The organism is Pseudomonas sp. NBRC 111133 (assembly GCF_001320605.1).
Lineage (GTDB): Bacteria > Pseudomonadota > Gammaproteobacteria > Pseudomonadales > Pseudomonadaceae > Aquipseudomonas > Aquipseudomonas monteilii.
This window is the reverse complement of the sequence record NZ_BCBJ01000110.1, coordinates 1-42,199: the sequence shown is the minus strand read 5'-3', so window position 1 is coordinate 42,199 and position 42,199 is coordinate 1. Positions and strand designations below refer to the sequence as shown.

The window sequence follows — 42,199 nt, the reverse complement described above, 5'->3', positions numbered from 1 at the left end:
ACAGATGATTCGGTACCAACACCATTGGCTTTCGGAAAAGCCCCATCCGCTTGCTCTCCATCACGGTTCCGACACACACCAGCGTCTTACCGGCGCCGACTACGTGATCGAACAGTGCTGTGCCGTCCTGAATTCCGCGCCAAATTGCGTCCTTCTGGTGCGGACGGAGCGTGATGTCCAGCGAGGTGCCGGGCAGCTGCAGGTGTGAGCCGTCGTAGCGGCTGGGAATATTGGTGTTGAACCTATCGTTGTAGAGTCGCGAGAGGGATTCACGACGATCCTGATCCTCCCAGATCCAGTCGGTGAACGCAGCGCGGATCTCGTCCGCCTTTTGGTTGGCTGCAGCAGTCTGAGTTTCATCAACCTGCATGATCGGATGGCCATGATCGTCCTTTCCGACCTCCACTTTCACTTGGATCGGGCGGTTCGTTAAAACCGCCTCTACCAGCTTGTTTGCGGGGTACGCTTCGGTGCCCCAGGTGACGCGCATGGTGGTGTTATCCCCCTCGGAGATGTTCACCATCCACTTGCCCAAGGCCTCCTGGTAGTCGATGCGCCGGCGTACATCCCCTATCAGGTGTACGACGAAATCATCGATTGTTTTCGCCGGTACCCAAGTCGAACCCAGCTGCACGGAAATGTCGATCGGCTCGATGTCTGCTGGCTGTATCGGACGCAGCGCCTCGACGTTCTCCAAGAACTTTGGATCGTGTTCCGCGGCTCGAAGCGCTCCCCTGAGTTTCGCTTTCACGTTCCCGGTCAGGTACTGATCGGCTGTTTCCCAGCGATCCTTGCCCGGATTGAAGTAGACAAGTCCCTTCAGGTCACGAAGGAGTTCAGGCTCACTCAGACCGCACAAGCGGATCATGCGCTCGAGGTCTACACGGCCCACCTGGTTCATGCTGACAACCAGTGCATCCTTAGCGGATTCGACGTGCCGAATTTCTTCGCGTGGGCTCATCACGCGGCGCGAGAAGATTGCGGCTTTATCAGCTGTGGGATTGCGCGCCGGCACTCCGTGCTTGCGTGCCATGTCAGCCGATACGCCGCGATCGTAGTTGCTCTCAAGCGCATTGAGCAGAGGGTATTCAGGATCCTCCCCCATCGCCAGGCGGTTGGCTTGGCTACTCAGGTGGCCAAATCGACGGACGTACTTGTCGTACAGTCCATTCAAACGGCCGCGCAAGGTTTCCAGATCTTGAGGGTCAACGGACTGCTCAGCATTCATCAACGCGCGCAGAGCGTCACGTACCTCAATCATGCCGCGAATTCGTTGGCCTGCCCGCTCGGTTTTCGGGGTAATGAACTGGTAGTCGTGGGCTGCAAGCTGATCTGGCAAGCGACGGGCCAAATGGTCGTCAGCGGTCACAAAGTAGGAACCCACTTTGGTATTCGCTGGCAGGTCGACCTCGGGTTTACCTAATTGGCCATCAGTTTCATGATCAAGAGGCTCGCCTGTGAAGGTGCGGATAACACCTGCAGGCAACGCTTGAAGTCGGGCGCTGATCGCCGCGCTCAGGTCCTGGCCTGGCTCCGCCATCAAATCAGCGGCATCGCGGCGCATCTTCCCGGTGAGGGCCATCCGGCCGGCCATCTGCTCGGGATTGTCGATGAAATACTGGTTGATCGTGATTGGCTCACCCGATTCGCGATCTCGTATTTCACCGACATCTACCCAGCGGCGCTCCGGTTGGTCTCCGGGGAGTGCCTTCTGGAAGAACACGATATCCGTCGTTACTTCGGTCAGGGCATTCTCTTTGAACGCCGTGTTGGGTAGACGAATAGCGCCCAGGAAGTGGGCCGTATCTGCGATATGTTCACGCGCCTTGCTATTGGCGGCATCGAGGAAATACCGACTGACCACGGCTCCCATCACACCACCAGGTTTGAGCGTATTGAGCGATTTAGCCAGGAAGTAGTTGTGGATCGAGAAACCAGCCAATTCGCGGTGATGCGGGTCATACAACGATTGCGAACCGAAGGGCGGGTTCGCCACGCAGGCATCGAAGTATGCGCTTGGGATAGCCACATCCTGCAGACCGCGATTGATGAAGGTGGATGATGGATAAAGATGAGCGCCGATCTGCGCTGTCAGAGGGTCAAGCTCGATGGCGGTGATGCGACTGTTGCTCCGCATTTCTGTCGGCATCAGGCCGATGAAATTGCCAATGCCGGCAGCTGGTTCCAGAACCTTGCCACCTTTGAACCCTAGTCGCTCCAGACCCTCGTAAATGCCGTCGATTACGGTGGTTGAGGTGTAGTGCGCGTCCTGGGTGGAGCGCCTGGCCCTCTCGTACTCATCTTGGCTGAGCAGTGAGGCCAGTTCCTGGTACTCGGCACGCCAAGCATCATTTCGATGATCGAAAGCCTGCGGCAGTCCACCCCATCCTACATATCTGACCAGCGTGGATTGTTCGTCTGGGGTGGCGCCACGGCCTTCCTTGTGCAGCACCTGCAGCAGTTGAATGGCAGCGACGTTATCGCGGAATTTCGATTTTGGACCGCCAGAGCCCAGTGAATCAGCACCGGTAATCGCATAGTCAGAGGGGGCTACAGGTCCGTTTTGATCTCCAACATTTGCAAGATCTCGTGCTCGGTCAGACCCTGCTTGCTGTCCGCTGGCAGGCTGTTGATGGCCGTCAATTCCAGGGCTTGCTGCTCCAATAGCCGGCTGAGCAGTTGCAGCTCGCCCTGAAGCTCCATCGCCTTGAGGCGTTCCGGGCTGTTCAGCGCCCAGCGATCCAGAATCTTCCAGCCTTGGAGACTGAACGACGGCGACTGGCGGATCGATGCGAGTGTCTGTTGGCTCAGGACTCGTGCGGAGATTTCCAGGGGCTGTGTTTGGTTGGTGATCATAATGGCGGTCTCCTTGGTCTTCGTCGGAATCGAGGCCGGCTTGCAGGTCCTCGATGGTATTTACCGTCTCTTGAAAAGCGAAATCGAATGTCATCTGCCCCTGATTCTCTGGGGTCTGCCGCCGTTTTCTAGGCATTGCCGTCGCCTCCTATTCCAGTTTGTATAATAGTCATTATACAAACTACTGAAGACACGACAATGTGCGTTTCTAACTCACTGTTTTTAAAAGGTACTGTTAGTAGCCCGGCTTCGGCCTTTTCAGGAAATCTCCCTGGCTAAGATCGGTCGGGTACTTGTGACGGTACTCCGATCGGATGCCATCCAGCTCAGCATGCTCGCTCGGGGCAGCTCGCCGTACAAGCATCTTTCCCTCGATCACTTCCAGGTTGTAACTGAAACCGCGAATCTCCTCGGGAGTCCAGACGCGCTCGCGTTCTTGAGTGATGCGCAGTCGGCCAGCTGCTGGAGTGCAATCCACCTCAGAGAGGCGACGCGCATACAACTCGGTACCGTTGCGGCTAAACACCTGCAGCGTATCGACTAGGTTATCTGATTCTAGCCGTTCGACGGTTACAGGCAGGCCTGCGTAGGCCTGATCATGCTTATCTCGATTCGACCAACGACCAAATCCGTTGGCTTCTCGCTGCAGCTCGTAGCGCATATGAATGCTCATGCGGCTGACGAGGGGATCTACTGCCAATACACGGGCTTCGACCCGATAGCCAGCGGTGTGAAGGCGAGAGCACAGCCTGGCGAGACTATCGGGATCCCGCATGGTCCCGTCGATCAAGAGATTCCGCCGATTCTTGATCGCCAAATTGGTGAGCTTTACCGACCATGCGCCGGCGTCCGGATGAGTACGATCGGCGGCCAATCGATCGTTCTGCCGCATCAGCTGCAGGTATTGCGGATGGTGCTTGCGCAGCTCATCAGCATCAACCTTGATGGTGTTACCACCGAACTCATCCAGTGCTTTGCTGCTGAGTCCGGCCTTGCCTGCACCAGGTTGTCCCCCGAGAAGAACGGCGGTTGGATGGTTGACAGGTTTGGTAGTGGAGAGCGCCAGGAGGGCGATGTCGTCAAAAATGGCATCGTGGTCTTCGGGGGACAGTCGGAATTGCGACTGGTCGTCCTTGGGAAACGTCATTTGCTGTCGGTGTCCTTCCTTGATACCAGCAGCGATTGCCTGAGCTTCAATGCGCAGCTCGCTGATAGTAAGCCTACCGTCTGAAAGTCCGACGGCCTTCAACATGCCTTGTAGGGCATTGCGGGTGCGGTCCCATGCTTTTCCGAGGAATGAACGCTCCTCCTCCGCGACAAACGCGAAGACCTCTTCTGCACGATGGATGCCGGGGAGTTTGGCGTAGTGCTGATCCACGTACGCCCAAATATGGGCTAGTGAAGGTTCGCCGCGCGTTTCAAGAACGCGATCCAGGAATTCCCGCTTTTCTTCGGGATTGAAGGTGTTGAGCCCATAATGCCCGAGGAGCTCGTGGCGCAGCGCTCGTCGGACGGCCCCTTCATCACCCATATTGGAAGCGGCAAGGGTAAAGATGGCTCTTGCTGGGTGGTAGGCTGCGTCAATTCGGTATCCGATTTTTTCTCTTGCGGCGTCGGGTCCATAAATTTCCTCCTGCGTGGCCTTGATAATAGCAGTCACACCTATGTGACCACGATATTCGGCCATGAATCGATCCACTATCGCCTGGGCCTGAGCAACGGTAAGGCCAACGTGATCGGGAGATGCCATGAGGTATCCCCTTCAAACCGAAGCTTTGACAATCGGCCCGTAGCGCTCTATTGCGTGCGCTACCGCCACATTGTCGTCAATGCGAAGCCGGGAGCGCTCGACTACGAGCTCAGCTTGCTCGGCCCTCAGCTGATCAATCAGCGCCTGGTTCGGATCGTCCTTGCTGCGCTCGTTGTGGATGTCGCGAGCTTTGAGGGCGATCATGTTGCCAATGGTTTCCATCGCGGCTTCAAAGGCCGCAAGCTGGTGATCCGTCCACTGTTCCGGCATGGCATTGTCCTTCTTTTTTGGTGTGAAGGCCTTGGTGATCAAGGCGAGGCCAAGTATCAAAAATAACGCAGACTGAAGCCATTCGGCTGTGGGACTGGGTTCATTGAGTCGAGAGTTGATCGCCATGGCCAGGCCCACTACGACACTCAAAGCAGCTACAAATAACCGCATGATTCGATTATTCATCGTGTCCCCTTGCGGCGCTGTCTTTGACCAAGGACAGCTCGAAGCAGTCATTCAACACGGTCATCAGTTGTTCCGCAGTAGGCGCGCTTTGGCAGCGGAACAGCACGATGGCCAACTCTTTAAGGCCATGGGCTCGGTTGATGCTGTTGACCGCCAAGGCACGTAAATCATCGGTGTCATAGACGTTCGCCAATGCCGCCCCCTCCGCGCCTGTGATACCTGCCGTGCGATCGATGGAGGTCTCAACCGACGGCGGCAAAGCAGGTTTGTGATCCGCATCCACCAGCATCAGGGAGACGATAAATGGCACCGACATTCCTGCAGGATTTTTGGCGAAGTAGGCCGGGACGACCTTCATTTCAGTCTCGTTAAACATTTGATTCCCTACCGTTTAACGTCGAGTGCCAGGAATGGCCCTTTGAAGCCAACCTGCTCGTCTACTGAACTGAACGCTGCTATCCCTTTGGCTCGATCTTTGAGCCACCGATCAAACAGCTTGCGAGCTTGCTTGTCATCGACGCGAACCAATTTTCCGTCCTCAGCAAAGAACACTGGCATGCGGAACGTGTTGCTGTCGTCTACCGAAATGGCCATCTCATACCATTGATTCTGACCCTCGGTGACTTTAATAAATTGGGTGTGCATCCCTTGGATAACTTCCCTGTGTTCGCCAGGCTCTTTTGATGCCCCTGACTCCTGGTTGCAGCCAGCCAATAGGATCAGCAGCAGGATCGGCAATGTGCGGCGAATCATGAACGATCTCCTTCAGCCCACCCTGGCGGGTAGGCTGGATAAGTGATTGAAGCCTCGAGGATTGACGATGTTTCGGGAGCCAAGGCCCATGCGTAATAGCCAGTGCCCTCAAAATAGAGCACGGGTTGTCCCCCGAGCTGGCCTATGACGCTGGCTCCGGCGGCATAGGATTTGGGCAAGTCGCCCAAACCCAACGTTGGCAGGTTGATTGATGCGTGCAGCACCTCCTCGTGTTTGTAGAGGCTTCGCGCGGCGGCATCTCCCCAAGCGCTATTGTCCCGGGCGATGGTTCTGAACCTCATCCACTCCAGCGCAGGTAGCGCTCGCATGTGCTGCAGCACCAGATCCTGGAAACCCTTTTCGTGGGCCAGCAGCTGCCGGTCATGTTCGTTAAGGAAATCGGTGATCATTCAGCCCACCTTCTTGCCGAAGTCGAATTCGACTTTCCAGCTATCCCGGTTGAGTTTGAGGTATGCGGTGAATGGGCGCTTTTCACGGTTGAGAAATCCAGAGAGCTTCTCCGTCTTCCCGCTCGTGAACAGCGCATCCGCTTCCAAAGCACTCAGCGGCCGACTGGCGATCACTGCACCGACTTTGAACTGGCACGCTTTGCATTCAAAGTGACCTGGTACCGCTGAAATCTCACCTGAGCAGCGTGGGCACTCAAGCTTGCTTGAAGACATCGCCGGCGCCGGTGGAACTGGACGCTCCGGGGCGCTGGGCGCTGAGTCGAACACAAACGTCGTTTTCCCTGTGCAGGTGTCCAGCTTCAGCTTCGCGGAAAACTTGGACTGTTTTTGACGACTCACGAAGCCCTTGATGACAGGTGTTTCACCCTTCACCAACAGCAGTTCGATCTGGCCTGGAGTGAGAGTTTTTCCTGATACCTCGTGCCAAAGTACGAACTCGCAGTTGGAACATACGGTTCGTTTGCCCCGGTTTTGCAAAGCGCTTTTGCAGTTAGGACAGGGAGCGCCTTCGCCGGCTGCGGGCGGGAGGGGCATGATAGAGGCGTCCTTGGCAGTGGCTACAACGTCACGAACGAATTCCTCGGCGTAGCGCATGAAGTCGCTCAGGCTCATCGCTCCATCTGCGACTTTATCCAGCGAACGCTTGAAAGCACCGGCTTGCGCGGGGTCTTTAACTCGCATGGGCAGAGCGTCAATCAAACTCCTGGCTTCAGGGCTGGTCATGAGTTTCTTGCCCTTTCCCCCCGCCGGCACAAACAGACTACGTCGCTTCATGTCGGCGATGATGCCTGCACGGGTGGCTGTAGTGCCTATCCCCTCACCCTCTTTGAGCCGCTTTTTCAACTCCACATCGTCCACGTACCGATGCAGATTTTTCATTGCATCGAGGAGCATGTTGTCGTCGAAGCGCGGTGGCGGAGTAGTTACCTTGCCTGTGGCGTTCACCTCCAACCACTGGAGCAAATCGCCGATCTGCACATCAGGCAGTTCACCCTCGGGCCCTTCATCTTCGCCGGGCGCACCATCCAGCGGTGGAGGCTCTTTGTAAACAGCTTTCCAACCTTGCTCGGTTGGGCAGACACCAGTTGCGCCGAAAACCTCACCAACCTGAACACGAATGCGCAACACCATCGACCGATACCGGTAATCGGCAGCAAACTGGGCAAGATACGCCCGGACCACCATGTCGTACACGTTCCGCTCAGGTTCCGACCAGTCAGCCACATCGACTGGATTTTCCGGGGTTGAAGGGATGATGCCGTGATGCGGGGTGGGTTCACCCGTGGGAGTACGCATTTTCGCATCATTGAAGGCTGCTGATTTGCGCTGTGGGTCCAGCTCACGAGCAATGGCCTGCAGATCTGGCCGCAGTTGGATAATGCCTGCGATCACACCGGGCGCCTCGGCATGATGGGCTTCAGAAAGGAAGCGCACATCGGTACGAGGATATGTCATGACCTTGTAGGTGTCGTAGAGCTTCTGCGCGGCCTCCATCACCTCGTCACCGGTATAACCGAAGCGGCTGAAACCTTCCATTTGAAGCTCGTTCATGGACAAGGGAAGTGGGGGCTTCTTCTTCTTGTCGGTGACCGAGTGCTCGATGACTGAGGCTTCCCCGGGCACGCCATCCTGCAGGCGTGCAAGGAGGGATTTCGCAACCCCTTCGTCGACCAGGCGACCGGATTCATCCAGGCCAGCCTGGTCATCCTGTGGCATCCAGCGGCCGCGGATTGACATCCCCGCTTCGGCTGTGAAAACGGCACTGATGTCTTGATAAGGGACAGGTTTGAAAGACTCGATCGCTCGGTCCCGCTCGCGGACGACGTACAGCAAAGGGCTCTGCACGCTACCAACGGGCAGCAATCCTTGGTGGCCCATGTCGCGCCCTCGAAGGGTCATCGCCCGTGTACCGTTCATGCCCAAAAGCCAGTCATAACGGCTCCGAGCAAGCCCCCACAACCGCCATCCTCTGAACAGCGGATCAGAGTTGTCACGCATATTCGCGAGTGCTTCGCGGACCTTGCTGGGGTTGTAGTCGTTGATCAACACCCGTTTAACAGGCTTGCGGCAGCAGTAGTACTCCAGCGCCTCGTCGACCAGGCTTTGTCCCTCGCTGTCCGGATCGCCAAGGTGGTACACAACGTCACACCAGGCCAGAAGCTCTTTCAGCTTGCTGAGCCGGGGCCGTTTGCGAGGATCAGGCAGAATTTTCCATTGCTGTTCTGGTGGAATAATTGGCAGATCTTCCATCCGCCAAATTTTCCGACCCTTGCCGGTTGTAGGCAGATCGTCCGGCAAATAGTCATCAGGCGTCGCTTGTTGGAAGGCATGTCCATCCAGCCATACGCACCAGTCGTTACCGTGTTTCGTCCAGCCTGCCCCACGATCAGAAGTATGTCCATTGAGCACAGGGAATACACCCTGGGATAGCTGGGATTCTTTCTCAGCGATCCAAAGAATTTTTTCCATCAACCCTCCTTACCCTTGAGTCTGGAGCCGTCTGGACCTACCCAGCGACCGGTGTGGTTTGCCTTGCCTTGATTCCGTAGAATAGCTACCATACGGAAAAGCATAAACCATCACGGGTTATTACGGAAGGATTGCCTAATGGTTCCAATTCCCGCTCCACCGCCTGATGTCGCCCAAGACCTGGTACCTGCCTGCATGGTGCAAGCTGCTCGGGATTACAGCCTGCCATTGCGTGGCCTAATCGCTGTATGGCTTACCGAGAGCGGCAGCGGTGAACCGTTGAAGAGCGTGAACAAGAACGGGACGGTCGATCACGGGCCCTTCCAGATCAACACGGTTTGGGCAAACCGCCTGCAAAGCGAGTTCGGCGTCCCGCCCGAGCTCATCACGAGCGATTTCTGCTGGGCGGCAAGGGCCGGCGCTTACATCCTGCGGTACGAAATTAATCATGCCGGTGGGAGTTTTTGGGACGGTGTTGGGCACTACCACTCAAGAACACCGAAATTCAAATATCCCTATATACAGCGCGTATATAACAACTCATTGAGATTCTAGGAGGGAATATGGCGCGCCATAACCAGGGTGAGTCTGATGGTATGGGAGTTGTGTGGTTGGTGATGATAGCACTTCCTGTTGTGTTTGGCTGGATGTGCTGGTCGCGCTGGCACGGCACGATCAGCTACTGGGGGTTGAAGTGGGCTTGGCATCAACTTGGTGTATTTGATTGGTCATTTATGCCAGATCAAATTCGACTGTGGCGATACGAAGCGGCCCAGCTTGCGATGAACCCCTCGCAAGTAAAGTTTGCTGACTTGCTGCGTCTGCTCAATATTTCAGGGTACTTTTTCATTTTCATCCCCGTCATATTAGCGCTACGTGGGTTCCGTGCGGCGCATCGGCACGCGGCTAACAAAACCCGCCGAGTTATCACAGTAGAAACGCTGCCATGGGTGATGTCTAACCATTCACCCGCAATCATCCCATCCTTGTATTACGGCGATCCGCACACGCTGCTTTTGAATGAAGATCCTGAGGAGCACCGCAGCGCGATCCATCCCGAAGAATGGGCTCTGCAGCATGGCCTCATCGTCAACCGACGGCTCGACCGGGAGCGCTGCCGGGAGCTGCTGGTAAAAGACTTGGGTAGCCGGATCAAAAGCCTGAATGAGCTGAGTCCTACCGAGCGAGCCCTGTTTGCAGTGTTCGGCGCCAGGCTGTTATCGGATGGGCGCGATATGAAGAAGGCCCAGGAGCTGCTGGACGCTCTGAATCGTTCATGCCACCACAACACCTTTGAGGGAAAAAAGGGCTATCCCGATTTGAGCTTGGCTGACGATACGTTCAAGAAGTATGCCGCGCACCCGGAAGCTCAAACCTGGCTTAATAAACACCCCTACCCCAGAACAATGCTTTATGCCATGCACCAGCAAGCTAGTAACTTGGGAAAACTGCCATCGTCTCAGTTTCGTTGGTTGAAAGGGATGGACCGCCCTTTGTTCTACGCGCTGAACTTAGGTAAGCGTAAAGCTCCGCTTATGGAAGCGGGAGCAGTTTACACGCAGACCCACTGGGAAAGTTACGCCGATGACACGGGTTATAGGTTGACCGAGCCATTTATCGAAGATGCAATCGACGGGGTTGAAAAGTATTTGGCCAAGCTTGGTCTCGTCGATCTCAATACTGGAGATATTTAATGAAAAACCGAGACAAGATTCGTCATTACGACAACACCCTTCACATTCACTTCGGCTCGACTGGTGAAGAACGGAGTGTATCGTTGTTGCCCTTGGAGCGCGGGCTGTCTCTGAAGCGTGAGGGTAAGCAGATCCTCGTGACCAGCGCATTTGGTGGGAAGCTGGAGCAGGTCGTTCTCGAGTCCTTTGGCACCGAACAACTGGCTACTGACGCCTTTGAAGCACTCCAGAGCGCTATTGTTTCGCATGGGTTGCGCCGGCGCTGGACCTCCCGGGCCAAAGGGATCGTAAAGTGGGGAGTTATCCCCGCTTTCGCAATCATTTTTGCCCTCGGCTTGAACATGTTTGCGGCAAAACTGACCGGGCTGCAGGCGCCTACCGAGGCGCAGTATGGGTCGGGAAGCGGTCTCCAGGCACCACAGGCCCCTACCCCGGCATTTGCCCCACAGAACCCACAGACATTCCAACAGCCTGCCCCAGACCTCTCTAACATCCCCGGCCTTCCCAAACCAACAGACCCGAAAATTGTCCGCGAGGCGATCAAGGCCGGGGTGGCTACCGGCAAGTATTCAGTGAAGCTATCCGAAGGGGCTAAAGGGACTGTCTACGTCTTCTCTGATCCTTCTTGCCCTCACTGCCAGAAATTCGAGCCTGAGCTCGAGCAGCTCGCCGCGGATCATACCGTTGAGATCTTCCCTGTATCGGTGATCGGAGGTGAAGGCTCAGCCAAGCCTATCGCACAGATGCTTTGCGCCCCGATCGAGCAGCGCGCCTCGATGTGGAAAGCCATCGCCAAGGGGCGGCCGATCGATGGGCCTGTATGCGAGGAAGGCCTTACCCATGTTCGGGCCAATGACCAAGTCTTCAGAAAACTGCAGTTCCTGGGCACCCCAACGGTGATCAACCAGCAGGGCGCGCAGACGCCGCTCGCCCTTCCCAACCAAGCGGCAGCCATTGCCCAGTGGCTGGAACAGACGCAAGCTCAGTAGGGATCGCTCATGGGGAAGTACGTTAGATACAGTGACGAGTTTCTCGATCGAGTCCGCCAAGCAGCGGATTTGGTGGGGTTGATATCGCGTGACATTACACTGAAGAAATCGGGCAAAAGCTTTAGCGCTTGCTGCCCCTTCCACAAGGAAAAAACGCCGTCGTTTAGTGTTTCCCCAGAGCGTAATTTCTACCGCTGCTATGGATGTGGCGCGAAGGGTGACGCTATCACGTGGATGATGGACCATCACCACCTGCCCTTCCCTGATGCCGTTGCAGCGGTTGCCGAATTTTCGGGCATCCAACTCCCGGAGCCCAGCCTGGATACAGCTGCTGATCAAGCGCGGAATGCGGAGTTGGCAGCCATGTACCGCGCCCTCAAGGACGCCCAAGCCCTCTATGTAGGCGGCATCCAGAGGAATGCAAAGTCATATGGCTACCTGACTCAACAGCGAAGGTTGAGCTCCGACACGATCGGTAAGTACGGTTTAGGCACCGTAGGTACTGGTATTGCAGACCTCCTGCTGAAGCGCCACGACCGGCAGATCCTGATTGATTGTGGTCTGGTATGTGAAGCCGAGGATGGCCGTTTATTTGACAGATTCCGAAGTCGGATAATGATCCCGATTCACGACCACGGCGGGGCCCTAGTTGGCTTTGCAGGCCGATCTGTTATTGAGAGCCCTGACCGAACGCCTAAATACATTAACTCGCCAGAGACGAAACTTTTTCATAAAGGCGAGGAGCTGTATGCCTTCAACGTCGCCCGCCAATTCATCCGGGCTGACAGACATGCAGTGGTGGTCGAAGGCTTTTTCGATGTGTTAAGCCTCCACCAGGCTGGTGATTCGCGGGCAGTTGCTCCCATGGGAACGTCCCTTACCAATGTGCAAATGCGTAGGCTCTTTCAAAATGCAGATACCGTTACATTCGCCTTCGATGGCGATAAAGCGGGACGAAAAGCGGCTTTGAGATCCTCTGCAGTTGTATTGGAAGAAATGTGCGACGGGAAAAATGCGCAATTCTTGTTTCTTCCAGAAGGTACCGACCCGGACAGTATCCTGCGAGAAAACGGTCTCGAATATTGGATAGAAATGCTGAATCAAGCGCAACCGCTCAGCCGTTTCCTGACCGATTTTGTTAAGCACCGTCTGGATATCGAGATCCCCGAATCCCAGGTTAAAGCAGCGGAACGCGGTCGGGCTGTCATAGCCCGTATTCGCGATGCGGCTCTCTTCAAAAAAGCGCTTAGCTTGCAATTTGAGCGCGCTATCGGCATTTCCTTGAGCGCGTAGGAGACGATTAATGGCTATCGATTCTCAACACGAGATCCAAGCTGGACGCTTGTCCAGAGACACCCGGTCAGCTTGGACCCGATTCATGGTCTCGCTTCATCGGCCAAATAACTTCAAGCTGGCGATGCTCGCACTTATTGGGTTGATGGTCTATCAACCTGCCGCGTGGCCTGTTTGGATACTGATCATGTGCATGATGGTTATGTCCTTCAATGATCAGCGTTTTCGAATGCCATTGCGGATGCCAAAAGACATCGGTGGTAAAGATCGAACTGATTATTACGAAGAACTGGTCGAACAAAAAACCTTGTGGGGCTTATTTAAAAGCTCTCGAACGTTTCGCAAGCTCCTTGCTGCTGGTGGCATCATGTATCTGGGGTATTTGCGTACGCCAAACGCCGAGGGCATTGCAAGGAGTGAGGACGAAGGTCGAGAACTTTGGCTCAACAACTCCGACTGCCGTACGCATATGTGGATTCCTGGAACCACCGGCAGTGGAAAAAGTGAAACGCTCATGGCGCTGTTCTTCAACGCACTTTGCTGGGGATCGGGAGCTTGCTACGCAGACGGCAAAGCTGACTCCAACCTAGCATTTTGCCTGTGGTCTCTTGCCAGGCGCCTAGGCCGTGAAGATGACTTCTTGATCCTCAACTATTTGACCGGGGGTATGGACCCATTCGATAGCATGGTGGCCCGCGAGAATGGAAAAGAGTGGACCTCGGACTTTAGAGCGCAGTCGAACTCGCTGAATCCCTTTGGTGACGGTGCTGCCGACTTTTTGCTGCAGCTCTTGGCGTCGCTGCTGCCTGCGGCCAGTGGCGATGGTGCGAAGTGGCAAGAAAAAGCGATCAACATGGTCGACGCAGTGATCAGGACGCTCTGCTACAAACGCGCCAGGGGCGAGATTGAAATTTCCGTTGCTACCTTCCGGCATTATCTCGCGCTGAAGAATCTGGTCGAGCTATACAAAGAAGGCCAGCAGGGTCTGATTCCCGAGACTGCCTACCTGCCTATCAAAGCGTACTTTGAGACCGGCCTGCCGGGCTTCAACCCCGACTTGGTGGACGATCCCTCTAAATGGGACGCGGAGGTATTTAACCAGCATGGCTATTTGACTGGTCAATTCTCTCGCATTTTCTCGATGATGATGGATACCTACTCGCACGTGTTCAGCGACAAGTATCCGGAAATCGACATGATGGATGTATTGCTTAACGATAGGCTGCTTGTGGTGATGATCCCGAGCCTGGAGAAATCAGCCTCCGAAGCGGCATCGCTGGGCAAGCTCTACATCTCGTCCATTCGGTTGATGATGGCTCAAAACCTCGGCTACAAACTGGAGGGGACGAAAGAGCAGGTGCTCGACACAAAAGCGACCAATGCGCCCAACCCCTACCTCATCATCAGTGATGAGCTGGCTTACTACTTTGCTGCAGGGATCGCTGTCATGTTCGCACAGGCTCGTAGTCTGGGCTTCATGATGGTTGCTGCAGTTCAAGACATGCAAGGTCTGAAACGTGGCGAGGCAGCTGACGAAGCTGCTTCGATGCTGGCCAATACCAAGGTTAAGTGGGTGCTCGCATTGGAAGACCCTGAGGACACCTACGACTTCATCCGCAAGGCTGGCGGTGAAGGGTATTACAGTGTCTTGGGTGGCTACGATGAAAGCTCCGGTGCCATGCAGTCCTCTTTCCGCGCTCAAGCGGGAGCCAATATTGAGAAACGTAACAAGATCGAGCTGCCTGACTTGAAAAAGCTCCAAGCCGGCGAAGGCATGGTCATCTTCAAAGATAGCGTTGTTCCGAGCTCCAGCTTCTACATCCCGGATGAGCACAAAAAAACTAGCAAACTTTCGGCACGTATCAACCGGTTCCTTCAAATTGAGCGACCAGAATATTCGCGGCTCCCGCATAGCGCCGAAAAGATCAGCACAACCGATCACCATTCAGTCGATTACGTAACTGCCCAGTTGCGCAGAGTCGAATCCGCCTACTATCCAAAGCTGGATGATCCGGTTCTCGAAGAAGTTGTGGCAACGGCAGCTCACATGGACAGTATTACCCGGTTTGAAGTGACCCCAGAACAACGCGGCATTGTGTTGTTCCAAGCTGCTCGAAAAGCTGTACACGCTGCAGAGGCAAAAGGTCTCTCCGGCTATTACCACCAGATTCGTGATGAAGACGAATTCGAGGAGTTGCTGGGTGATGAAGGGGATGATCTAGAGATACCCGAAGAAGCCTTCGACGACTAAGGAGTTTTTATGTCCACAGCTATCAGATTGGGGAACGACTACTGGAAACTCAAAAAAGATAACATTGAGTTACCTGTTGTTTGGTCAGAGGATCGAGTTTCTAATCACCATGTTGGTGTGGCCGGGACTTCAGGTGCTGGTAAAACGCATTGGATTCGCGAGTTTGTAACCAACATGAATGAAGAGGTCGAAATCGACATCTTTGACTATCACGGTGATATCGAGATCCCTGGCGCAGAGACCGTCATGTTTAGTGAGTCATCACGCTACGGGTTCAACCCGCTCATTCTAAACACTGATCCGCATTATGGCGGTGTTCGCCGCGCTGTGAATGACGTCATCGAGTCGATCAATTCGACCTCAAGAAAGCTTGGGGGTAATCAGGAAGGTGTGCTTCGGCATTTGCTAACAGATGCGTACACCGCCCGCGGCATACTGCCTGGTGATCCTCGAACCTGGGTACGGCGTGAAGCGACCGAAGAAGAAATTCGCCACATAATTCAGACAAAGCAGTGGAATGAGCTCCGTGGTGTTTACCCAACGCTACCTGATGTGATCCGGCTTGCGAAGCGTAAGCTCCGTTCACTATGGATGGGTGTGGACGACAGTGGCGATGGAAAAAAAGCCTTGAGCTGTTTTGAGGAATATTGCCGCTGCATGTCGGCGGTGAATAAACGGCGTACTGAACTCGCAAAGGCAAATGCGCGAGGCGACGACTCGGAAATGGAGGCACAGCAGAAACGGCTCAACACGGCGAAAGAGAAGGCAGCCGAGGCGCATATGACCTTCCTTAATAATATTGAGACTGGCCATGAGTTCGAGGATGTCATCAAGTACCACAGTAAAGATGTTGTATTGAGTGTGATCACTCGACTTGAGAATCTTCACGCTACTGGCGTTTTCAACCCAAACCCTCCCCCGTTTGGCAATGCAAGGGTGCGGCGCTACAATTTGAAACCCTTGGCTCAGTCTGAGGACGAATTAAAAATGTTCGTGCGCTTCCGCCTCCGGTCAATCATCCGCGAGATGATGCAACGAGGTGAGTCTGGCGGAAAGCTGCGGCGACTTGTTGTGCTGGATGAATCCAAGAAGTTTAACGATGAGGATGTCAGTAATCCAATTAACATCATCGTCACTGAAATGCGGAAGTTTGGGTTGTCGATTCTTTTGGCTGGTCAGTCCCCGGCACATTTCAGCTCTGACTTCATCAAGAATGCCGGCACCTTGCTGCTTTTGAACCTGGCCACTGCAGATTGGGATGAGGCTGCCCGCAAGCTCAAGATCGATGTGAAAGATCTAAAATACCTACGCCCGCAAACCAGCGGTGCCGTCCGTATGCTTGAGAAAGGCCAAATCGCTCAGTTCAAGCAAATTCATTTTTAATCTACCTTAGCGGGCTTGCAGGTCCGCGATCGTCCACGCCAGGGTCATGCTAGTGAGTGCCGGCTTCCCATGTCAAAATGAGATTAGGACGTTCTTCACTCAACCCTTGGCATGATATGTTCGAGCTGCCCGCGATGCCTGCACCGAGCGGGCATTGGCCAATCACCTGCCAGGGCATAGAAATGGACATTCGCTTTTTCCTCGAACAACGACTCTCATTCATCAAGCAGCTCTACATCAATGGAACCGCCCCCTTCATTGAGCGCATTCGGAAGATTGATGCAGAGGAAGCTCCTTTCATACCGCCCTATTCGGAAGATGTTGAGCCTGCCTTTCTGACAGAATGGCTGGAAGCTGACTCCTCGATCGAAGTTCTTGGCGGAGCATGCTTATCTATGGTTTCAGCATCTCTGCATCTCTACCTCACTGAATGGCATCGAAGGCTGGGCACGCCGCCAGGGCCGTCGTTGAAGCAGATTTTCAAAAATCAGGGATGGCCAAATGGCTACAGGGCTTTTTACGCCGCTCATGGCGCAACTCCCTTTGAAGAAGGCCCTTTTGACTTTAGCTTGATCGAAGAGCTTGTCTTGGCACGGAACAGCACCCAGCACCCTGATTCCCTAGTGTTCGACACGCCACGATACTCGGATGACGCGCTCGCAAAAATGCGAAGCCCGTTTTTTGTCAGTGATCGAGAGAGTGCGTTGATAGAAGAGAACGATGGCGAAACGAGGCAGTGGTTATGCCGACCAAGCATTAACGTTACGTCAGAGAAATTCTTATACGCGATTGACCAAGTATCAGTGTTCGTGGAGTGGTTAGAAAAACAAGGTGAGCAGATTCAGCAGAAGCAATGGGAAGAGAGGAAGCATCAACGAAAAGAAGCAGTGGATCGATCGTAAGCTGCCGAAAAGCATAGAAATACCAACACACACAAAGGAAGAACAGCAACATGCGATTTACATGGAGTAGTTTGGCATTCAGCGTGGCATTGCTCACTGGTTGCGTTTCTCAGTCAGCATACACACCAAAATCTGACGAGCAGATCGCCCAAGAAGCTCTAGACAAAACAGTCAGCGACATGAGAGCCAGGGGAGCTTCACAACAGCAAATAGACACGACTATCGCGTACTCGAAGCTATCGTATGAAGACCAACTAAAGGACAGTATTAAGCCAAGCGCTGTCTCAAATCCTGCTGAAAACCTGGTCGACATGATCAACAGCAGCCTTTTCCACTGTGACCTACAGCGCAGCAGCTTGAAAATCAGAATCACGGACGACTACACAAGGAAGACTGAAAGAAAGCTCTCGCAATGCGCCGCCTCTACGAGCCGGATTGTAAGCAGCTACTACTACAAGGAATATGTTTCATACGAGCCATCTGAGCCAGTGAAATCAGCATCTGATGAGGCATACCTCAAGTGGACCAGCTACGTGAACAGCGTACTGCAGGGCTCACCCCCATATCTGCAAGAGCAGGCTGCGCTTTCTGTAAAAGACCAGGTCAGCAGATTTCGGCAGGTCTATCTTCGAGAGATCATCAGCAAGCGACAAAAATAACCATCAGAGCCCCCTACCCCGGGGCTTTTTTAAGCACGCACGATTTGATGGCAAGACGTTCACTCAAACCGGCTCACTGTCGCTTTCCAGGCTGATGACGTCGGCCGGCTTATCGTCGCGTAGACCGACGAACACTGCGTGCCGGACCTTGCCGGCCGGGGTTATCTCCGCGAACTTCACTTCACACACCTGCTGCGGGGCTAGCCACACAACCCCTGCGCGCTCCAAACGAGGCGGGTCGATCAGAGGGGGGCGATCCTGGGCAAGCGGCGCGAGAGCTACCAGCAAAGCCTGCAGGGTACGCTCGCTGAACCCGGAACCAACCCTTCCTGCGTAAACCAGGTGTCCTTCGTCGTTATGCAGGCCCAGCAATAGCGAGCCAATGCCGCCTGCAGCCCGGGTGTAGCCGGCTATGACGAATTCTTGCCGATTGCCACACTTGAGCTTCACCCAGGCACCGTCCCGCGCGCTGCTGTATCGGCTACCGTCTCGCTTCCCGACGATGCCCTCCAGGTTCATCCTGCAGGCATTGGCAAGCAATTGCATCGGGTCAGCATCCAAGGTTGCGGAGAACCGCACTCGCTCCATCGGACAATGTTCGAGAAGCGCCTCGAGCACCTGTCTCCTTAGCTCGACGGCTTCACCCCGAAGATCCGCACCATTGAGGTACAGCAAGTCAAAGGCCACATAGACCAGGTCATCAGTGGCCTTCGAGGCGAACGCAGACTGCAGGGCTTGGAAGGCAGGTCGACCGTCGTCCTCCTGAATCACGACCTCACCATCGAGCCAGGCCGAATGCACGGCCAGGCGTTTAAGGCCTTTGGCAAGCAGTGGCATACGATCGGTCCAGTCAAAACCGTTCTTGGTGAAAAGCTGCACCTGGTTACCATCGATCCGGACCAATAGGCGATACCCGTCGTACTTTAGCTCGTACCTCCATTCACCTTGCGGAGGCCGAGTTGTCAAAGTCACCAGTTGTGGAGCGATCCAACCCGGATTCGGTGCCTTGGGTGGTTGCACGATCCGCGACCTCGCTATCTGAGATTTCCCTTTAGAGTGGAGTGCTGGATTGTCAGAAAGATCACTGCGTCCGCCCAAAGGGTGGCATGAATTCTCTGTTGGAGGGCTGTTACCATGTTCCTTTTGCCGCGCAACTGAGTTGAGTTTTACCGGAACGCCGGCGGCGTTTAGCAAGTGTTGGAGCATTGAATGGAAGCAAGCCTACCGAGGATCGTAAATCCGGCTGCGGTCGGTAAACCACGGGACTATGACCACCTACTGGGCACTATGAAGGATCTCCATCTGTCCCTGCAGGTGGGCACTTCGAGGCATGCCATCAAACGACGTAGAGAAGCGTACGGACTGCCGCCCTACACCGTAGCGCAAGCTATCGCTCCATATACGCACTTGCTGGGGGTTATCTCGGATCGTTCTGTTGCAGCTCGATGCGGCGTCTCGTCCCACATGGTGAAAGCCTACAGGGAGTCCCAAAAAATTCTGCCGGTCTTTAGGCCCAAACCGCGGCAGCAAAGCCTACCCCTTGGACACCCTCTGAGAGCCTACAAGCCCCTTTTCGGCTTCGTGAGTGATCAAGATATAGCTCGAGTGTCCGACGTTCCGCTCGATGCCGTACAGCAAGCGAGAGAGTCGCTCGGGTTCGGGCCAGTCGCTCCTCTACTCCAGCCCATCGAAATAGCCCCTCTGCAGGACTTCCATGGTCCTTTGCTGGGTTACGAGTCCCTATTGCACAGCATGTCGATCGCCAAGATCAGCCGCATCGTAGGGGTGCCTTTCAGCATCATCGAAAAGCGCCGTGATTTTCTGGGCGTGAAGCCTTATGAGCGCGTATCCAGAGCTGCGAGATACAACCACCTGTTGGGTGTTATCCCCCATTCGTTGTTGGCCAAACTCGCAGGCATCTCGGCCTCACGAGTTCAGGACCTCAGCCGCGCGAAGAAGCTTGCGACCTGACTTCGCGCCGGCTCTGCAGCCCGGTTTGCTAGAACCTTCGCATGGTAAGCTGGTGTTCTGCTTGCCCCCCAGCTGGCCCAGCCGCTCTCCATTTCCGAGACTGGGCCGATGCTTCATACAAGGTTATCTGAGGCCAAGTATGGCTACCAAATCGAACCCGCTCTACGGACGTATTACCTCTGCGCAGGTCCTCGAAGTTCTCAAATACAGCAGCGGTAGTGACCTCAAAACCCAGCAGGCCCAGCTCACTGCTACCTGCAATCAGCTGGAGCAGCTCAGTACTCCCAGTATCGGCCTTAGCGAGCTCCTGGATATGGACGACTGCGACCTGCTAAAGCGGGCTGCAGTTCTCCTGCGCGACCTCAACCGTCACGTTGAGCGGGCAAAAGAGGTGCGGGTTGAACTCGAAAAACGAGAAGACAAGGCGCGTAAAGCCTATTTGGTAGCAATCAGCGGGCTGATCGCGAATCGCTTCCCATCAGTCACCGATGAGACTCCCGGGGCGAGATGAGCAATTGCTGGAGATCATGGAGCTTCATCTGGCCTTATTCGACTGCAACTACCTGGAAGACTATTACGAGGGGGGGCTTTCCTCGCAATTTGGGAGGGATTTTGACCGTTTCGAGAGTGGCGAGGAGACACTTACTCAGGCGGTAAACGGCGCTGCGCAGAACTTGCGGTACGACCTTGGGCAACGGTTGGGCTATTCGAGCAAGCAACCCGATCCAGCAAAAGCACTGCAGGCTGTGATCGAGGAGGCCGATCGGCTGCGCCCAGCAGCCAAGGCAAAGAATCAGGGATTGTTTCAACGTATCGAGCGCGTATTGGCCAGAGAGCAAACCATCCGCATCACTGCCGATCCACACCAGCCTTAACTGACTTGCTCACTGGTCGAGTTCAACCCGCGCTGGGCGGGCTGATGGTTCACATGCTGTCGATGAATGCCGCTACACGTTCCACTGTCGGTTTGCTCAGTCGGTGGTAGTCCACGAAGTGGAAGAACCCGTCTTCCACATCGAGCTGGGCGAGCTCATCAGCGTTGAACGACCAGCGCTGGCCACCGTGCTCAAATTCCTGCCAGTCATCGTGGGTAGCTGTTTCGGTTAATCGGGTACTCACGTTCTTTGCCCTCCTCCAAGCTTAGGACTTGCAGCTGGTGTGTGCGATCAGCCAGCCATGTGGAGCCGCTGTTTCTGCAGGGGCCGGCACCATTTGAAATGTACAGGTATGACCCCCAGGCGCCGATGCAACGACTGTCGCAGTCAGCGCTGTTTGCTGCAGTACATTTACTTCCACGACCTCCTCGGCAACGTCATAGAACTGTGCGGTAAGGTTCGCTGCGATAGGCGCCGGTCCGCTCTCCTCTGCTGCAGCGCTGACTGTTGCTAGTAGCAACAGCACCAATCCTCCCCCTACCGAGATTGCTTGTTTCATTCCCTTCTCCTTCCGTGAGCGGTGATGCCAATTGGTTCTAGAGATTTCTCTCTTTTGGCTGACAAGTCGTGCAACAAGATCTATTATAAGTACGTACGTACGTACGTACGTACGTACATGCAACATTCAAACGGGGCGGCTACCCCTCTCTAGGAGCAAGCGATGGAACTCAAAATCTCATGCGGCAATGTTTCCCAAGCACTGGCTGAGTTGAAGCCTGGTGAATCTCTGGTCGTACCATGTAATGGCAAAACTACCCAATCAACTCAGTCGAGCATCGGGTCAATGCTCGCCCGCCGTCAGCTGGCCAGCGCGATGTACAGCCAGAGCAAAGCCCTGATCGTACGGGACGAGCTGTCCCTTCCCATTCCGGTGATCATCGTTACCCGGCGTGCGGCAGAAATTGCCGGCGCAGCGTGAGGAGAAAATCATGAATACTCATCGTTGCGTTTTATTGCAGGGCGTTCAGGACATCAAGAATGCCTATGCACATCTGCTTCAGGCCCGCTCGGACCAAGCTTGCCAATCAAGCGCGTTGATCATGGTCGACGGAGTGGTCTGTAAAGTCCCGCTGGGTCAAGGTCTCATTGACATCGACCGAGCAGAACCGGTGCAAGCAAAGGGCAAAACCATCTGCCACAGCGCGGCCTGCCCTTTCATCATCCTTTAAGGGGAAGGCGCCCCTTTGGGCGCCTTGTACCTCGCCATTGGGTGTCTGTTCAGTACGACCATTCCCGTCGGGTGAACGTTGAACTCCAGGTAGCTCGACTCGTAATCAGCCTTTGTAGCTCCGTCGAACACCGAGTCAGCCAACCACGCGGCCATAGCGGCTTGAATGGCGTGACGCCCCATGGCCTGCTCATCATTTTCTTCCATTGCTTTGACCAGTTCGCTGGCCCAGAACGGAACTGCACTCTGCGCAAAAGACTTCCCTTTTTCCCGAATCATTTCGCGTTTTGACTCTGAAACAGCAACCAACCCGTTCAGATCAATTTCGGTCTGGAAGAGAGCGGTTTCTTGTTGTTCGGTGTTGAAAAACTTGAATTGTAGAATCACATGCTTGCTCCAAATGAACGAGAGGGCCGTAGCCCTCTCTGGATGGTTATGCTGGCCGTGGAGCCCGGGCTTTCGGCGCTGGTGGGGCTTCCTTCCAGTGAATGCCATGCTCGGCCTGGCGCTGTCTGATCAGCTCAGAATGCCTCATCACCCCCACTGTCTTGTCGATGCTCTTCCCAGCCTCTTCAAAGCTATGGAACACTCCTTGAGGCTTGCGCTCACCATCCACTGGTTTGCCTGGGATTCCAGTGCTGTACGGAATGTGCGTGGAGGTTCGCACCTGGAACACTTCGAACTTGTCGCCCGGGCCTTCGGTATTGTGGAAGACGTCGAGGCGTTTTCCGTGGACCAGCCGGCCAGGCTCCCCGCGTTCGTTGAGCTTTGAAGGCTCGGACGTATGATCGAATTCACGTGACTTGAAAATGGTGGTACCGGCGATGACGCGTTCCCGCAGGCGTTCGTCGCCCTCTGCAGGCGCTGCCGGCAACTTTTCAACGTTGAACACCCGATTCAGGCCTTGATCGCGAAAGGGAGCTTCGGATTCGTGCCCTTGGTGCTGAGCCAGCTTGGCCACCAACTGACGCGCTATGTGCTGGCTTTCAATGTCCTTGGGCTGCGCCTCGATCGCGGCGATGACCTCTTTGTATTCGCTGCCCGTCAGGCGATGCCGTTTTTGTTCAGCAATGTCCTGCAGGACGCCTTGCCATTCTTGAATCGAGCTCGCACTCATCGAAGTCTCCTTGCCTTGTAAAATCCCGGTCGAGGGCGACGTAGAGTGCGGCGGCACCCGGCATCCCTTTCGGTTTTGAATTTCTTCATCGCTTGGGCGATTGGCCTGGTCGAACGAAAACGATCCATCGTCGTAGCGTTCGAGGTAGCCCCATGTGCAGTCTTTGTCACTTTGCCCAGGTTTGGGCGGTTGAGCCCACCACGGCTCGCGAGTCACTAAATGCTTCATAGGCCACCTCCTTCGCTTTGGATCGTCACATGGTGAAGTTCGCCATAACCTGATTAGTTTGTTGGTCGACCAGGTCGATCGAGCCGCGCACGACCTGACCGACTGCGGTGTTGCCATCAGCTTCCGGGATGTACAGGTACAAGGTGCCTCGAAGGTCAAGGCTGCCTTTTGCCCGGGCTTCTTCGATGATCCGAGCTTGGGCAGGGTCATTGACTTGCAGGCTGCATGGGAACGCCGATGGCTTAACCTGCAGGTTCATTCCTTGAGCGTTGCGAACAGGATTTGCCCAGCAGTACTGCCCGTAGCTGGTGAGTGGGAACGAATGCGTATTGAAATCGTATGGACCGACAGAAACGTTCTGCATGCTCAACACGCTCGACACCCCAAACCCGGAGATCGGCAGTGAGTAGTAATCATTGGCAGCATAGGATTTCAGCGAGGCCTCGAATGCCGGCCACTGGGCTGACTCAATGTCCTTGCGCTTGAAGGCGTCGCTGGTGGCCAGGTAGTCGGCGGAGAGGTAGCCCATCTTGTCCTCCGTCGTGGCCCCAGGCGCCTTAGCAAGCACCAGGAACGTGAGTGGCTTGCCGTTGTTACTCGCCAAGTCCTGGTACTGGTTCAGCGGTACAGAAGTGTCGATCACTTGTGCAGGCTTTTCCGGTGCCGCGGGCGGCGTCTGTGTGCTCTGGCTCTGCTTGGGGGTGGATACTGGTGCAGGTGCTTCCTTGTCATTGCATCCAGTCAGGAGCCCCATCACAACACATGCTGCAGCAGTCATTTTCAGGTTCATAAAGCATCAATTCCGTTGAATTTTTTGGTCAGCCGAACAAAGTGTGCATATCCGACTTCCAGGCCCCGAACTGGTTCGCCTTTATGCGTACCCCGATTTCATGCAGGTTCGGAACGCGAGTGACTAACTTAAACAGCAAGAGCGGGCTTTTATCGGGTACCAGCTCCCAGCTGGACACCTGATCAAAGTCAATCAAGGTCGCGCTGTTCAAGTTGACGTCTACATACAACGCCTTCTTTGCTGCGGCATCAAAGCCGACGTAGCGGTTGAACATCACCGAGACGGCTTCATGGCTCGGGCTGAAGCCCGTCAGCTTGACCTTCTCGACCATGCGATCGAGGCGCGATTTGAAATAACGTGGAGCCACCGAGAACAGCAGGTAGCCGAGCCCGAAATAGACCAGCGCGATGGCCATGATCCCTAGCGATACCTCTGTGTCCCTGGAGAAGTGGGCACAAGCGATCAGGAATACTGCAATTACTGGCAACAGACCGAGCCAATAAAAAGGACGAAGGACCCACCAGATAATGTTCATATCGATCCCCTCAAAAGTCCGTATGAGATACACAATACGGAATTAGGTTAGGTTCATTCTACCATGACCCATTGACAGGTCAATCCTCAATTGATAAGGGGCCCGAAGGCCCCCAATTTGATCATCCCTTGATCCCATCGCCACCCTTAGTGCGTCTGTTGTCGCCCCCTGCTCCCCCTTTGGGCGCCAAGTGCTCGAGGCGGCTACCGAAGATGTTCATCGCGTTACGCATCCGTTCATTGTCCTCACGGCCCACCGATGCTGCGGCGTGACCACCGACCCAGTTAATGACCTGGTCGGGAACGATCAGGATCAGGTTGAAGCAGCTGTGGACCAAGGTCAAACACATGCTGCAGTAGATCGCCAAGTAGAAGATGATCGAGAACAATCCCGTCACAGAGTCGAACTGGGCGTTGGCCAGGGCAATCCCGAAGCACTGGTTGAGCAACGTGCCTCCTGCGATCAGTGCAGCCCCGCCTAAGAAGAACCCGACGACCATCAGTGCAGGGCGGATCATCACGTTCAGCAGGAAAATATAGCCATGGGAGGTTTTGTGGCCCATGCCCTCCCCTTCGCTACCCAAATGCGTAAAGGCCCACAGTGGCGCCGCAATGATTGCTTCGCCAACCACTACCAGCCAGTTGACCGCGGCCCCGAACCAGATGATGAATGGAACCATGGGGAGATATGTCGAGAGCGTACCGCCCAGAATGAACATCGCCAGGACGAGGCCAATGATGAATGGTGATACACCTTCAAGCACGCCGCTCAAAGCATCTCCAACCGATGTCACGGCGTTTGCCACCTTGGCGAATACGCCGGCAACACTCCAGCCATCCTTGACCTTCTCGATGGCCTTCGCGGTCACATAGGCGCCCATGGCCGTTTCTGCCGCAACCATCGTGAAGTCGCCCAGGTTCTTCATCTTGATCAGGGGGTTGAGCTGACCCAGCCCTTCGCCGCCGGCATTCACGTCGATCAGGTAGTTCACGATTCGCTGGCCAGGCGCAGCGAACATACTCCCGATGATGTTGCCCGCATCCGCGCCTACGACGCCTTTGGAGTAGTCGCCGGTAGCACTGGTGCCTGCCGTAGGGGTGTAGGAGGTTGTTTCCTGCTGGGCCTTATAGGCCGCGTAGGCTTCGTCGTATACGGATACGACTGAGGGATCTCCGCTGGTCGACATACCGAACACAGTTGCTTTTGCGGCCATGGCGTCAGAAAGTTTGGTGTTCGCTTGAGCGAAAGTCTGATACCAGGCACCCAATACCCACCATCCCGATTTGCTGATGTTTGAGCTGAGTTCCTGAGCAAGTCGCTTGATGTCCCCTTGCTTAGTACCGGCGACCTTGTTCACCGAGTTTTCATAGGTCTGCGCTGCGATCTGGATGGCGTACTCGCTGTCGGGCAGAGCCGTTTTAGACCCACTGGCTCGTTGGACAGAGGCATTCACAAACGACTGGGCCGACTGGCTCAGGGACGCCTGCATAGCCTTCAGCGCATCCAGGTGCGCCTGCCTGATATCGGCTACATCGATCGTGCCGCTGATAATGTTCGTGGAGGCCGGCTGTGCTGTGAGGTCGCCACTGATGTCCGCTCCACCACAGACAAAGCTGTTGTTTTTGAGGATGAACCCTTTGTTAGTAGCGGTCTGTTGAATGTAGCCGCCCGGAATGACCAGGCCACCGCTCGCTTGGGCTTGAGCGATGCCGGCATTGATACCGTGCAAGCAAAGGTTGGCTTCATACACACTGTGCGCCAGAGCGGCAGTTGAGGGCATTACTGGCTGCACGACCATCGATTGGCCATCTTCAAAACTGGAGATCGCAGCATCGACGCCGAGGTTGGCCACACCAACCCCCATTACTGACGCCGACCACAGCATCAACAGCTGCGAGAGCGACCAACCGTTGGCAGTAGGGACCAGCGACACGACACCCCACACAAGTCGCACAGGTCCCCACGACGAGGACTGCTGACGGTCGAAGATCGATCCATCGTGGGCAGTGCGCGTCAGCTTGCGGAATACGATATAGCAGGCCCACATCGCACCCACGACAAGCAATGCGCTGTTAAACACCTGGAAGATATTCGCGAGGATGGTGTCGCCACTTCCGCCGGCCGAGGCCAACGGGTTGTTCACGACCTGGCCATAGATGGAGACAAGCGCTTCACGCGATTTATCGCCGCTGCGCTTGGCCGCTTCCGAGATTTCGCCCAGTGTGGTGCTGTCAGCCCAAGCCAAGGTGCTGCAGAGCATGGCAGCAATCACGGCAAATGCTTTGTGCTGAATTCTCATGGCCGGCCTCCTTTCCCGTGGCCGTATTCAGGATCGAGCAGCTGCCGGAACCAGTTCCGGTTCTCCCGAATGAAGTCCTTCAAGCCACCTTTTTCCTCCTTTGAAAGGCGCTGCGTCTTGAGCTGCCATAGCCGCAGCTGGGCGCTCAGAGCCATTGCGAAGAGTAGAGGCATTGCCGTGGCGATCGAGAGCAAGCCCTGGACCACCCCTTTCGACGAGTCGAAATGGACTCCAAGCAAAATGCCGAGCACTGCGAAGAGTCCCAAGACCAAGGCTGCCAGCTGGCAGGCCCGCTTGCGAGACAGAAAGTAGCGATAGAGCTCAGGAATGGACATGGCTCCAGGCTTGCGATTTTTCATCGCCTCGCTGAATGACAGCTGCTCACTATCAGCCTTCTCACGACGGTCGCGCAGTGTTTCCTTTGCTTCGGCCGACAATTGCCGAATGACCTCTAAATGCTCCTTGGACCTGGAGACTTCGTTTTTGGCCAGTCGATAAGTCTGACGCATGGCCCAGAACGGAATTACTAGGTGGAGCCCGATGGACAGCCCCCGACGGACCTTGGAAGACTGCAGCTTTTCTTCACTCATCAGTTGGCCCCCCCCATGCGACCGTTAACAGCCCGGTATTTTTCACCCAAGACAGGCTCGAATTCCTGGCGTGCAGAGCTGGCCAGGTTCAGACCGTTGATGATGTTCCCGCGGGTCACATCGTTGCGCAGTTCGAGTAGCAACCAGTTGGTCTGCGTTTGGACGCGGATCTGCTCACGCACCAGGTTATCGCCTGTCATGTTCTGCAGATCAGCCTGGTACTCTGTGTTTGCGTAGCGACGCCCCACCTCGAAATACTCGAATTCGCGGGCCGACATGGTTCCCGTGCGCTTAGCTTCTGCCGAGGCAATCTTTTGGTAGTAAGACTCAGCCGATTTTGAGTACCGTGCCTCTTTAAGCAGATCTTTAGTTGAGTCCAGTGGTTGGCTTGCGGCGATCATTTGATCTTGAGGATCCGTCGCAGCGGAGATGATCGAGTTGTACTGGTTCATCAGGCCGATGTACTGGACACCAGCGTCAGATTCGGCCTGCCCCTTCTTGAGCTGGGGAGCCACTGAACGCCGCGCGGAGTTCTGCGTGTACATCCTGGCTGCGTCGGTTTGCGCCTGAGTAAAGGTGAGGTCCTGGTCCTTGCCATCCTTGCCGGCGCCGATAGTCAACGAGTCGAGGCGTTTGTCGGCCCCGGGCATGGTAGTCGAAACGGCTGGGCAGGCTGTTGCTCCACCATATGCAGCGTAATCATCGGTATCGCAGTAGTCAGCATGGATGCTTGCCGAGCGCATGGCATCGATCGAGGGCGGCTGGGCTGGAGCAGTAAGAGCCTGGTTGATTTTGGTGCTGGCAGCTTTCCCCCCTCCACCTGTGCGGATAGAGGCTTTTACTGCTGCAACCCCCGCCCTGACTTCATTGAAACCGCCCGAACCGGATTCGCTGCAGATCGAGTTGGGCACGTAGTAGTTCTGGCGGGCATTCTCGTAGCGACGGCTACGCTCCTGATTCGCGTCAAACTCCCGTTGAACCCGAGCAGCAGTTTCAATGGTATTAGCAACCTTGCTTGCGCCTTGGGTAGTCGCGGTACCCACCTGGTAAAGCAGCTGGCTAACCGACAAGTTCATGGCGTTCACTGAGGCTGTTGTAGCGGCGATCGCCCCGGTCAGAGTGACCGTTGAGGTTCCGATCGCGCCTACGACGCAGCCGTCGCAAAGCGCGTAGGCGGGGGTTGAAGCTGCGGAGCCGATCAGGAGAGCCACGGCAAGAGGAGTAATGCGGAATATGGTCTTCATACGTGTTCTCCTCGGGGGCTTTGTTCGGCGTAATACGCGGTAACCAGATCCTCTGCCAATTGCTTCACAACACTCAGCTTGGCGTTGGACGTGGACGCGTATTCGAGTGCTTCGATGTGTGACTTGGCAGTGCCAAGAGGGAAGCGTTTGGCGAGAACCTGGCGAGCAGCCATAGGACCGATCCGCTTGTACAACTCGGTTCGCAGCGCCGTATCCTGTTGGGTGGTGGACATTGCCCAGAGCTCAAGCGGACCAGTTGTGTTGGTCAAAATCTGGGTGATCGTGCCTTGGTTCGTCTTGAACAGGGCGAGCATGTTCGCGCCATTGCGCCCTGGACCTGTGCACTGCAGGTGCAGTTGTTGGATTGTTTCGTGAGATACCTTGAAGGTTTCGCGCAGCACGTTTTCGTCATCCACGTTGCCGCCTCGCAACACGTAGACCGAAGTGGCCGCGTTGAGCAGAGCAAGTGGGAAGTCGCGCAGGTACTGGGAAATAACCATGATACGGATACCCCATTTTCGGCCTTCACGACCGTCCTTCACCAGCGTTTGCACTGGGGTATCCATGCCCTCGGTGTTGTGCCATTCGTCATAGGCAATGGTCTTCTGCTGCGAAGCCACATCCTCAGCACGTTTAAGGTGGTAATCGAGGTACAGCGGCGGAGCTACGAGGCGGATGTCTTCCTCGCGCAAGAAATAGTTCTTAGCCCCCAGGTGGCGGGCAAACATGTACATGCAGGACGTTTTGATCGAGCCCTCAGGCGTCTTCGACCCAATCACGTCATTGAGGTCCACCGAAATGACTCGTGTCGTCGAGTCGACTTCAAATCGTGTACGACCGGAAAAAACGGCATAGGTCGTCGATGCCAATGTGAAGCAACGGCCCATGTATTTCAGCAGCGGTTCGCCGGCGGCGGTTTTGATTTCACCGAAGGTTTGACGCACGCCTTCGTTGTTCAGCATGGCAGTGAAGTCCGGCAGGACAGGGGAAGCCTGGCGGTGAGCGTAGGTTGCTTCACGCACATAGCCTGCAGCGAACAGCATGTCAGTCACTTCGTACCAGGTTGCAGCGCTCCACCACTTTTCATCATGCTCAGCGCTGATTCCCGACTCGGCTAGTACCTTGTCAACCGCAGGCACTACATCCGGCTCATACTGATTCGCCCCCCGCCCCGCTTTGTCGTCATATACAAGGGTCATCAACATTTCGTTGACTGCGGCACAGTCGGATGGTGTGCGAGCTTTTGCCCCGCCTTGGCCATCAGTGGCGACGCTGGCACAGAGCAAGTTCAAGAAGTCGACGCAATATTCGCGCTCGCGGCGAGTGGGCTGACGCGCCCCAAGCTGGGGGTCGAACGGATTCGATGCGAAGTCGCGATTGTTCTGCAGTCTGAGGTACGCCGCCTCGGACTTCCGATGATCAGGAAGCGAATCCTGGATCATTTGAATCAGACCTGAGGAGGATGGCCCAACATCCACGATCGTTAGCAATGGGAGCTGGGTCGCACCTGGACGATGCAACGTCGCGTTGTGCATGCAGTTTGCGGCGACCGATTTACCCGAGCCAGGAATACCAGAGACAAGCTCAATCCACGTGTCCTGGATCGAGCTGCCGAGCCCAATCGGAAAAATCTTTCCGTCTGGAGTCCGAGTGATCCACGAACCATTATCGGGCCACGGCGTCGCCGGCCGCTGCAAAGGCAACATTTTCATGGCCTCTTTCAACGGTGGTAGAAGACGGTTAGCGGTGTTTTTGGTGGTGAAGCCTGGGATCGAAGACGCGAGAGCGGCCATGGGGTCACCATGGGTTTTCTGCACCTGACAGGTGCCCCAGGACTGGATTGCCTTCTCCAGGCGTGAAAGCCGGGTTTCGAGATCTGTTTTGGTACTGCTCCAGGAAGAGGCCATCACTTTCATCGACATGACCGCCTGATCTTTCGATATGGCCTCTAAGTCCTTGAAAGAATCACGGATCGCCCTGTTATCAGGCAACACGCCGACAAAGCCGACCATCAATTTGCGCGCTCGCATCATTGAAAGGCCGCCCGGCGAGATATCGAAACGAATCCGCCACGGATCCTTTTTGCCCACTGCGTCGAACAGCTTTGCGAAGTGAACGACGTCTTGTGGGCCAAGCTCCATTGCAAGCGATCCGTGCCACAGGCTGTCGGTCTTGACGTAGTTACCCATGGGCTCAACGTCGTTGCTGCAGATTTGGTAGCTGAGGCGCGGGGGTACAAGCTCCGAATAGTCTTTGGCGTCAGCCGAGCCGCGAAGCATGAAGCGATCGCCGACGATCTGGGGTCGGAACTTCTGCGACGTCCCTTCCCGATTCAACATGATCCTGATGCGCTTGATTGCCTCGTGGGCGCTCAAAGGCTTCATCATGATGCCCTTTTTGCCCTCGACCCCACATGAGATGAAGTCGTCCATGAGTCGATCAATCATCGTGTCATGGCGGTACTTGAGAGCAGCAAGGGCAAATGCGGGATTTTGCCCATAGGTGAGGCGCGGAAGCTTGTGCTTCGAGGCTTTCTTAGCCAGCTCGCCGAGTTCGCGATCCTGTTCTTCCTTGCTCAAGGACGTGAGGTGCGTGTAGACGACCAGCAGGTTTTGCTCCCACGCACAATGCGGAGCGTTTCGCTTCACTCGATCAAGAATGATGTCCTCGCTTTTGAGGCCGATTCGTCGGGCGGTATTCAACAAGGGTTCGGCGAGGCGCATAAGCTCATCGGTAGCACGCTCAGGATCACGCTCGAAGCTGAACGTCAGGCTATGGCCCTTTTCACGCATATATCCGGTCATGCGGATGCGCAGGGACTCCAGCATCTCTGAAAACTCAGCTTCAGAAAGCATCTGGTACGTGCCCTGCAGATCGAATACTGTCAGCAGCGAGTAGTCACTGTTGACCAAGGTGTAGGGATCCTTCAGATCCGGGGATTTCTCGATATCAGCATCGGTCAGCCCCACAGCAGTGGCCAGTTCGCAGTAACTGGTCATGTCCTTGTGAATGAAGTGTTTTGCGAGGTACTCCAAGGTACCTTCCAGTGCGTCTACGCACTTATCGAGAAGTCCCATGCTGCCTCCTTAGCTCGGCGCGTTCATCACATCGTGATGTACTTGGGCCCACGTAGAAGTGGGAGCTGCGCCATACGCATCCTGTGCCCAACCCTTAACGACCTGGCTGAACTGAGCGGGATTGAAAATGACGCTCAACCCTTGGAAAACGAGGGAGTTAACATCGGCGTCAACCTTGCCGAGGCGAGTCATCGCCTCAGCGAAAATTTTGGGCGAGTGAGTGCCCCAGGCCTTTTCGGTGTATTCCCGATGGGAAGCCATCCAGTTGAGGATTTTCTTCGCGTCCGCCTTCGTTTGTTCGTCCCCGGTTTCCAAGGCGATCATGGTGGCTCGCTGCAGATGATTCGCATCCTGGGGAGACAAGCCCGGGAGGTAGGCGATGAAGGCTTGGCCGTCGTCGATTTCACCCAGGTGCTGCCACCCATGACACAGCGGATCTACAAGCCGGAGATTTTCCGGCCGCAGATCCTGATGGTTATGGTTAATGTTGTGAACATGACCGGCACGAGCGCGTACACCGCAGAAATAGCACTGCCCCTGCGCCTGACGGGTAATGGTCGCCCGCATTTCGGCCGTCAGTTGCTCCGGGTTGGGCTCGATCGCGTTTGGAGTGGCATCCCCCCAAACCCGCGCTTTCGTGGCCATGGCCATCAGCGGAAGAACGGGTTTCTCGAAGTTTTGGCCAAGCCCCGATTCCGGTACTGTCTGAACCTGTTTCACGTCGCTCATGCAGTCTCCAAGGCAGCCATGTTTCGGGCTGCCAAGTGGTCTTGATCAGTTAGGAACTTTGCCGAATTCGCTACCGCTGATACCCACGGTCTCGCCGGCAGTGGTCATCATGAAACCAGTGCCGCCCAGCGCTGCCCCGGCGAGCATCGGGCCCCAGATCTGCTTGCCAGTAATACGCGAGTTCTCGTCGTTGGTTTTCTTCCACATGTTCATGCCACCGAAGGCAGCGCCGGCGAACCCAAGCGCCAGGAAAATTGGACCAAGGCTTTCTTTGATGTCGTCGCCCTGTTCACTGCCCTTCTGAGCCATACCGGCGAGACCGTCTGCATAAGCGGTTTTGGTGACCAGCAACGTGGACATGGTGATGCCAGCAGTCATGAACATGAGGCCCCGCTGCATGGGGTTGGCTTTGTATTCCTCAGCTTTGGTCACCAGGCGGATATGGCCACGACGCACAGCATCAACAGCAAACTCGATAGGGTTAAATTTCATGATGACGCTCCTTGTTTTGTTACCAGTAGAGTTGGAAGGTGGCCTGGAAGGCCTCGATCACCTTGTCGACATGTGTCAACGCAGCGCCGAAAATCATGTGGGTGAGGCCACGCCAAATGGCGTCGTCGCCCCCCTGTGAACTTTCTCCCTCTAGTGCAGCTTTCTTCATCAGCAGCAACCCTTTGAAGAAGAAGCAACCGCCTGCAAATGAAGCAAGGGTCAGCACCGCGTTTACAGCATCCTTGAACCTGCCAAAGCTATCGGCTCCGCTGTAGGAAATGGCCCCGTAGGTGGTAGAGCCGCTACCAAAGCTCGTCCAGGTTGTACTGATCATCCCGGACATGTTGAACAGAGCAGCGCCAATCACGAGCACCGCGAATGTGCTGCCGAGCGTGATAGGACGGTGGCCAGGTTCAATGGTGGCAAGCTGCATCCGACGCAGCACGGTTCCCGCGTAAACCATCCCAGCGAGAGCGCTCAAGGACCAGAGCAACCCCCACAGTACGGCGACCAATGAGTTGGCCGCTGAGATGATCATGCTTGCCAGATCCATATTCGGTTCCTTAGCGGATCACGCCATGAGTAGTGGTGACTCGACGTGCCACAGGGTCAATCCCCGTGATCTTCACGCCGTCTACGAGATCGCCCACCTGGACTACGAAAGTTTTTTCTCCGTGCTGAATCCAGGCTTGGTCTGAATAAACGGTATTCAGGGTGTAGCCAGCCATTGCCGATGGTTGGCTCACCTGAGCTTGACGGCGTACAGCGGGCGAATGGACAACTTTCTTGCCCACATCCGCTTTGTCCGATTCGAGAAGAGCGACCTTTGCTTCTAATTCGCTGATGGTTTTTTGCAGACCGACCACTACTCCGCTCAGGCTCCCCACTTGCTCATTGAGGCCTTTCAGCTGTTCGGCAGATAGAGCGGACTGTTCCGGACTCGCTGCCGGTACCACTGCCTCTTGAGGCTCCGGTTCAGGGGCCGTCAAAACGTTGTTCACAGCGTCTTGTTGCACTGGAGTGGGCTGCTGTTGCGCGCTGGTTTGATGTTTCGGAAACAGCTTGGGCACCATCACGAAGAGGACTGCCAGCACTACCGCCAGTACCAAGAAATGCCAGGCTTCAATCCGGTTGACGAAATTGACGATACGCTTCTTACGGTCGCCCTGGATCGCGTTAGCCGGAGATGTTTTCTTGGACTGTTGCTCTTCGGCTTTCGGCGCCTCAACCGGTTTACCCGACTGAGCGCCAGTTTTGAAAATGTCCAACTCTTCCGCTGCTTGTGTAGTCATGTGAAAGTCCCCTGCCCTAACTCAGTAGCGAGTTGGATCGATGATGGTTGGCTGGCCCATGTACTGCTGGCCATATCCTGGCGAGACACCCTGGTACCCACCGAACCCGTTTGAGTTGGTTGCACCTGCGGCATTTGGTGAGAGGCGATACTGTTGCTGAGGCTGGCCACCTGGTTGGCCGAGGGTATTCAGCTCAGCTTTCTGGTTCGCCATCAGCGCGTCCTTTTCCAACTGGTCACTGGCCAGCACTGGTCCAACGAACTGAACACCGATCGTGGAGTTGATTGGACGGATCACTTGTTTCTGCGGCATGTTGGCGGCGTCATTGGCCAGCACCTGCCCGGCCTGTTGGCCGATACCGCCGGCAAAGGTGCCCGCGACGGCTTTCCCACTAGGCGTCGTTGGATATGTCTGAATCACGGCGCCTTCGCTCGTGATGATGTTCTCCGAGGCGGAGCGCTCGTACAGCTGACCAGTTTTGCCGATCGCCAGAGCCAGGGCAGGTAGAATGATTCGGCTGAAGTAGCGGTTGTTCACATCACCCGACAGCGCCGTACGCATGCTTTCAGGATCAACCGCTTTGGCTGTGATCTTGTAGCTACGGCCCTTCCACTCCATGTAGGTAAAGGTCATATCAATGGTTTCGTTGAGGCGCTTGTAGCCCATCGCGAACACCCTGGCGCCTGCGAGTCGGCCACCTGGGATCTCAGCTGTAACCATCGAGTTTTCGTCAGTGTCGAGCTCGGTTTTAAGCAGCGCAGGCGTTAGGAAGAAACCGTCCACGACAACCTGGTCCTGTGCCTTGCCAGCACGCGAGTTCGTAGATTGCGCAGTACTCGCGGTACCAGCAGCACCTCCTGCGCTAGTCAGGGACGCGGGTTTGATAGACTGCGAGTACGCCTGTTCCTGGGTCGTGGTGCCGGTCCCATGGGTTTTCACCGTCCAGCCGGTCATGAAGGCACCCACCTGATTCGCGACAAGCTTGTCCATTTCTTTGTTGCGCTCGACGGGCTGTTGGGGCTGTGCCGCGGCTTGGTAGTAATAGTTGACCTGAGGCTGTTGCTGCTGGCCCGAACCTGCCTTATCCGCAGTTCCCGCAGGGTTCGCTTGGGCGGTTGACATGACGGACATGTAGGACTGCCCGTTCGACTCTGCCTGCTTGGCGTTGTTGTGGTTGTATTTCTCCAAGACCCGGCGATAGGCCTCACTCTCTTCAGTGGTGCCCCCCTTGCCATCACCGTTGATTACCCCGAGGTTGGAGCTGGTTTGATGGCGGCTATTGAGCCAGGTGTAACCGGCATAGCCGAGGGCTGCGACAGCAATTACTGCCGCGAGGATGGTTACCTTGGTCTGCCTTCCAATGTCAGCTTGAGTGCTCATGCGCTACCTCAGTAAATGTCGAGTTGGAGGGTGACTTTTTGACCCATCTGGGAGAGGGTGATGAAGGGAGTCACGGGTAAGCGGTACACACGAGTACCGTCGCCGGCAGCGAGGGTGTTATCGAATGCAGTTTGAAAATCCTGGCGAGTACGGACGTAGAGATTCCCGTCGTATTGCCAGATCTGGGTATGCGAAGGCACTGCGCCTTGCGCCTTCACCTGTTTGGCGTCTTTTGGTGGAATCCCATCCAGAAAGGCCTGCAGGAGGTCGTCGTAGAGGGCAATCTTCCCCGGGCCCATCACAGCCGCCTTGGCCAGCGGGCCACGGCCTGGAACACGCAGATCAAGCCGAGCGTCATACACACGGGCTCGGTCCTTCTTCCCATCGGGTTCGCCACTGACGATTTTGACGATCACCGGTGTTGTAGCCCCTTCCAAGTACAGAGCTAGGCTGCCGGTCTCGTAAGCCGATGGAGTCGACACCACCACTGTATGGGTACCCTGCAGCCATTCCGCGCTATAGAGATCGGGGTTGGAAACACGAGGCGTAGCGGCCAGCGGCCACGGAGCTCCCGTTGAGTCCAGCACGATGAGGTTGGACAGCTCACCGGGAACCACGCGCAACACAGGCATCGATGCGCCAGGACTCAAATCAACCGATACGCTGGAAATACGGGGGATTCCCCGTACTGGCTGCCAGGCCTTCGCCTTTCGCGTGTTCTCCAACGCCTGTCGCATTTGCTTGATTTGCTCAGGGGTGAATGGCTGAGCGACCTCCATCGCCTCGTCGAAATGATCATTTTCAGGCGGGTTCAGGGGAGGCAGTGGAGCTGTACCGTTTTGCTGTTGAGGATCTCCAGCGGGTTGCCCTGCCACGGCGTAATTTGCTGGCCCGTAGTTGGTCTGTGGGAAAGCACTCTGCATCTGAGGATTCACGCCAGGCTGTGGAGCACCTGGCGCGGCGGGAAAGCCCGACTGCCTGCTAGGACCTTCAACCCGGACCCATTGCCCCCCGTTCGGCGCTTGAATGGGTTGCTGTTGGCCTTGCGTGGGTTGGCCTTGAGGTTGGGCTTGCGCACCATTGCCTTGTTGCTCTGCCTGAGCCGTGCCGATCGCTAGCGTCAAGACTGACGCGACGAAGACTGATTTCATCATCATGGGTTCCTCCTTACCGGGGCGTGGTGACAATGCCGTCCAGCCCTACGCCCACGATGGAATCCAGTGTGGGAATACGTGCGACAGGCACTTTGGCGATGAATCGCTTGGGTTGAAGGTCGGTGGTTTGGCCGACCAGCTTGATCTCGATCGGAACTTCGATATGGCGGACGAAAACACCGTCAACAATCTCGGATTTCACTAGCACGCCGGTTTCAGTGGTAACCGTCATGTTCATGCGCTTGGATTTAACGAGGTCCAGGTAGCCTGCTGACTGCAGCTGCTCCAAATACTGTGCAAACCCGCGCTTGGTCCAATCGCCACGTACGTCTTCAAGCTGTTGCCTGTAGTCGGTGAAGTTGATCGTCATCGAGCGGTTCAGCGCATCCCGTGCGAATTGAATCGCCTCGGCGTCGGTGATGTACGGCTCTTCAAGAGGAACCAGCCTGACGATCCGGAGGCCGTCGGCTGCGAAGTACACGTAGTGTGGGTGCATCACAAACCAGCCGAACACACAGTTCAGGCCTATCGAAATTGCAAGTCCCCAAGACAGGACCAGGTTTGATTTGACGATGCTGGACGTATGGCTGGCCAACTGCTTGCGATCTTCCAGATCACGTGCAACTGGATCGACTGCATCCTGGTTTTGATGCAGTTTTTCAGCGATTTCTATCAGCTCTTGTTCGTATGCTGCACGTCCGAGATCCTCCCTCGATCCAGGATGTTCGAGATGCGGCGCTGCTGCGTCCCTGATGTTGGTCATGTCTGGCCCTCCGTTTTCCGTATTCTAACCATGATGCGGAATCGGTCAACACAAAAAAACCTTTTGCCTGACCCGTAATAACGGGGGCCGCATGCTTTCTAGGTTTACGGCATACCTACAATACGAAATTGCCAGTAATGGCATTGTGATTTCATTACGACTCGTACTTCACCGATATTTTCTGGTATGGGTCGTATTTCACCGATGAAATGTGCGCAGGATTTGGCCTTCAACCCCCCCAAAACAGGGGCTTGCAGGTCAAATTTCGGGTGATCAAAACCCGCCCTGGGGCAGTGGCCTGCATTCGTACATCACCGATGCCAGTCGTATATCGCCGATGCTGTTTTTTTTCACTTGCTGTGGCTCGTATATCGCCGATTTTTCGGTTCGTACATCACCGACAGTTACGTCGTATATCGCCGATGCGAAATTTCGTATTTCACCGACGTACGAAGCGTTCGGATCCCCCGACATACAAGGGCAGTCGTGGGGAGGGGGTTCGGGATCAATGCGGCTACCCGCTTAGACAACGCAGCCCATTCTAATTAGAAAAACGGTTCTGAAATTTGGAGGGAACCCAGTAAATACGCGGGTTTCAGCGGGTTGACGGGGCGAAACTGAGCCTCTAGCCTTCGCCAAAACTTGCTCAACGAATGCCACTTTTTAGGAAGGTTTTATCGAAAGGTCGAGCGATTAAAAGAGGGATCCGGCCACCGTTGCCGGGCAAAAAAAAAGAGCCCACACATCTGGTCCTGGCAGATCGATGACGTGAGGGCCCCTTTCAGGTAATTCGAGTATGGACACCTGCACTCTGCTGCGCAATACGCGGCACGGGTTAATTCGCCCTGAATTTGTCAGCTTCTTCATTGAGGCCTGCTGGTGAGCAACCTCATCACGGCAGCTTCGACGGCGCCTGCGCACCCGGGTTATTACCAGCCGGCGTCAGCGATGAGCCGTATCCTCGAAGAGGCTTCTTATCTCGCACGCTGCAGTGACAATAAAACGGCGATGAGAGTACGGCCGCGTGAATACGCGATCCGCTACCCCTACATGCAGGTGAATCGTCCTGGCCGTGTGTCATGGCTCGTTTTCGATCTCGACCATACCAACTCCCTGATTTGGGAGGAGCATGGGCTTCCCCCCCCCAACTTCATTGTCCGTAACCGAAACTCAGGCAACTCGCACCTCTATTATGCGATTGCTCCGGTGTGTACCACCGAGCGAGCCCGTGAAAAGCCGATCCTGTACATGAAGGCTGTCTACGACAGCATGGCCGCACTGCTCAAGGCTGACCCCGATTACCACAGTGGTCCAGTTGCCAAGACACCAGGTCATCCTTGGTGGATCACCACCGAGCTGCACAATCATGTCTACGACTTGGGCGATCTGGCTGAAGAACTCGACTTGGCCAGGCCGATGCCTTTGTGGTCCAAAGGACCCGACATGGATGCAGTGTCCCACTCCAGGCATTGCACCTTGTTCGAACGTGTCCGTTTCTACGCATACAGCATCGTCAATGCTGAGCGAGCTGGAGGTTACTTCGAGTCGTTTTACTCTCGGGTCCTTGCGCAATGTCACAACGACAACCGTTTTCGCACGCGAGAGCGTTGCAACGACCTGCCCTTGTCATCAGTGCGCGCCACGGCTAAATCGATTGCCCGATGGACCTGGTCCCATTACCGCGGAAGTGGTGACTATCATCGTGGTGTGATGGAGCTTGATCGATCGCTGCCACTCGAGGAGCGCCAGAGCCTCGCCGCCAAACGGACCCATGCAGTCAGGCAAAACCAGACCGCAAACAAGATCCGTGGGGCTTGCCGGCAGTTGATCGCTAAAGGGGCTCATCTTACCTACACGGCTATCGCCCTGACTGCAGGCGTCTCTCGCCAAACGGTGGCCAAGTACAAGGCGGTCATCACAGAAGCACAGTCGCCGTCGGTTGTTCCCCTTCGCCCTAAGCAGCCGCCCCAGACCACCCCAGCAGCACAACCAGCCGGTCCAAACCATGGGGCTGAGCCAATTAAACCTGGTGTAAAGGATGCTGTATATCAGGTACCTGCCCCTACCGGGGCTGCTTTGCTTCCGCCGTTGCCTGATTAGTTATTCAGATGGTGGGTGTTCATGGGGAGTGATTCGACACACTGATCCTCCAGCCTGCACTACATAACCTGCTCTCCTCCGTGCCACCTTCATCCCATCCTTAAATATCTCCGTTAGGTGCGGTGCCGCTCTTGTTAATGGGCGTGCTCCTACGTGGAATCTGGTGCATCTCACCCTTACGAATGGCTCAGATTGCAGCGTAGAGCGCCCTCTTTATTTCTGGATGGTCTTTGAGCTGGCATGTGTCAGGGATTGCCAGGTTGCTGCCTCTATCACGGAGAGCGTGGTTAATCGGAAACCTTGTGGAATGTGTGGGTTCTTGGGCGGGTGATGATTGACCTGGCCAGCGTCGTGACGAATCAGATTCGAGCGGAAAAAACCCAAGAGGATTTCGAATCGGTCGTGACGGCAAGCTTCCAGTCATCTTCCAGGCCCAGGAGTGCCTTCACATGTACGACCGAATCATTCAACTGCTCATGCTGGCCGTTGCGACGATTAGCTTGATCATCACGCTGTTGCCTCCACCTGCACCTACCTCCATTCCCAGAACCCTCTAGGGGTGCCCGCTGAATTCGGAAAAAATCGTACGCTAAGGTTTTCCGGGCAATCGTAGCGGCCTGAACTTCCCGACCTCCAGCCTGCGGCTCTGCCGCCAGACGTAATCGCCAGTCAGGTTGATGTGCTCCCAGCCCAGCGGCAACAGGTATTGCAGCAGCTCGCCGTCCACCGACTTGCCTCGACCAGCCCCAAGTGATGCGCTCCAGATACATCGTGTTCCATAGCACGATGGCCGTCACCAAGTTTGGGCTTCTGGCTCTGTAGCGCTGCGGCTCGAAGTTCCGATCCTGATTTTGCCTAAAACTGGACACTAGCTATTGTCTTTGAACAACGTCGATACGGTACGGGCAACATGGTCTGCACCGTCACTGATTTCACGCATAATAGTTGTTACAGTTGCGATCTGATCGTTGTTTTCTTCGGCGCTTCTAGCGATGCTGTTCATATCTATATTCAGTTGCTGAGTAAGCTTTCCGTTAGCAGTTACCACATTCTGGATTTCCACGGTGGCACTGCTAGTTCGAGCTGCCAACTGACGAACCTCGTCGGCTACTACAGCAAAGCCTCGGCCCATTTCACCCGCTCGGGCAGCTTCAATTGCGGCGTTAAGTGCTAGTAAGTTAGTTTGTTCTGCCACGCCTTGGATGGTGGTAACAATTTTCTCGATATCTTTAGCCTGAGCATTTAGCTGTGTAATCAAAATAACCGCACCGTTTATTAAATTAAGTGTGCTCTGAGATAATTCAATTGAACTAGCAAGGGACTCCATGCCCCGCACGGAAATTTGAGATGTCTCCTCGGCGGTGGTGAAGGAAAGCTCTGCGGCTTGACGGATTTCATCAGCCTTATGCTTCTGCGAGCTGACGTCGGTGGCAAATTTTAACACTTTCACAACCTGGCCGGCTTCATCAACGACGGGGTTGTAGGTGGCCTCAAGATAGATGGTCTCTCCCGATGCGGTCTTGCGCTCAAATTGCCCGCTGAGAAAAGTTCCTCCCTTTAAACTCTGCCAAAAATTTGTATTTTCTTGATAAAAATTATCGAAACAGAACATTCGGTGGTGTCGACCCTTGATATCGCTGAGGCGATAACCCATAGCACGGAGGAAATTCTCATTTGCATGCAGAATGTCACCGTTAGGTGTGAACTCGATCTCCGCCATCGAGCGGGAGATGGCTGCATGGACGGCTCTTAGTGAGAGTAACTCGTTTTCTCTCTGAGTGACATCTGAGCCAATCTTAATGATTTCAATAACTTTTCCATCTTGATTTTGAACTGGAATATAAGTAGCCTCAATCAATATTAAGTTACCGTCTTTGCGCAGCCGCCTAAATAAACCTGATTGAGGATGGCCGTCAGCCAATTTCTGCCAGAAGCGCGAATAATCAGCTGTGCTAGCATAATTCTTTTCGCAGAAAATTCTGTGGTGCTGCCCTGCTATTTCTTCGAGTTTGTAACCAAGCATCTCTAGAAAGATATTGCTCGCATAGATTACGCTCCCGTCTGGCCTGAATCTGATTTCCGCGACATTTCGATTTATTGAATCAAGCTGCCACTGTAGTTCTGAGAGCTTATTTTCTGTGTCCAGCAGTTGTTTGTTTTTATTGAAAAACATAATCATTACCTTTGCGCAAATAAAATAATACTTGGGGCCTAATTTATACTGTATCGGTTAGCGCAACCGCTTCTTGAGAGCATAGCTCTTTATAGTTGGTAAATTAGCGATTTGCAGCCATGTGTCATATTGAGCTATGCCCTAACTGGGCGTCAGGCCGGAACCTTGGGCAGTGTCAGAATAGGGCCGATTCCAGCATTTTCTGACGACTCGCCTGCAACCTCTAGGGCCTCAACC

At 55.1% G+C, this 42,199-nt stretch carries 41 protein-coding genes and 2 pseudogenes; 14 read left to right on the top strand and 29 right to left on the bottom strand.

Translation table 11 applies throughout. The annotated features are described in order from the left end of the window. From APH36_RS24750 to APH36_RS24715, 8 genes are all read right to left on the bottom strand, one after another. Positions 1-2,452 (bottom strand): Eco57I restriction-modification methylase domain-containing protein (locus tag APH36_RS24750; RefSeq protein ID WP_156342193.1); only part of this gene is annotated, 2,452 nt, incomplete at its 3' end. Positions 2,453-2,550: 98 nt separating this feature from the next. Further along, positions 2,551-2,856, bottom strand: coding sequence for a hypothetical protein (locus APH36_RS24745; protein ID WP_009682487.1), 306 nt, complete (start codon positions 2,854-2,856; stop codon positions 2,551-2,553). Between the two features lie 235 nt (positions 2,857-3,091). Next, positions 3,092-4,606 carry a zeta toxin family protein gene (locus APH36_RS24740; RefSeq protein WP_054903394.1) on the bottom strand — a complete coding sequence of 505 codons (1,515 nt, stop codon included), beginning with the start codon at positions 4,604-4,606 and terminating at the stop codon, positions 3,092-3,094. Between the two features lie 12 nt (positions 4,607-4,618). Continuing rightward, positions 4,619-5,062 carry a hypothetical protein gene (locus APH36_RS32365; RefSeq protein WP_198752939.1) on the bottom strand — a complete coding sequence of 148 codons (444 nt, stop codon included), beginning with the start codon at positions 5,060-5,062 and terminating at the stop codon, positions 4,619-4,621. Beyond that, complete coding sequence (locus tag APH36_RS24730) at positions 5,055-5,420, bottom strand: hypothetical protein (protein ID WP_198752940.1); 366 nt, start codon at positions 5,418-5,420, stop codon at positions 5,055-5,057. Before APH36_RS24730 ends, APH36_RS32365 begins: the two co-directional genes overlap by 8 nt. A 26-nt stretch (positions 5,421-5,446) precedes the next feature. Then, positions 5,447-5,815, bottom strand: coding sequence for a hypothetical protein (locus APH36_RS24725; protein WP_054903392.1), 369 nt, complete (start codon positions 5,813-5,815; stop codon positions 5,447-5,449). Further along, positions 5,812-6,225: a hypothetical protein gene (locus tag APH36_RS24720; RefSeq protein ID WP_054903391.1), complete on the bottom strand. Its 414-nt coding sequence runs from the start codon at positions 6,223-6,225 to the stop codon at positions 5,812-5,814. Before APH36_RS24720 ends, APH36_RS24725 begins: the two co-directional genes overlap by 4 nt. Next, the gene (locus tag APH36_RS24715; RefSeq protein ID WP_054903390.1) at positions 6,226-8,754 is read right to left on the bottom strand and encodes a type IA DNA topoisomerase; all 2,529 of its coding nucleotides are present in this window, start codon (positions 8,752-8,754) and stop codon (positions 6,226-6,228) included. A 138-nt stretch (positions 8,755-8,892) separates the two neighbouring features. Between APH36_RS24715 and APH36_RS24710 the strand changes: the two genes are divergently transcribed. The 8 genes from APH36_RS24710 to APH36_RS24675 all read left to right on the top strand — a co-directional run bounded on the left by APH36_RS24710 (position 8,893) and on the right by APH36_RS24675 (position 17,925). Beyond that, positions 8,893-9,309 carry a lytic transglycosylase domain-containing protein gene (locus APH36_RS24710; protein WP_054903389.1) on the top strand — a complete coding sequence of 139 codons (417 nt, stop codon included), beginning with the start codon at positions 8,893-8,895 and terminating at the stop codon, positions 9,307-9,309. An 8-nt stretch (positions 9,310-9,317) separates the two neighbouring features. Continuing rightward, positions 9,318-10,448, top strand: coding sequence for a hypothetical protein (locus tag APH36_RS24705; RefSeq protein ID WP_054903388.1), 1,131 nt, complete (start codon positions 9,318-9,320; stop codon positions 10,446-10,448). Then, complete coding sequence (locus APH36_RS24700) at positions 10,448-11,437, top strand: DsbC family protein (RefSeq protein WP_054903387.1); 990 nt, start codon at positions 10,448-10,450, stop codon at positions 11,435-11,437. The genes APH36_RS24705 and APH36_RS24700 overlap by 1 nt, the downstream gene beginning before the upstream one ends. A 9-nt stretch (positions 11,438-11,446) precedes the next feature. After that, the gene (dnaG, locus tag APH36_RS24695) at positions 11,447-12,730 is read left to right on the top strand and encodes a DNA primase (RefSeq protein ID WP_054903386.1); all 1,284 of its coding nucleotides are present in this window, start codon (positions 11,447-11,449) and stop codon (positions 12,728-12,730) included. A gap of 10 nt (positions 12,731-12,740) precedes the next feature. Next, complete coding sequence (locus APH36_RS24690; RefSeq protein WP_054903385.1) at positions 12,741-14,981, top strand: hypothetical protein; 2,241 nt, start codon at positions 12,741-12,743, stop codon at positions 14,979-14,981. 9 nt (positions 14,982-14,990) lie between these two features. Next, a complete protein-coding gene (locus tag APH36_RS24685) occupies positions 14,991-16,364 on the top strand; it encodes a hypothetical protein (protein WP_054903384.1) in 1,374 nt (457 codons plus the stop codon). Positions 16,365-16,546: 182 nt separating this feature from the next. Further along, positions 16,547-17,266, top strand: coding sequence for a hypothetical protein (locus APH36_RS24680; RefSeq protein WP_156342191.1), 720 nt, complete (start codon positions 16,547-16,549; stop codon positions 17,264-17,266). A gap of 50 nt (positions 17,267-17,316) precedes the next feature. Continuing rightward, positions 17,317-17,925 (top strand): hypothetical protein, encoded by a 609-nt coding sequence (locus APH36_RS24675; RefSeq protein ID WP_054903382.1) that lies wholly within the window; start codon positions 17,317-17,319, stop codon positions 17,923-17,925. A 63-nt stretch (positions 17,926-17,988) separates the two neighbouring features. On the opposite strand, the gene ligD is transcribed toward APH36_RS24675, so the two are convergent. Further along, positions 17,989-19,131 (bottom strand): non-homologous end-joining DNA ligase, encoded by a 1,143-nt coding sequence (ligD, locus tag APH36_RS24670; protein ID WP_082422885.1) that lies wholly within the window; start codon positions 19,129-19,131, stop codon positions 17,989-17,991. Positions 19,132-19,530: 399 nt separating this feature from the next. On the opposite strand from ligD, the gene APH36_RS32835 reads away from it, so the two are divergent. The 3 genes from APH36_RS32835 (at position 19,531) to APH36_RS24655 (ending at position 20,771) form a co-directional block, all read left to right on the top strand. Beyond that, positions 19,531-19,896, top strand: coding sequence for a hypothetical protein (locus APH36_RS32835; protein ID WP_232895391.1), 366 nt, complete (start codon positions 19,531-19,533; stop codon positions 19,894-19,896). Positions 19,897-20,035: 139 nt separating this feature from the next. Beyond that, entirely contained in the window at positions 20,036-20,407 is a 372-nt protein-coding gene (locus APH36_RS24660) for a hypothetical protein (protein WP_054903380.1), read from the top strand. Positions 20,408-20,411: 4 nt separating this feature from the next. Further along, positions 20,412-20,771, top strand: a complete 360-nt coding sequence (locus APH36_RS24655; RefSeq protein ID WP_153183658.1) for a hypothetical protein — start codon at positions 20,412-20,414, stop codon at positions 20,769-20,771. A gap of 49 nt (positions 20,772-20,820) precedes the next feature. On the opposite strand, the gene APH36_RS24650 is transcribed toward APH36_RS24655, so the two are convergent. After that, the gene (locus APH36_RS24650) at positions 20,821-21,015 is read right to left on the bottom strand and encodes a hypothetical protein (RefSeq protein WP_054903378.1); all 195 of its coding nucleotides are present in this window, start codon (positions 21,013-21,015) and stop codon (positions 20,821-20,823) included. A gap of 21 nt (positions 21,016-21,036) precedes the next feature. Beyond that, the gene (locus tag APH36_RS24645) at positions 21,037-21,330 is read right to left on the bottom strand and encodes a hypothetical protein (protein ID WP_054903377.1); all 294 of its coding nucleotides are present in this window, start codon (positions 21,328-21,330) and stop codon (positions 21,037-21,039) included. A gap of 162 nt (positions 21,331-21,492) precedes the next feature. Here APH36_RS24645 and APH36_RS24640 point away from each other — a divergent pair, with 162 nt between their 5' ends. Both APH36_RS24640 and APH36_RS24635 read left to right on the top strand, forming a co-directional pair. Beyond that, positions 21,493-21,750, top strand: a complete 258-nt coding sequence (locus tag APH36_RS24640) for a hypothetical protein (RefSeq protein ID WP_014003952.1) — start codon at positions 21,493-21,495, stop codon at positions 21,748-21,750. Positions 21,751-21,760: 10 nt separating this feature from the next. Then, positions 21,761-22,000 (top strand): hypothetical protein, encoded by a 240-nt coding sequence (locus APH36_RS24635; RefSeq protein WP_054903376.1) that lies wholly within the window; start codon positions 21,761-21,763, stop codon positions 21,998-22,000. Here APH36_RS24635 and APH36_RS24630 read toward each other — a convergent pair. The 15 genes from APH36_RS24630 to APH36_RS24560 form a co-directional block, all read right to left on the bottom strand. Further along, entirely contained in the window at positions 21,997-22,386 is a 390-nt protein-coding gene (locus APH36_RS24630) for a hypothetical protein (protein ID WP_054903375.1), read from the bottom strand. The two genes, APH36_RS24635 and APH36_RS24630, sit on opposite strands and share 4 nt — an antisense overlap. 46 nt (positions 22,387-22,432) lie before the next feature. Next, complete coding sequence (locus APH36_RS32830) at positions 22,433-23,344, bottom strand: hypothetical protein (protein ID WP_177337052.1); 912 nt, start codon at positions 23,342-23,344, stop codon at positions 22,433-22,435. A gap of 25 nt (positions 23,345-23,369) precedes the next feature. Beyond that, positions 23,370-24,134: a hypothetical protein gene (locus APH36_RS24620; RefSeq protein WP_232895390.1), complete on the bottom strand. Its 765-nt coding sequence runs from the start codon at positions 24,132-24,134 to the stop codon at positions 23,370-23,372. Between the two features lie 28 nt (positions 24,135-24,162). Next, positions 24,163-24,669, bottom strand: coding sequence for a hypothetical protein (locus APH36_RS24615; protein ID WP_054903373.1), 507 nt, complete (start codon positions 24,667-24,669; stop codon positions 24,163-24,165). Positions 24,670-24,790: 121 nt separating this feature from the next. After that, on the bottom strand, positions 24,791-26,968 hold the full coding sequence (locus APH36_RS24610; RefSeq protein ID WP_054903372.1) for a DotA/TraY family protein: 2,178 nt from the start codon (positions 26,966-26,968) through the stop codon (positions 24,791-24,793). Next, positions 26,965-27,558, bottom strand: coding sequence for a hypothetical protein (locus tag APH36_RS24605; RefSeq protein ID WP_009682444.1), 594 nt, complete (start codon positions 27,556-27,558; stop codon positions 26,965-26,967). Before APH36_RS24605 ends, APH36_RS24610 begins: the two co-directional genes overlap by 4 nt. Further along, positions 27,558-28,802, bottom strand: coding sequence for a conjugal transfer protein TraW (gene traW, locus APH36_RS24600; protein ID WP_060500891.1), 1,245 nt, complete (start codon positions 28,800-28,802; stop codon positions 27,558-27,560). Before traW ends, APH36_RS24605 begins: the two co-directional genes overlap by 1 nt. Then, positions 28,799-31,879: a conjugal transfer protein TraU gene (locus APH36_RS24595; protein ID WP_054903370.1), complete on the bottom strand. Its 3,081-nt coding sequence runs from the start codon at positions 31,877-31,879 to the stop codon at positions 28,799-28,801. Before APH36_RS24595 ends, traW begins: the two co-directional genes overlap by 4 nt. A 9-nt stretch (positions 31,880-31,888) precedes the next feature. Next, positions 31,889-32,608, bottom strand: coding sequence for an HNH endonuclease (locus APH36_RS24590; RefSeq protein WP_054903369.1), 720 nt, complete (start codon positions 32,606-32,608; stop codon positions 31,889-31,891). Positions 32,609-32,653: 45 nt separating this feature from the next. Further along, a complete protein-coding gene (locus APH36_RS24585) occupies positions 32,654-33,100 on the bottom strand; it encodes a DUF6750 family protein (protein ID WP_054903368.1) in 447 nt (148 codons plus the stop codon). Between the two features lie 19 nt (positions 33,101-33,119). Then, positions 33,120-33,653, bottom strand: coding sequence for a conjugal transfer protein TraQ (traQ, locus tag APH36_RS24580; protein WP_009682438.1), 534 nt, complete (start codon positions 33,651-33,653; stop codon positions 33,120-33,122). 10 nt (positions 33,654-33,663) lie between these two features. Then, positions 33,664-34,392 carry a hypothetical protein gene (locus tag APH36_RS24575; protein WP_054903367.1) on the bottom strand — a complete coding sequence of 243 codons (729 nt, stop codon included), beginning with the start codon at positions 34,390-34,392 and terminating at the stop codon, positions 33,664-33,666. Between the two features lie 21 nt (positions 34,393-34,413). Next, positions 34,414-35,772 carry a conjugal transfer protein TraO gene (gene traO / locus APH36_RS24570; protein ID WP_054903366.1) on the bottom strand — a complete coding sequence of 453 codons (1,359 nt, stop codon included), beginning with the start codon at positions 35,770-35,772 and terminating at the stop codon, positions 34,414-34,416. 8 nt (positions 35,773-35,780) lie between these two features. After that, complete coding sequence (locus APH36_RS24565; RefSeq protein WP_054903365.1) at positions 35,781-36,929, bottom strand: DotH/IcmK family type IV secretion protein; 1,149 nt, start codon at positions 36,927-36,929, stop codon at positions 35,781-35,783. Positions 36,930-36,939: 10 nt separating this feature from the next. Beyond that, a complete protein-coding gene (locus APH36_RS24560) occupies positions 36,940-37,689 on the bottom strand; it encodes a DotI/IcmL family type IV secretion protein (protein WP_009682434.1) in 750 nt (249 codons plus the stop codon). Positions 37,690-38,568: 879 nt separating this feature from the next. Here APH36_RS24560 and APH36_RS24555 point away from each other — a divergent pair. Further along, positions 38,569-39,789 (top strand): replication initiation protein, encoded by a 1,221-nt coding sequence (locus tag APH36_RS24555; RefSeq protein ID WP_054903364.1) that lies wholly within the window; start codon positions 38,569-38,571, stop codon positions 39,787-39,789. A gap of 589 nt (positions 39,790-40,378) precedes the next feature. Here APH36_RS24555 and APH36_RS24550 read toward each other — a convergent pair. From APH36_RS24550 to APH36_RS33305, 3 genes and pseudogenes are all read right to left on the bottom strand, one after another. Then, a pseudogene (locus APH36_RS24550) lies at positions 40,379-40,637 on the bottom strand (Tn3 family transposase); the annotation flags it as partial. Between the two features lie 20 nt (positions 40,638-40,657). After that, positions 40,658-41,116: a methyl-accepting chemotaxis protein gene (locus APH36_RS33310; RefSeq protein ID WP_255260238.1), complete on the bottom strand. Its 459-nt coding sequence runs from the start codon at positions 41,114-41,116 to the stop codon at positions 40,658-40,660. 87 nt (positions 41,117-41,203) lie between these two features. Then, positions 41,204-41,962: pseudogene (locus APH36_RS33305) on the bottom strand (PAS domain-containing protein); the annotation flags it as partial. Between the last annotated feature and the right edge of the window lie 237 nt (positions 41,963-42,199).

Excerpts from the sequence above, each read along its gene's own strand:
- traW (WP_060500891.1), bottom strand. The coding sequence starts at position 28,802 with ATGAAGACCATATTCCGCATTACTCCTCTTGCCGTGGCTCTCCTGATC.
- APH36_RS24740 (WP_054903394.1), bottom strand. The coding sequence starts at position 4,606 with ATGGCATCTCCCGATCACGTTGGCCTTACCGTTGCTCAGGCCCAGGCG.
- APH36_RS24710 (WP_054903389.1), top strand. The coding sequence starts at position 8,893 with ATGGTTCCAATTCCCGCTCCACCGCCTGATGTCGCCCAAGACCTGGTA.
- APH36_RS24730 (WP_198752940.1), bottom strand. The coding sequence starts at position 5,420 with ATGAAGGTCGTCCCGGCCTACTTCGCCAAAAATCCTGCAGGAATGTCG.
- APH36_RS24675 (WP_054903382.1), top strand. The coding sequence starts at position 17,317 with ATGCGATTTACATGGAGTAGTTTGGCATTCAGCGTGGCATTGCTCACT.
- APH36_RS24680 (WP_156342191.1), top strand. The coding sequence starts at position 16,547 with ATGGACATTCGCTTTTTCCTCGAACAACGACTCTCATTCATCAAGCAG.
- APH36_RS24700 (WP_054903387.1), top strand. The coding sequence starts at position 10,448 with ATGAAAAACCGAGACAAGATTCGTCATTACGACAACACCCTTCACATT.
- APH36_RS24685 (WP_054903384.1), top strand. The coding sequence starts at position 14,991 with ATGTCCACAGCTATCAGATTGGGGAACGACTACTGGAAACTCAAAAAA.
- APH36_RS24605 (WP_009682444.1), bottom strand. The coding sequence starts at position 27,558 with ATGAGTGAAGAAAAGCTGCAGTCTTCCAAGGTCCGTCGGGGGCTGTCC.
- APH36_RS24720 (WP_054903391.1), bottom strand. The coding sequence starts at position 6,225 with ATGATCACCGATTTCCTTAACGAACATGACCGGCAGCTGCTGGCCCAC.
- APH36_RS24690 (WP_054903385.1), top strand. The coding sequence starts at position 12,741 with ATGGCTATCGATTCTCAACACGAGATCCAAGCTGGACGCTTGTCCAGA.
- APH36_RS32365 (WP_198752939.1), bottom strand. The coding sequence starts at position 5,062 with ATGAATAATCGAATCATGCGGTTATTTGTAGCTGCTTTGAGTGTCGTA.
- dnaG (WP_054903386.1), top strand. The coding sequence starts at position 11,447 with ATGGGGAAGTACGTTAGATACAGTGACGAGTTTCTCGATCGAGTCCGC.
- APH36_RS24640 (WP_014003952.1), top strand. The coding sequence starts at position 21,493 with ATGGAACTCAAAATCTCATGCGGCAATGTTTCCCAAGCACTGGCTGAG.
- APH36_RS24610 (WP_054903372.1), bottom strand. The coding sequence starts at position 26,968 with ATGAGAATTCAGCACAAAGCATTTGCCGTGATTGCTGCCATGCTCTGC.
- APH36_RS24715 (WP_054903390.1), bottom strand. The coding sequence starts at position 8,754 with ATGGAAAAAATTCTTTGGATCGCTGAGAAAGAATCCCAGCTATCCCAG.
- APH36_RS24560 (WP_009682434.1), bottom strand. The coding sequence starts at position 37,689 with ATGACCAACATCAGGGACGCAGCAGCGCCGCATCTCGAACATCCTGGA.
- APH36_RS24745 (WP_009682487.1), bottom strand. The coding sequence starts at position 2,856 with ATGATCACCAACCAAACACAGCCCCTGGAAATCTCCGCACGAGTCCTG.
- APH36_RS24615 (WP_054903373.1), bottom strand. The coding sequence starts at position 24,669 with ATGAACATTATCTGGTGGGTCCTTCGTCCTTTTTATTGGCTCGGTCTG.
- APH36_RS24590 (WP_054903369.1), bottom strand. The coding sequence starts at position 32,608 with ATGAGCGACGTGAAACAGGTTCAGACAGTACCGGAATCGGGGCTTGGC.
- APH36_RS24595 (WP_054903370.1), bottom strand. The coding sequence starts at position 31,879 with ATGGGACTTCTCGATAAGTGCGTAGACGCACTGGAAGGTACCTTGGAG.
- traO (WP_054903366.1), bottom strand. The coding sequence starts at position 35,772 with ATGAGCACTCAAGCTGACATTGGAAGGCAGACCAAGGTAACCATCCTC.
- APH36_RS24575 (WP_054903367.1), bottom strand. The coding sequence starts at position 34,392 with ATGACTACACAAGCAGCGGAAGAGTTGGACATTTTCAAAACTGGCGCT.
- APH36_RS24635 (WP_054903376.1), top strand. The coding sequence starts at position 21,761 with ATGAATACTCATCGTTGCGTTTTATTGCAGGGCGTTCAGGACATCAAG.
- ligD (WP_082422885.1), bottom strand. The coding sequence starts at position 19,131 with ATGCTCCAACACTTGCTAAACGCCGCCGGCGTTCCGGTAAAACTCAAC.
- traQ (WP_009682438.1), bottom strand. The coding sequence starts at position 33,653 with ATGGATCTGGCAAGCATGATCATCTCAGCGGCCAACTCATTGGTCGCC.
- APH36_RS24705 (WP_054903388.1), top strand. The coding sequence starts at position 9,318 with ATGGCGCGCCATAACCAGGGTGAGTCTGATGGTATGGGAGTTGTGTGG.
- APH36_RS24645 (WP_054903377.1), bottom strand. The coding sequence starts at position 21,330 with ATGAAACAAGCAATCTCGGTAGGGGGAGGATTGGTGCTGTTGCTACTA.
- APH36_RS24620 (WP_232895390.1), bottom strand. The coding sequence starts at position 24,134 with ATGAACCTGAAAATGACTGCTGCAGCATGTGTTGTGATGGGGCTCCTG.
- APH36_RS24585 (WP_054903368.1), bottom strand. The coding sequence starts at position 33,100 with ATGAAATTTAACCCTATCGAGTTTGCTGTTGATGCTGTGCGTCGTGGC.
- APH36_RS33310 (WP_255260238.1), bottom strand. The coding sequence starts at position 41,116 with ATGGAGTCCCTTGCTAGTTCAATTGAATTATCTCAGAGCACACTTAAT.
- APH36_RS24660 (WP_054903380.1), top strand. The coding sequence starts at position 20,036 with ATGGCTACCAAATCGAACCCGCTCTACGGACGTATTACCTCTGCGCAG.
- APH36_RS24725 (WP_054903392.1), bottom strand. The coding sequence starts at position 5,815 with ATGATTCGCCGCACATTGCCGATCCTGCTGCTGATCCTATTGGCTGGC.
- APH36_RS32830 (WP_177337052.1), bottom strand. The coding sequence starts at position 23,344 with ATGAAGCATTTAGTGACTCGCGAGCCGTGGTGGGCTCAACCGCCCAAA.
- APH36_RS24565 (WP_054903365.1), bottom strand. The coding sequence starts at position 36,929 with ATGATGATGAAATCAGTCTTCGTCGCGTCAGTCTTGACGCTAGCGATC.